Origin of the sequence: Actinomadura macrotermitis, from assembly GCF_009604375.1 — a bacterium.
GTDB classification, from domain to species: domain Bacteria; phylum Actinomycetota; class Actinomycetes; order Streptosporangiales; family Streptosporangiaceae; genus Spirillospora; species Spirillospora macrotermitis.
On record NZ_WEGH01000001.1, the window covers coordinates 561,071 to 615,921 of the forward strand.

Annotated in this window: 54 protein-coding genes and 2 riboswitches (2 of these 56 running past the window's edge); of the genes, 20 read left to right on the top strand and 34 right to left on the bottom strand. The window is 73.5% G+C overall.

Annotated elements, in window-relative coordinates; translation table 11 throughout:
- Both ACRB68_RS02540 and ACRB68_RS02545 read right to left on the bottom strand, forming a co-directional pair.
- Window positions 1–1,205, bottom strand: partial view of a M23 family metallopeptidase gene (locus ACRB68_RS02540; protein ID WP_153530651.1) — the 5' portion only. Its footprint begins 169 nt before the window's first position; the window shows 1,205 of its 1,374 coding nt (coding positions 1–1,205); the start codon lies at window positions 1,203–1,205; its stop codon lies beyond the left edge, outside the window.
- A 161-nt stretch (window positions 1,206–1,366) separates the two neighbouring features.
- Window positions 1,367–2,008, bottom strand: a complete 642-nt coding sequence (locus tag ACRB68_RS02545) for a TetR/AcrR family transcriptional regulator (protein WP_153530652.1) — start codon at window positions 2,006–2,008, stop codon at window positions 1,367–1,369.
- A gap of 72 nt (window positions 2,009–2,080) precedes the next feature.
- Between ACRB68_RS02545 and ACRB68_RS02550 the strand changes: the two genes are divergently transcribed.
- Window positions 2,081–3,310: an MFS transporter gene (locus ACRB68_RS02550; RefSeq protein WP_153530653.1), complete on the top strand. Its 1,230-nt coding sequence runs from the start codon at window positions 2,081–2,083 to the stop codon at window positions 3,308–3,310.
- Here the strand turns inward: ACRB68_RS02550 and ACRB68_RS02555 are convergent.
- Window positions 3,307–4,866 (bottom strand): penicillin-binding transpeptidase domain-containing protein, encoded by a 1,560-nt coding sequence (locus ACRB68_RS02555; protein WP_153530654.1) that lies wholly within the window; start codon window positions 4,864–4,866, stop codon window positions 3,307–3,309. The genes ACRB68_RS02550 and ACRB68_RS02555 overlap by 4 nt on opposite strands.
- A gap of 90 nt (window positions 4,867–4,956) precedes the next feature.
- Window positions 4,957–5,751, bottom strand: a complete 795-nt coding sequence (locus ACRB68_RS02560) for a hypothetical protein (RefSeq protein WP_153530655.1) — start codon at window positions 5,749–5,751, stop codon at window positions 4,957–4,959.
- 128 nt (window positions 5,752–5,879) lie between these two features.
- Between ACRB68_RS02560 and ACRB68_RS02565 the strand changes: the two genes are divergently transcribed.
- Complete coding sequence (locus tag ACRB68_RS02565; RefSeq protein WP_153530656.1) at window positions 5,880–6,728, top strand: alpha/beta hydrolase; 849 nt, start codon at window positions 5,880–5,882, stop codon at window positions 6,726–6,728.
- A 28-nt stretch (window positions 6,729–6,756) separates the two neighbouring features.
- Here the strand turns inward: ACRB68_RS02565 and ACRB68_RS02570 are convergent, their stop codons facing one another.
- The 5 genes from ACRB68_RS02570 to ctaE form a co-directional block, all read right to left on the bottom strand.
- Window positions 6,757–7,875, bottom strand: a complete 1,119-nt coding sequence (locus tag ACRB68_RS02570; protein ID WP_153530657.1) for a glycosyltransferase family 4 protein — start codon at window positions 7,873–7,875, stop codon at window positions 6,757–6,759.
- Between the two features lie 109 nt (window positions 7,876–7,984).
- The gene (gene qcrB, locus ACRB68_RS02575) at window positions 7,985–9,616 is read right to left on the bottom strand and encodes a cytochrome bc1 complex cytochrome b subunit (RefSeq protein WP_153530658.1); all 1,632 of its coding nucleotides are present in this window, start codon (window positions 9,614–9,616) and stop codon (window positions 7,985–7,987) included.
- Complete coding sequence (gene qcrA / locus ACRB68_RS02580) at window positions 9,613–10,731, bottom strand: cytochrome bc1 complex Rieske iron-sulfur subunit (RefSeq protein ID WP_153530659.1); 1,119 nt, start codon at window positions 10,729–10,731, stop codon at window positions 9,613–9,615. The genes qcrB and qcrA overlap by 4 nt, the downstream gene beginning before the upstream one ends.
- On the bottom strand, window positions 10,728–11,639 hold the full coding sequence (gene qcrC / locus ACRB68_RS02585) for a cytochrome bc1 complex diheme cytochrome c subunit (RefSeq protein ID WP_328593658.1): 912 nt from the start codon (window positions 11,637–11,639) through the stop codon (window positions 10,728–10,730). Before qcrC ends, qcrA begins: the two co-directional genes overlap by 4 nt.
- 40 nt (window positions 11,640–11,679) lie before the next feature.
- Entirely contained in the window at window positions 11,680–12,342 is a 663-nt protein-coding gene (gene ctaE / locus ACRB68_RS02590; RefSeq protein ID WP_153530661.1) for an aa3-type cytochrome oxidase subunit III, read from the bottom strand.
- A gap of 190 nt (window positions 12,343–12,532) precedes the next feature.
- Here ctaE and ACRB68_RS02595 point away from each other — a divergent pair, with 190 nt between their 5' ends.
- Both ACRB68_RS02595 and trpD read left to right on the top strand, forming a co-directional pair.
- Window positions 12,533–12,958 (top strand): response regulator transcription factor, encoded by a 426-nt coding sequence (locus ACRB68_RS02595; RefSeq protein ID WP_153530662.1) that lies wholly within the window; start codon window positions 12,533–12,535, stop codon window positions 12,956–12,958.
- Between the two features lie 89 nt (window positions 12,959–13,047).
- Window positions 13,048–14,097 carry an anthranilate phosphoribosyltransferase gene (gene trpD, locus ACRB68_RS02600; protein ID WP_153530663.1) on the top strand — a complete coding sequence of 350 codons (1,050 nt, stop codon included), beginning with the start codon at window positions 13,048–13,050 and terminating at the stop codon, window positions 14,095–14,097.
- Window positions 14,098–14,145: 48 nt separating this feature from the next.
- Here trpD and ACRB68_RS02605 read toward each other — a convergent pair whose 3' ends face one another.
- The 3 genes from ACRB68_RS02605 to ACRB68_RS02615 all read right to left on the bottom strand — a co-directional run bounded on the left by ACRB68_RS02605 (window position 14,146) and on the right by ACRB68_RS02615 (window position 17,086).
- Entirely contained in the window at window positions 14,146–14,433 is a 288-nt protein-coding gene (locus ACRB68_RS02605) for an Lrp/AsnC family transcriptional regulator (RefSeq protein WP_328593659.1), read from the bottom strand.
- 38 nt (window positions 14,434–14,471) lie between these two features.
- Window positions 14,472–15,221: a rhomboid family intramembrane serine protease gene (locus tag ACRB68_RS02610; RefSeq protein ID WP_153530664.1), complete on the bottom strand. Its 750-nt coding sequence runs from the start codon at window positions 15,219–15,221 to the stop codon at window positions 14,472–14,474.
- A 62-nt stretch (window positions 15,222–15,283) separates the two neighbouring features.
- Window positions 15,284–17,086: a DEDD exonuclease domain-containing protein gene (locus ACRB68_RS02615; protein WP_153530665.1), complete on the bottom strand. Its 1,803-nt coding sequence runs from the start codon at window positions 17,084–17,086 to the stop codon at window positions 15,284–15,286.
- A 211-nt stretch (window positions 17,087–17,297) separates the two neighbouring features.
- On the opposite strand from ACRB68_RS02615, the gene ACRB68_RS02620 reads away from it, so the two are divergent.
- From ACRB68_RS02620 to ACRB68_RS02640, 5 genes are all read left to right on the top strand, one after another.
- Window positions 17,298–18,563, top strand: a complete 1,266-nt coding sequence (locus ACRB68_RS02620) for an NYN domain-containing protein (RefSeq protein WP_328593660.1) — start codon at window positions 17,298–17,300, stop codon at window positions 18,561–18,563.
- Between the two features lie 134 nt (window positions 18,564–18,697).
- The gene (locus ACRB68_RS02625) at window positions 18,698–19,711 is read left to right on the top strand and encodes a C40 family peptidase (RefSeq protein ID WP_153530666.1); all 1,014 of its coding nucleotides are present in this window, start codon (window positions 18,698–18,700) and stop codon (window positions 19,709–19,711) included.
- Window positions 19,712–20,139: 428 nt separating this feature from the next.
- A riboswitch (cyclic di-AMP (ydaO/yuaA leader) is annotated at window positions 20,140–20,277 on the top strand.
- Window positions 20,278–20,564: 287 nt separating this feature from the next.
- Window positions 20,565–20,720: riboswitch (cyclic di-AMP (ydaO/yuaA leader) on the top strand.
- 10 nt (window positions 20,721–20,730) lie between these two features.
- The gene (locus ACRB68_RS02630; RefSeq protein ID WP_153530667.1) at window positions 20,731–21,489 is read left to right on the top strand and encodes a C40 family peptidase; all 759 of its coding nucleotides are present in this window, start codon (window positions 20,731–20,733) and stop codon (window positions 21,487–21,489) included.
- 28 nt (window positions 21,490–21,517) lie between these two features.
- Window positions 21,518–22,795 (top strand): hypothetical protein, encoded by a 1,278-nt coding sequence (locus ACRB68_RS02635; RefSeq protein WP_153530668.1) that lies wholly within the window; start codon window positions 21,518–21,520, stop codon window positions 22,793–22,795.
- Window positions 22,792–24,141 carry a M48 family metallopeptidase gene (locus ACRB68_RS02640; protein WP_153530669.1) on the top strand — a complete coding sequence of 450 codons (1,350 nt, stop codon included), beginning with the start codon at window positions 22,792–22,794 and terminating at the stop codon, window positions 24,139–24,141. The genes ACRB68_RS02635 and ACRB68_RS02640 overlap by 4 nt, the downstream gene beginning before the upstream one ends.
- A 28-nt stretch (window positions 24,142–24,169) precedes the next feature.
- Here ACRB68_RS02640 and ACRB68_RS02645 read toward each other — a convergent pair whose 3' ends face one another.
- The 4 genes from ACRB68_RS02645 to ctaC all read right to left on the bottom strand — a co-directional run bounded on the left by ACRB68_RS02645 (window position 24,170) and on the right by ctaC (window position 28,431).
- The gene (locus tag ACRB68_RS02645) at window positions 24,170–25,432 is read right to left on the bottom strand and encodes a L,D-transpeptidase (RefSeq protein WP_235958711.1); all 1,263 of its coding nucleotides are present in this window, start codon (window positions 25,430–25,432) and stop codon (window positions 24,170–24,172) included.
- A gap of 120 nt (window positions 25,433–25,552) precedes the next feature.
- The gene (locus ACRB68_RS02650; RefSeq protein WP_153530670.1) at window positions 25,553–25,963 is read right to left on the bottom strand and encodes a cytochrome c oxidase subunit 4; all 411 of its coding nucleotides are present in this window, start codon (window positions 25,961–25,963) and stop codon (window positions 25,553–25,555) included.
- A gap of 3 nt (window positions 25,964–25,966) precedes the next feature.
- Window positions 25,967–27,640: an aa3-type cytochrome oxidase subunit I gene (gene ctaD / locus ACRB68_RS02655; protein ID WP_456356031.1), complete on the bottom strand. Its 1,674-nt coding sequence runs from the start codon at window positions 27,638–27,640 to the stop codon at window positions 25,967–25,969.
- Window positions 27,637–28,431, bottom strand: coding sequence for an aa3-type cytochrome oxidase subunit II (gene ctaC / locus ACRB68_RS02660; RefSeq protein ID WP_328593661.1), 795 nt, complete (start codon window positions 28,429–28,431; stop codon window positions 27,637–27,639). Before ctaC ends, ctaD begins: the two co-directional genes overlap by 4 nt.
- Before the next feature lie 166 nt (window positions 28,432–28,597).
- Between ctaC and ACRB68_RS02665 the strand changes: the two genes are divergently transcribed.
- Both ACRB68_RS02665 and ACRB68_RS02670 read left to right on the top strand, forming a co-directional pair.
- Window positions 28,598–29,755, top strand: a complete 1,158-nt coding sequence (locus tag ACRB68_RS02665) for a cysteine desulfurase family protein (protein ID WP_328593662.1) — start codon at window positions 28,598–28,600, stop codon at window positions 29,753–29,755.
- A 58-nt stretch (window positions 29,756–29,813) separates the two neighbouring features.
- Window positions 29,814–30,116 carry a sulfurtransferase TusA family protein gene (locus ACRB68_RS02670; RefSeq protein WP_235958712.1) on the top strand — a complete coding sequence of 101 codons (303 nt, stop codon included), beginning with the start codon at window positions 29,814–29,816 and terminating at the stop codon, window positions 30,114–30,116.
- A 47-nt stretch (window positions 30,117–30,163) separates the two neighbouring features.
- Here the strand turns inward: ACRB68_RS02670 and ACRB68_RS02675 are convergent, their stop codons facing one another.
- Both ACRB68_RS02675 and ACRB68_RS02680 read right to left on the bottom strand, forming a co-directional pair.
- Window positions 30,164–31,150 carry a carbohydrate kinase family protein gene (locus ACRB68_RS02675; protein ID WP_328593663.1) on the bottom strand — a complete coding sequence of 329 codons (987 nt, stop codon included), beginning with the start codon at window positions 31,148–31,150 and terminating at the stop codon, window positions 30,164–30,166.
- A 209-nt stretch (window positions 31,151–31,359) separates the two neighbouring features.
- Entirely contained in the window at window positions 31,360–31,722 is a 363-nt protein-coding gene (locus ACRB68_RS02680; RefSeq protein ID WP_153530672.1) for a HesB/IscA family protein, read from the bottom strand.
- 268 nt (window positions 31,723–31,990) lie between these two features.
- Here ACRB68_RS02680 and nadA point away from each other — a divergent pair, with 268 nt between their 5' ends.
- Window positions 31,991–33,145, top strand: coding sequence for a quinolinate synthase NadA (nadA, locus tag ACRB68_RS02685; RefSeq protein ID WP_328593664.1), 1,155 nt, complete (start codon window positions 31,991–31,993; stop codon window positions 33,143–33,145).
- A 3-nt stretch (window positions 33,146–33,148) separates the two neighbouring features.
- Here the strand turns inward: nadA and ACRB68_RS02690 are convergent, their stop codons facing one another.
- The 7 genes from ACRB68_RS02690 to ACRB68_RS02720 all read right to left on the bottom strand — a co-directional run bounded on the left by ACRB68_RS02690 (window position 33,149) and on the right by ACRB68_RS02720 (window position 38,218).
- Window positions 33,149–33,922: a maleylpyruvate isomerase family mycothiol-dependent enzyme gene (locus ACRB68_RS02690; RefSeq protein ID WP_153530673.1), complete on the bottom strand. Its 774-nt coding sequence runs from the start codon at window positions 33,920–33,922 to the stop codon at window positions 33,149–33,151.
- 13 nt (window positions 33,923–33,935) lie between these two features.
- On the bottom strand, window positions 33,936–34,514 hold the full coding sequence (pspAB, locus tag ACRB68_RS02695) for a PspA-associated protein PspAB (protein ID WP_328593665.1): 579 nt from the start codon (window positions 34,512–34,514) through the stop codon (window positions 33,936–33,938).
- On the bottom strand, window positions 34,511–35,383 hold the full coding sequence (locus tag ACRB68_RS02700; protein ID WP_153530674.1) for a M48 family metalloprotease: 873 nt from the start codon (window positions 35,381–35,383) through the stop codon (window positions 34,511–34,513). Before ACRB68_RS02700 ends, pspAB (ACRB68_RS02695) begins: the two co-directional genes overlap by 4 nt.
- Window positions 35,384–35,475: 92 nt before the next feature.
- Window positions 35,476–36,081, bottom strand: coding sequence for a PspA-associated protein PspAB (gene pspAB / locus ACRB68_RS02705; protein ID WP_153530675.1), 606 nt, complete (start codon window positions 36,079–36,081; stop codon window positions 35,476–35,478).
- A 1-nt stretch (window position 36,082) separates the two neighbouring features.
- Window positions 36,083–37,003: a zinc metalloprotease HtpX gene (htpX, locus tag ACRB68_RS02710; RefSeq protein WP_153530676.1), complete on the bottom strand. Its 921-nt coding sequence runs from the start codon at window positions 37,001–37,003 to the stop codon at window positions 36,083–36,085.
- Window positions 37,004–37,139: 136 nt separating this feature from the next.
- Complete coding sequence (gene pspAA / locus ACRB68_RS02715) at window positions 37,140–37,418, bottom strand: PspA-associated protein PspAA (RefSeq protein ID WP_328593666.1); 279 nt, start codon at window positions 37,416–37,418, stop codon at window positions 37,140–37,142.
- Window positions 37,415–38,218, bottom strand: a complete 804-nt coding sequence (locus ACRB68_RS02720) for a PspA/IM30 family protein (protein WP_153530677.1) — start codon at window positions 38,216–38,218, stop codon at window positions 37,415–37,417. Before ACRB68_RS02720 ends, pspAA begins: the two co-directional genes overlap by 4 nt.
- 132 nt (window positions 38,219–38,350) lie before the next feature.
- Here ACRB68_RS02720 and ACRB68_RS02725 point away from each other — a divergent pair, with 132 nt between their 5' ends.
- On the top strand, window positions 38,351–38,926 hold the full coding sequence (locus ACRB68_RS02725) for a DUF3043 domain-containing protein (protein WP_328593667.1): 576 nt from the start codon (window positions 38,351–38,353) through the stop codon (window positions 38,924–38,926).
- Window positions 38,927–38,961: 35 nt separating this feature from the next.
- Here ACRB68_RS02725 and ACRB68_RS02730 read toward each other — a convergent pair whose 3' ends face one another.
- Together ACRB68_RS02730 and ACRB68_RS42345 are read right to left on the bottom strand one after the other, a co-directional pair.
- Entirely contained in the window at window positions 38,962–39,204 is a 243-nt protein-coding gene (locus ACRB68_RS02730) for a hypothetical protein (RefSeq protein ID WP_328593668.1), read from the bottom strand.
- A 4-nt stretch (window positions 39,205–39,208) separates the two neighbouring features.
- Entirely contained in the window at window positions 39,209–40,051 is an 843-nt protein-coding gene (locus ACRB68_RS42345) for a DsbA family protein (RefSeq protein WP_153530679.1), read from the bottom strand.
- Between the two features lie 89 nt (window positions 40,052–40,140).
- Here ACRB68_RS42345 and ACRB68_RS02740 point away from each other — a divergent pair, with 89 nt between their 5' ends.
- Both ACRB68_RS02740 and ACRB68_RS02745 read left to right on the top strand, forming a co-directional pair.
- A complete protein-coding gene (locus tag ACRB68_RS02740; RefSeq protein ID WP_235958713.1) occupies window positions 40,141–40,959 on the top strand; it encodes a bifunctional adenosylcobinamide kinase/adenosylcobinamide-phosphate guanylyltransferase in 819 nt (272 codons plus the stop codon).
- On the top strand, window positions 40,956–41,684 hold the full coding sequence (locus tag ACRB68_RS02745; RefSeq protein WP_328593669.1) for an adenosylcobinamide-GDP ribazoletransferase: 729 nt from the start codon (window positions 40,956–40,958) through the stop codon (window positions 41,682–41,684). The genes ACRB68_RS02740 and ACRB68_RS02745 overlap by 4 nt, the downstream gene beginning before the upstream one ends.
- A gap of 10 nt (window positions 41,685–41,694) precedes the next feature.
- Here ACRB68_RS02745 and ACRB68_RS02750 read toward each other — a convergent pair whose 3' ends face one another.
- From ACRB68_RS02750 to ACRB68_RS02775, 6 genes are read right to left on the bottom strand one after another with little or no spacing between them, the layout of a single operon-like run.
- Complete coding sequence (locus tag ACRB68_RS02750) at window positions 41,695–44,376, bottom strand: fumarate reductase/succinate dehydrogenase flavoprotein subunit (RefSeq protein WP_153530681.1); 2,682 nt, start codon at window positions 44,374–44,376, stop codon at window positions 41,695–41,697.
- Window positions 44,376–45,119 carry an ABC transporter ATP-binding protein gene (locus tag ACRB68_RS02755; protein WP_153530682.1) on the bottom strand — a complete coding sequence of 248 codons (744 nt, stop codon included), beginning with the start codon at window positions 45,117–45,119 and terminating at the stop codon, window positions 44,376–44,378. Before ACRB68_RS02755 ends, ACRB68_RS02750 begins: the two co-directional genes overlap by 1 nt.
- Window positions 45,116–45,877, bottom strand: coding sequence for an ABC transporter permease (locus tag ACRB68_RS02760; RefSeq protein WP_194293281.1), 762 nt, complete (start codon window positions 45,875–45,877; stop codon window positions 45,116–45,118). The genes ACRB68_RS02755 and ACRB68_RS02760 overlap by 4 nt, the downstream gene beginning before the upstream one ends.
- On the bottom strand, window positions 45,874–47,259 hold the full coding sequence (locus ACRB68_RS02765) for an ABC transporter substrate-binding protein (RefSeq protein WP_153530683.1): 1,386 nt from the start codon (window positions 47,257–47,259) through the stop codon (window positions 45,874–45,876). The genes ACRB68_RS02760 and ACRB68_RS02765 overlap by 4 nt, the downstream gene beginning before the upstream one ends.
- A 13-nt stretch (window positions 47,260–47,272) precedes the next feature.
- Complete coding sequence (locus tag ACRB68_RS02770) at window positions 47,273–47,500, bottom strand: 4Fe-4S dicluster domain-containing protein (protein ID WP_153530684.1); 228 nt, start codon at window positions 47,498–47,500, stop codon at window positions 47,273–47,275.
- A gap of 16 nt (window positions 47,501–47,516) precedes the next feature.
- A complete protein-coding gene (locus ACRB68_RS02775; protein ID WP_328593670.1) occupies window positions 47,517–48,278 on the bottom strand; it encodes a GntR family transcriptional regulator in 762 nt (253 codons plus the stop codon).
- 144 nt (window positions 48,279–48,422) lie between these two features.
- On the opposite strand from ACRB68_RS02775, the gene ACRB68_RS02780 reads away from it, so the two are divergent.
- The 3 genes from ACRB68_RS02780 to sucB all read left to right on the top strand — a co-directional run bounded on the left by ACRB68_RS02780 (window position 48,423) and on the right by sucB (window position 52,965).
- A complete protein-coding gene (locus tag ACRB68_RS02780; RefSeq protein ID WP_153530685.1) occupies window positions 48,423–49,952 on the top strand; it encodes a leucyl aminopeptidase in 1,530 nt (509 codons plus the stop codon).
- An 88-nt stretch (window positions 49,953–50,040) separates the two neighbouring features.
- A complete protein-coding gene (gene lpdA, locus ACRB68_RS02785; RefSeq protein WP_328593671.1) occupies window positions 50,041–51,432 on the top strand; it encodes a dihydrolipoyl dehydrogenase in 1,392 nt (463 codons plus the stop codon).
- 45 nt (window positions 51,433–51,477) lie between these two features.
- Window positions 51,478–52,965, top strand: coding sequence for a 2-oxoglutarate dehydrogenase, E2 component, dihydrolipoamide succinyltransferase (gene sucB, locus ACRB68_RS02790; RefSeq protein ID WP_153530686.1), 1,488 nt, complete (start codon window positions 51,478–51,480; stop codon window positions 52,963–52,965).
- Between the two features lie 177 nt (window positions 52,966–53,142).
- On the opposite strand, the gene ACRB68_RS02795 is transcribed toward sucB, so the two are convergent.
- Window positions 53,143–53,448, bottom strand: a complete 306-nt coding sequence (locus ACRB68_RS02795; RefSeq protein ID WP_153530687.1) for a hypothetical protein — start codon at window positions 53,446–53,448, stop codon at window positions 53,143–53,145.
- A gap of 30 nt (window positions 53,449–53,478) precedes the next feature.
- Here ACRB68_RS02795 and ACRB68_RS02800 point away from each other — a divergent pair, with 30 nt between their 5' ends.
- A complete protein-coding gene (locus ACRB68_RS02800; RefSeq protein WP_153530688.1) occupies window positions 53,479–54,372 on the top strand; it encodes a TIGR01777 family oxidoreductase in 894 nt (297 codons plus the stop codon).
- Between the two features lie 81 nt (window positions 54,373–54,453).
- On the top strand, window positions 54,454–54,851 hold the 5' portion of the coding sequence (locus ACRB68_RS02805; protein WP_153530689.1) for a Type 1 glutamine amidotransferase-like domain-containing protein. 340 nt of this gene lie beyond the right edge of the window; 398 of the gene's 738 nt are visible here — the first part of the coding sequence; it begins with the start codon at window positions 54,454–54,456; the stop codon falls past the right edge of the window.

Genomic DNA, 54,851 nt, shown 5'->3' on the forward strand with positions numbered 1-54,851 from the left:
TGGAAGGTCCAGCCGCCGATCAGCGCGCCGTCCACCGGGACGGCGTCGGCGCCGCGCCGCAGCGCGAAGCCGACCTCGGGGCGGCGGGCCGGGGCGCCGCCGCAGGGGCGGGCGGTGCCGGTGCGGCCGAGGACGTCGCCGCGCCGCACCACGCTGCCGCCGCGCAGCGGGCTGACGTCGCGCAGCCCGTCGTAGGTGGTGGCGACGCCGCTGCCGTGCACGACCATGACGAGGCCGCCGCCGCAGAAGCGGTAGAGGCGGCCGTCGCCGGCGGCGCGGACGCGGCCGTCGCCGCCGCTGAAGGCGAGCACGCCGAGCGGCCGGCCGGAGGAAGGGGTGTCCAGCGACCAGGCCGCGCCGGTGGCCCAGGGCAGCATCAGGCCGTCGCCGGGGGCGCGGCCGTCCAGCGCGGCGGCCGCCTGCGCCGCGGTGACGGCGCTGAAGCGGCGGAGCGCGGCGGCCTCGCCGGGCGACATGACCGACACCGGCATCCGCGCGGTGAGCGCGCCGAACGCCGGGGTGCCCGACAGGGCGATCCGCCAGCGGCCGGGCGTCCAGCGGGCGGCGAAGAAGGCCGTCTGCGGCGCGGCGGTACGGGTCGCCGGGACCGGGACCGCGGTGGTGCCGAACGCCCAGGCGCGGTCGCCGCTGGTGCGGTCGATCTCCACCAGCGGCGGCCGGTCGGAGGCGGCGCCGTAGTCCTGGCGGGCGGCGGGGCCGCGCTCGTCGACGGTGAGGGTGCGCACCTCGCCGGTGAGGGCCCGCAGATCGGGGGCGGCGGGCGCGGGCGTGCGGGCCGGCGCGGGGACGGCCCGGTGCGGGCGCCCGCGCTCGGGGGCGGCGGTCTTGCGGCGGGGCTGCGCGGCCAGGCCGCGCCGGGCGCCCGCCGGGCCGGTGGCGCCGATCGTGCCGCCGTCCAGCAGGTCGCGCTCGACCACGGCCAGCAGGGCCAGGCCGATCACGACGGACAGCACGAACGCGCCGGTGCTCAGCCGGTCGACAGCGCCGGACGAGCGGCGCGGCCGTGCCCGGGAACGCCGTGCCCGCGGCCGGGCCGCGTCCGGCGCGGGTGGGCGCCGGGTCCGGGACGGGCCGTCGCCGAGCCGCCGGGGCCGCCGCCGCTCCGGCTGCCGCCGGGCGGCCTTGCGCGGCCGGGTGGACGGTTTCGCCCAAAAGGCATCATGCGTGGTGTCGCTTCGCGCCATGCCCTCTCCTGTGGAGAGGCCGGAGGGCGAGCGAACGCCGGGAGGTTCCCTGAGACGGTGCGGACACGGCCGCCGGAGCCCGCTCAGCTCCTGCCGCGCCCGTCAATCCCGGAGCATACGCCCCAAGGGCCGCTTTGGTGCCGGATGGCGCCGGAAATCCGTCAGGGCCGGGCGGCCGCGGCGGAGTTCTCCAGGGCACTACGCGCGAACGCCATGACATGTTCACGCATCGCGGCGGCGGATCCGGGGTCGTCCACCGAGACCCCGAGCAGCGTCGCGAGCTGCGGCATCGCCATCGGCATCATCGCCAGGGCCTTCAGCGTGAGCAGCAGCCGCCCGTCCTCGTCGGAGGGCTCGTGGCCGAGGGAGGCGGCCAGCGCGTCGCGCTTGCCCTGGCAGAGGTCCATCCGCCACTGCTGCTCGGGCAGCTGCATGTCGCGGCCCTGCAGGGCCTCCCACGACAGCAGGCGGAGCAGCGAGGGGTGCTCGCGGTAGTAGTCGAACAGCCGGCCCACGTACTCGGCCGGATCGTCCGCGGGCGAGGCGGTGACCTCGGCGAACTCGTCGAGCGCGAGCTTCATCACCGCGTCGAAGAGCTTCTCCTTGTTGCCGAAGTAGCCGTAGATGCGCTCCTTGTTCACGCCGGCGCGGCGGGCGATCCGGTCGACCCGGGCGCCGGCGACGCCGTGCTCGGCGAACTCGTCCCGGGCGGCGTGCAGCAGGGCCTCTTTAGTGGAGGCGACTCGGGTGGAGGTGACGCGGGTGGAGGCGGCTCGGGTGGACGCGGCGTCGTTTCTGGACATGGCGGCAGCATACCGGAACTGCGACCAACTAGTTGGTTGACATCCAACCGGTTGGTTGGCATGCTTCCGGCCATGGCACCACGCACCGCTCCCCCCGTCCCGTCCGTCACCACCACCACACCCACCACCGCGCCTGCCACCACAGCGCCCGCCACCGCAGCGCTTGCCACCACGGGCTTCGCCCCCTTCGGCCGCACCGCCGCGGTGCTCGCGGTCACCGCCCTGCTCGCCACCTCCCAGCTCTACGGGATGATCCCGCTGCTCGGCTCCGTCGCCACCGACTGGCACACCCCGCCCGCCGGGCTGACCTGGCTGGTCAGCGCGTTCGGGTTCGGCTACGCGGCCGGCTTCCTGCTCTTCGGCCCGCTGTCGGACCGGCTCGGCCGCCGCCGCGTGATCGTCGCCGGCGTCGCCGCGACCGCCGTCAGCACCGCCCTGGTCGCCCTCGCCGGCTCCCCCGGCCCCGGCCTGGCGCTGCGCGCGCTGCAGGGGCTGACGATCGGCGCGTTCCCGCCGGTCGCGATGGCCTACATCGGCGAGCGCGTCGAGCCGCACCGCCGCCTGGTCACCGTCACCACGATGACCACCGGGTTCCTGGCCTCCGCCGTCCTCGGCCAGCTCGCCGCGCAGGGCCTGGTCGCCACGCTCGGCTGGCGGTCGTTCTTCCTGGCCGGCGCGGGGGCGTTCGCGCTCGCCGCCGTCGCGCTGCGCTGGGCCCTGCTGCCCGACGGGCCCTCCACCGGCGCGTCCCCGCTCGCGGCCTACCGCGCCATGGCCACGCTGGTGCGCGCCCCGGGCCTGCGGCTGCTGTACCTGGCCACGCCGGTCGTCCTCGGCTCGTTCGTGGCGGTCTACACCGGGCTGCAGCTCACCGGCACCACCGGGCTGCTCGAGCTGCGCGCGAGCGCGCTGCCGGTGATCCTGGCGATCCCCTTCCTGACCCCGCGCCTGGCCCGCGTCCCCGGGCCGCGCCGGATCGCGCTCGCGCTGTTCACCGCGGCGGCCGGGACGGCCCTGGTCGGCCTGCTGCACCCGGGCACGCTGCTCCTGGCGCTGCTGCTCATGGTCGTCACGGCCGGCATCGCCACGGCCGCCCCCGGCCTGATCGACACGATCGGCTCGCGGGCGGGCGCGGTCCGCGCCCCGGCGGTGTCGCTGTTCACCGCGCTGCTGTTCGTCGGCGCGAGCCTCGGCCCGCAGGTCGCGGCGGCCCTCACCGGGCACGGCCTGGCCGCGCTCGCCCTGGTGCTGGCCGCGCTGCTGGGCGGCGGCGCCCTGCTGGCGCTGGCGTCCCGGCGCTAGAGACCGCGCAGGAAGCGGGCGGCGATCGGGGCCGCGACCTTCGGCCCCGACCCGCCCGCCTCCGCGAAGACCGCGAAGGCCAGGTCCCCCTTGAAGCCGATGAACCAGGCGTGCGCATCGCCGTTGTCGCTGAACTCGGCGGTGCCGGTCTTGCCGGCGGTCCCGGCGGGCAGGCCCGCCCCGGCGGCGGTGCCCTCGGTGACGACGGCCCGCATCATCGCCCGCAGCGCCGCCGCGCCCGGCACGTCGCGCTCGGGTCCCGGCTCGGCGCCGACCTTGCGCAGGTCCTTGGCGGCCAGCAGGCGCGGCGCACGCCAGGTGCCGTCGGCGACGGCGGCCGCGACGCTCGCCATCATCAGCGGGCTGGCCACCACGCGGCCCTGCCCGAAGGACGCCTCGGCCAGCTCGGCGCCGCTGCGGGGGTCGGGGAAGTCCCCGGTCGCCGCGCCCGTCCCCGGCTTCAGCCGCACCCCGAACCCGAAGGCGCTCGCGGCGCGCCCCAGCTTGCCGCCGCCGAGCCGGTCGACGGCCAGCCGCGCGAAGGTGGTGTTGCAGGACTGGGCGAACGCGCCGCGCAGCGTGGTGGCGCCGAGCGCCGAGCCCTCGTGGTTGCGGATCGTGCGCTGGGCGGCGACGACGCCCGCCGGGCAGTCCGCGCCGCTCCCGGCGCCCATCCCGTCCGCGATCAGCGCCCCGGCGGTGACGACCTTGAAGGTCGAGCCCGGCGGGTAGCCGCCGACGAACGCGCCCTGCCCGCCGAGCTGGTCGGCGACCGCGAGCACCGCCCCGGTGGACGGCCGCAGCGCCACGATCGCGGTCCGCTGCGGGCGTCCCTGCACGGCCCGCTCCGCGGCGGCCTGCACGTCCCGGTCGATCGTGGTGCGCAGCCTGGCGCTCTGCTTGACGGCCAGCAGCTTCACCCGCTGCGGCTTGCCGCCCGCCTCGGTGGCCTCCACGGCCCATCCGCTGTGGCCGTCCGCCTCGTCGTCGTCACCCTCCTCGACGAGCCGGTCCCCGAGCTCGGTCAGGTAGGGGTCCAGCAGCCCGCCCTCGGGCAGCGCCCTGCCGTCGGCGGCGACGAAGGCGACCGCGGGCACCTCGACCCGGGTGAGCCGCCAGGTCGCCGGGCGCTTCAGGCCCGGGTAGAGGGTGTCGGGCGACCAGAGCACCTTCCACCGCCCGTCCACCCGGCCGAGCCGCAGCGTGGCGCGAAAGCTCCACGTCCCGTGCCCGGCCAGGTCGCGGGACACCTGGAAGGACGCCTGCGCCTGGTCGGCGCCGGATTGGACGACCGGGTCGGGCCGCAGCTCGACCGAGACCACCGACAGGCCCTGCGACAGCGCCCGGTGCTGATCGGCGAAGTCGGCGGGCGGGGCGTCCGCCAGCCGCGCCATTTTGGTGAAGGAGCCCTGGCGCCAGGCGGCGAAGTACTCCTGCGCGACCTGCTGCGGCCCGCGCGCCGCGCGCCGGCCCGAGATCGCGAAGCTAGCGACCACCCCGCCCGTCAGGGCGGCGACCAGCACCACCAGCAGCACGACGATCCCCCGTGCGCGCATCCGAACCCCTCTGACAGCCAGTTATGGACCCTGTCATCACAGCGTTCACTGGCAACGATCCGGCGTCGGAACCGCTACATTCAGGGATCTTCAGCTCGTCCAGGGCAGCCGCAGGCACTCCAGGCCGGGATCGGCCAGCATCGCCTCGATGAGCGCCACCGGCCCGACCACCTTGGTGCCCCACAGGTCCCAGTCGCAGTAGACGACCCAGGACCGGTCGGCCGCCCACAGGTTCGACGGGCAGCTGGACATCTCCGGATGGTCGTACAGCTCGGGCGCGTCCATCAGCCGCCCGCTGAGCACGGTGTTGTCGTCCCAGTCCGCGGTGACCAGGGGACAGTAGTAGGCCAGGCACACGGTGTCGGCGCCGTCGGGGCTGTGCCGGGCCAGCAGCGCCATCAGCCGGTGCCAGCTCTCGCGGTCCAGGCAGCCCTCGGCGGGCGGCTCGATCGCGGCCGACCAGCTGCCGGTCGGGTGGGCCTGGCGCAGGCAGCGGTTGCCCGGCGCCTCCCCCTCGGGCACCACCGGCTCGCCGAACCCGCGGGCGAGCTCGGCCCAGCGCAGCCGCCGCCACCCCTCCCCCGGATGGCCGCTGCGGCCGAGCTCGGTGCCGGTGACGACCGAGCCCTCCAGCAGCTCGCCCACCTCCGGCTCGCCGCCCGGCCCGGTCTCGGCCAGGCCCGCCGCCCGGAACGTCCGGTACACATCGTCATGAGTGGTGGTGACCAGCCCGTCCTGCCACACGTACATGGCGTGCAGCAGCCACGCCGCGTCCGGCCGGCGCGGCGGTTCGAAGCCCGAGTAGCAGTGCTCGGGGTCCAGTTCGTTCAGCCAGTTCACGGCCTCCCCGGAGACCCGGGTCCACGCGCCCTCGACGTCCGCCATGAGGGCATCCTGCCACCCCGGGGAGCAGGTGCGATACGCACCACGACAGGAGCGTTCACTCCCTTTCCCGCCGCGTTTCCCGGTGATTCCGCCGAACCGCCGCCGCTTCCCCTCTAAGATCACCTTCCATGCGCGTTCCGGGCCGTTTCGTGGCCGTATCCGCCCTTACCGCGGCTGTCGCGGCCGTCCCCGCCCTGCACGCGGTCCCCGCCGCCGCGGCCGGGTCCGCCGACCCCGTCTACCTCGTCCACGGGGTGCAGTGGGACGGCGGCGCCGACTGCGCCTCGGCCTGGCGGCAGGCCACGCCCGAGCTGCGCGGGCAGGGCCTGCGCGGGCCCGTGGTCATGTGGGGCTACTACAAGGGCGACCGGAACTGCACCCGCAAGTACGACGGCGGGCGCGACACCTCGGTCAAGGAGCTCGGCCGCCGGCTCGCCTGGGACATCTACCTGCGCCACAGCCGGCAGGGCAGGTACGTGAACGTCCTCGCGCACTCCATGGGCGGGCTGGTCACGGCCGCCGCGCTGGCGGGGGTGCGCAAGTACGGCGGCAGGTCCGCCGCCTGGCCGCCCTATCTGCGCGTCCGCAACGCCGTCACGCTCAGCACCCCGTTCCGGGGCACCACCTGCTCGGCGCGCTACCGGCAGTGCACCGACCTGCGCGCCGGCAGCGCCCTGCTGCGCTGGCTCGCCGCCTCCCCGAACCCGCAGGGCCGGGGCGGGACGGACTGGACGCTGATCGGGGCCCACGACGACACCCGCGTCAAGACGAGCTCGGCCCTCGGCATGAAGGCCCGGCACAAGGACGTCTACGCGGCGGGCCAGCACATCACGCACGTGAACCTGCACCACCTGGCGGGTCCGGGGAACTGGAAGCTCGCCTGGTCGGCCGACTACGGCAAGCACGTGCACCGCACCGCCAAGGGCAAGAGCCCGCTCCGGCTGGCCGCCATGGCGCTCGCCACGACGAGCTGGTGACCACGAGCTGGTGACCACGGGCCGGTGATCAGCCCTCCAGCAGGGCGCCGAGACGGGCGGCCTGGATCTCCCAGCGCCACTCGCGCTCGACCCAGGCGCGGCCCTGCTCGCCCATCTTGCGCGCCTTGCCGGGATCGGTCAGCAGGCCGACCAGCGCGGCGGTGAGGGCGGGCACCGAGCGCCCCGGGACGACGACGCCGGTCTCGCCCTCCAGCACCGCGTCGGGCGCGCCGCCCGAGTCGCCCGCGACGACGGGCAGGCCGGTCGCCGACGCCTCCAGGTAGACGATGCCGAGCCCCTCGACGTCCAGGCCGCGGCGGCGGGTGCGGCTCGGCATCGCGAACACGTCGCCCGCGTCGTAATGGGCGGGCAGCTCCTCCCAGGGGACGCTGCCGGTGAAGACCACCGAGTCCAGCCCGGCCGCCAGCCGTTCCAGCTCCGGCCGGTACGGGCCGCCGCCGACGAGCAGCAGCGCCGCGTCCGGCACGGCCCGCAGCACCCGGGGCCAAGCGTGCAGAAGGGCGTCCTGCCCCTTGCGCGGCACCAGCCGGGACACGCACACCACCACCGGCCGGTCCCCCAGCCCGTGCCGCTCGCGCACGAGCGCGCCGCCGGCGCCCCGGTGGAAGAGCGTCTCATCCACGCCGGGCGCGAGCCGTGCCATCCGCGACGCCGCGAGGGGCGACAGCGCGCGCGCCATCCTGGAGCGGGTGTACTCCCCCAGGTAGGTCAGCACGTCGACGCCGTCGCCGATCCGCCGCAGCAGCCCGCGCGCGCCCGGCAGCGACGCCCAGCCCGCCTCGTGCCCGTGGGTGATGCCGACCAGCCGCTCCGCGCCATGCCGGCGCAGCGCGGGCGCCAGCAGCCCGAGCGGCGCAGACGCGCCGAACAGCACCGAGCCGCAGTCTTCGGACCGCATGATCTGCGCGGCGCGGCGCAGCACCCGGGGTTCGGGCAGCATCAGCGAGGACGGGTGCCGCACCACCGGGAAGGGCTGCTCGGCGTCGAAGGCGGCGGCGCCCTTCCAGGCGGGGGCGTAGACCACCACCGACCCGGCCGGGCGGCGCACCGCCAGGTTGTGCACGAACGCCTGGATGCCGCCCGGCCGGGGCGGGAAGTCGTTGGTCACCACGAGCGTCCTGGTCATCGGCCCCCACAATACGGGCGTCTTCCGCCGGGGCCGCGGCGGGGCGGGAACGCGACGGGGCCCGTCACCGGTGTTCCGGTGACGGGCCCCGCGCGTGGCGAACAGCGGATCAGTGGCTGATCTGCTTGGTCTCCTTGCCGCCCTCGACCTCGTCGTGGCCGTGGTCGTGGCCGTTGTCCTCGATCGGCACGTCGTCGAAGTTCCAGGCCTGGTTGAGCCGCGAGCGCAGGTGCCCGACCGGGCCCTTGCTGCCCGGCGCCGGAACGCCGTTGGCGTCCACCGCGGGCCGCTCGGCGCGGGCGTTCTCCTTGCTCAGGATCACGTGGCGCTCCTCCGGGCGGGCGGGCTCGTGCCGCTCGGAGTACCTGCCGTCCGGCGACATCATGATGATGCCGCTCTCCACGCCGTGGTCGATGGTGGCGGCGTCACTGCGCTGCAGGCCGAGGCACATGCGCTTGGTGATGATGTACGCCAGCACCGGCCCGACGAAGATCGCGACCCGGAAGAACCAGGTCGTGGCGAACAGCGACACGTGGAACCGCTCGGCGACCACGTCGTTGGCGCCGGCCACCCACAGCAGGCCGTAGAACGTCACCGCGGCCATGCCGATGCCGGTGCGGACCGGGGCGTTGCGCGGCCGGTCGTTGACGTTGTGCAGCCGCTTGTCGCCGGTGACCCACTGCTCCAGGAACGGCCACGCGGCCGCGCCGCCGAACACGATGCCGAGCGGTACCAGCGCCGGGATCAGCACGTTCAGGCTGAGCGTGTGCCCGACCGCGGTGATCTCCCAGTTCGGCATGAGGCGCAGGGAGCCCTCCAGGACGCCCATGTACCAGTCCGGCTGGGACGCCGAGGAGATCGCGCCCGGGTCGTAGGGGCCGAACAGCCAGATCGGGTTGATCTGCGCGAACGCCCCGAGCAGCGCCAGCACGCCGAAGGTGAACAGGAAGTAGGCGCCCGTCTTGGCCATGAAGACCGGGTAGAAGGGGTAGCCGTAGACCTGGTCCTCGGTCTGCTTCTGCGTCGGCATCGCGGTGTGCTTCTGGTGCCACATGATCATCATGTGCGCGGTGACCAGCCCCAGGATGATGCCCGGGATCAGCAGCACGTGCAGGGTGAACAGGCGCGGCACGATGTCCTGGCCGGGGAACTCCCCGCCGAACAGGAACATGTACACGTAGGTGCCGACCAGCGGGATCGCCTCGGCCACGCCCTGGGTGATGCGCAGGCCGGTGCCCGACAGCAGGTCGTCGGGCAGCGAGTACCCGAACAGGCCCTCCAGCATGCCGAGCGTGAACATGCCGATGCCGATGAGCCAGTTCAGCTCGCGCGGCTTGCGGTAGGCGCCGGTGAAGAACACCCGCAGCATGTGCGCGATGATCGACGCCATGAACAAGATGGCCGCCCAGTGGTGGATCTGCCGCATGAGCAGGCCGCCGCGGACGTCGAAGCTGATGTGCAGCGTGGAGGCGTAGGCCTCCGACATCTTCACACCGTTCAGCTTGGTGTAGCTGCCCTCGTAGACGACCTCCAGCATGCTCGGCTTGAACCAGAGCGTGAGGAAGGTGCCCGTGAGCAGCAGGATGACAAAGGAGTAGAGGGCGATCTCGCCCAGCATGAACGACCAGTGGTCCGGGAAGACCTTCTTCACGTTGCGCTTGAAGAAGGTCGTCGAACCGAGCCGCTCGTCGAGGAAACCGAGTGTCCCCTCGACCGCCTTCGGAGCCGTGGTCTCGCTCATCCGCGCTCCCAGAAGCTCGGGCCGATCGGCTCGTGGTAGTCACTCGTCGCGACGAGGTAACCGTCCTCCACGGCCAACGGCAACTGCGGCAGCGGACGCGCCGCCGGGCCGAACACGACCTTGGCCGCGTCGGTGGCGTCGAACGTCGACTGGTGGCACGGGCACAGGATGTGGTGCGTGGTCTGCTCGTACAGGGCCGCCGGGCAGCCCACGTGCGTGCAGATCTTGGAGTACGCCACGATCCCGTTGACGTGCCAGTTCTCGCGCCCCTTGGCCGGCTTGAACTGGTCGGCGGGGACGTTGATGAGGATGGTGACCGCCTTGGCGGTCTGGGTGAGCACCTCGGTCTCGGGCAGGTCGTGCTCGATGCCCTCGGGCAGCACGGTGATCATCGCGCCCGGGGTCGAGAAGTCGCTGACCTTCAGCGGCCGGTTGGTGCCGTCCACCACCAGGCGGACGCCCTTCTTCCCCTGCTTGTGCGCCTTCTCGACCGCGTCGGCCCAGAAGGTGGACCGCAGCCGCTTCTCCGGCAGCGGGCCGAGGTCGCGCAGCAGCACCAGCGGCGCGAGGCCGAGCGGCGCCGCGGCGAGCAGCAGCGTGCGGCGCAGCAGCGGGCGCTTGGTGATGCCGCTGTCCGCCGCGCCCTCCATGAAGTCCTGGGCGAAGCCCGCCCGGACCTCCTCGGTGGCCACGAACTCGTGCCGCTCCTGGACGATCGGGCGGCTGGTCATCAGCCGGCGCACCCAGATGGTGACGCCGACCGCCATCGCCAGGAACGACAGCGCCATCATGCCGCCGAGCCAGAAGTTGGACTCGCGGGCCCGCAGCACGCCGTGCATGCCGCCGTTGCGGCCGCTCCAGCCGATGAAGTAGGCGATGAACACCACGCTGGCCACGAAGGACAGCAGGAAGAAGGCCGCGACGGCCCGCTCGGCGTTCTTGGCCGACTTCTCGTCCAGCTCCTCGCCCGCGCCCGCCGGGGCCGGGTACTCGTCCTCGGCGCCGCCGCCCAGCAGCGGCTGGCCGCCCGCCGGCGTGCCGATCACGCGCTCGGGCTTGCCGCCCTCGCCGTGCGGCCGCGCCGGGCCGGCCGTCTCGTTGGTCTCGTCGCTCATGACTTCTTCAGCTTCTTCGGCTTCTTCGCAGTGATCCACATGGCCGCCAGGACCATCAGGCCGATCCCGACCAGCCAGCCGACCAGGCCCTCCGACACCGGGCCGATGCGCCCGAGGCCGTTGCCACCGGGGTTCGGCTCCTCACGCGTCTGGACCAGGTAGGCGATGATGGCCTGCTTGTCCTTCGGGGTGAGGGTGGTGTCGTTGAACACCGGCATCGCCTGCGGGCCGGTCAGCATGGCCTCGTAGATCTGGGTGGGCGTGACGTCGCTCTCCGACAGCGGCGGCGCGTACTTGCCGCCGGTCAGGGCGCCGCCCTGGCCGGTGAAGTTGTGGCACTGCGCGCAGTTGGTCCGGAACAGCTTGCCGCCGAGCGCGACGTCGCCGCCCTTCGGGTCGACCGCCGAGGCGGGCGGCACGGCCGGGCCGCCGCCGAGCGAGGTGATGTACTCGCGCAGGTCGGCCAGGTTCTTCTCGGCCTCGGCCTTCTGCTTCTCGGCCGCCTCGCGCTTCTCCGGCTCGGCGTAGTCGGTCTTGATCGAGGTGTCGAAGGCGGGGATCGGCTTCTTGCGCGGCATCTGCGCGCCAGGGTTCATCGCGGGCATGCGGCCCGTGGCGACCTGGAAGTCGACGGATGCGGCGCCGACGCCGATCAGGCTCGGCGCGATCGGCTTGCCCTTGGCGTCCTTGGTGCCCTCGGCGTTCAGACCGTGGCAGCTGGCGCAGTTGTTGTTGAACAACTGCCGGCCGTTCTGCAGGTCTTGGGCGGCCTGGGCCGCGTTCGCCGCTTCAGCACGGTCGGTCTGCGGCGAGAAGCCGGCGTAGATGGCGCCGATCGCCGCGAGGGCCGCCAGCACGACGGCGTAGCCCGCCCAGGGGCGCCGTCGCCATGCGGTGAACCTTTTCACGGAAATCCCCGTTCGGGTCATGTCGTCGGTGGTGTAACGGTCAGTGGAGGTCGAGCAGGTAGATCGTCGCGAACAGGCCGATCCAGACCACGTCGACGAAGTGCCAGTAGTAGGACACGACGATCGCGCTGGTCGCCTGCTCATGGGTCCACCGCTTGGCTGCGTAGGTGCGTCCCAGCACGAACAGGAAGGCGATGAGGCCGCCGGTGACGTGCAGGCCGTGGAAGCCGGTGGTCAGGTAGAAGACCGAGCCGTAGGCCGAGGACGACAGCGTGAGGCCGTCCTTGGTGACCAGGCTGTAGTACTCGAAGGCCTGACCGGCGACGAAGTAGGCGCCCATGAGGAAGGAGAGCACGTACCACTCGCGCAGGCCCCAGCGGCGGAAGTTGAGCAGGCCGCCGTCCCGGCCGACCTTGCCCGCCTCGGCCTTGAACACGCCCATCTGGCACGTCACGGAGGACAGCACCAGGACCAGGGTGTTGAAGCCGGACAGGGGCAGGTCCAGCTCGGCGCCCGGCCAAGCGTGTTCCCCGTGCTGGCCGATCGTCACTGAGCGGATCGTGAAGAACATCGCGAACAGGGCCGCGAAGAACATCAGCTCGGACGACAGCCAAACGATCGTCCCCACGCTGACCAGATTGGGACGGTTCGCCCGAGCGTGAGGTGTTGTCTCTATCGCGGATGCTGTTGCCACGGGCAGCATTATTGCCCCACCCGATCCACCACTGACGCATGACCCCCCTTCTGGAGTTCCCGAGCGTGTCACGCCGGTGGCCGTTGATCACTCTGAATCCCTTGCGTACCAGGGGTTTCGGCGTTTTCACAAAGTTGCGCGCGGCGGGCGGGCACCGCGGCCTCGTGCGCGGGGGGCCGCTCCGCTAACCTTGCCTGCCATGAGCACCGCGCCCTCGGAGCGTCCGATGAAGGTTCTGGTCTACAGCGACGACGCGAACACCCGTGCCCAGATCCGGCTCGCGATCGGGCGCCGTCCCGCCGCGGACCTGCCGCCGGTCGAGTACGTCGAGGTCGCCACCCAGCCCGCCGTGGTGGCGCGGCTGGACGAGGGCGACATCGACGTGGCGGTGGTCGACGGCGAGGCGCAGCCGGCCGGCGGCCTCGGCGTCTGCCGGCAGGCCAAGGACGAGGTGTACGACTGCCCGCCGATGCTGGCGATCATCGCCCGCCGCGACGACGGCTGGCTGGCGACCTGGTCGCGCGCCGACGCGGTGGTCAGCCTGCCGCTGGACCCGATGGCCGTCGCCAAGGCCGCCGCCGACCTGCTGCGCCGGCGCGCCGGCGACCGGCTGCCGGTTCTGTAGCACCCGCCGCCGGGGCGGGGGCGGGCCCTCCGTCCCGGGGGCTGCGCCCGCCGCGCCCCGGGGCCACCCACCCGACCCCTGGGGGAATCATGGACGCGCGCACCACCTGGCCCGCCCTGCTGAACGCGCTGCTGGACGGCGAGTCGCTGACCGGCGCCGAGACGACCTGGGCGATGAACCAGATCATGACCGGGCAGGCCACCGACGTGCAGATCGCCGGGTTCGCCGTCGCCATGCGCGCCAAGGGCGAGACCGTCGACGAGGTGTACGGCCTGGCCGAGGGCATGCTGGCCAACGCCACCTTGATCCAGGTGCCCGGCCGGATCGCCGACCTGGTCGGCACCGGCGGCGACCGGGCGCACACCGTCAACATCTCCACGATGGCGGCGGTGGTGGCGGCCGCGGCCGGGGTGAAGGTCGTCAAGCACGGCAACCGGGCCGCCTCGTCGTCGTGCGGCGCGGCCGACCTGCTGGAGCACCTGGGCGTCCCGCTGGACCTGTCGCCCGAGGCGACCGCCCGGGTCGCCGAGGAGGTCGGCATCACCTTCTGCTTCGCGCCGCGCCACCACCCGGCGCTGAAGTACGCCGCGCGCACCCGCGGCGAGCTCGGCACGCCGACGGTGTTCAACTTCCTCGGCCCGCTGACCAACCCGGCCCGGCCGTCCGCGCAGGCGGTCGGGGTGTTCCACCCGCGGATGGCCGGGATCATCGCGGGGGTGTTCGCCGAGCGCGGCAACACCTCGCTGGTGTTCCGCGGCGACGACGGCCTGGACGAGCTCACCACCACCGGCACCTCGACGGTGTGGGTGGTGCGCGACGGCGCCGCCGTGGAGACCGTCTTCGACCCGGCCGACCTCGGCATCGCGCCGGCCGCGCCGGAGGACCTGCGGGGCGCCGACGCCGCGTTCAACGCGCGCGTCGCCCGCGAGGTGTTCGCCGGGGCGCCGGGCCCGGTCCGCGACATGGTGCTGCTGAACGCCGCCGCGCTGATCGCCGCCTACGAGGGCGCTCCGGCGCCCGAGCGGCTCACCGAGACGCTCGGCGCGGGCTTCACCAGGGCCGGTGAGGCGATCGACTCGGGTGCGGCGAACGCGATCCTGGAGCGCTGGGTGCAGACGGCCCAGGCCCTGCGCCCCTGACGACGGCGCAGGCCCCGCCGGACCGGCGGGGCCTGCGTCCCGGCCGGTTCAGTCGGCGTCCGGCAGGCCGAGCGAGAACGCGACCTCCAGGTCGTGCTGGGAGTAGGTCCGGAACGCGATGTGGGTCTCGGTGTCGCGGACGCCGGGCACCTTGTTCAGGCGGCCCGGGATCACGTCGTTCAGCTCGTCGTGCCGGCGGACCCGCACCATCGCGATCAGGTCGTAGGCGCCGGTGGTGGAGTAGACCTCGCTGACCCCCTCCAGCGCGGCGATCTTCTCGGCCACCTCGTGGATGCGCGCGACGTCGGTCTTGACGAACACGATCGCAGTGACCACTGCACTCTCCTTCGGTTCTCGGGTGTAGCAGGTCCCGGCTAGCCGCGGCCGAGCGCCGCCAGGCGGCGGGCCGGCCCGGCCCGCCGGGCCAGCAGGGCGAACAGTACCCCGGCGGCGAACCCGTAGATGTGCGCGACGTAGGCCACGTTGCTCTCGGTGTCGCCGAGCGACAGCCACTGCATGCCGAACCAGACGCCGAGCACCACCCACACCGGCAGCCTGATCACGATCACCGGCGGCACCAGGCTGACGATGCGGCCGCGCGGGTTCAGCACCAGGTAGGCGCCGAGCACGCCCGCGATGGCGCCGGAGGCGCCGATCAGCGGCACGCCCGAGTCCGGGGAGGCGTAGGCGAAGCCGTACACCGCGACCAGGCCGAAGAACAGGTAGCTGAGCAGGTAGCGCAGCCGGCCGAGGCGGTCCTCCACCCCCATCCCGACCACGAACAGCGCGACCAGGTTGCCGAGCAGGTGCAGCGGCCCCGAGTGCAGGAACATCGAGCTGAACGCCGACGTCCAGGGGACCTTGCCGAAGTCGGCGGCGCCGCAGCGGCGCTCGACGGCGGGCGGGACCGGCTGCTGCTCGCCGGTCGTCAGCTCCTTGGGCACCGCGCCGTACTCCAGCGTGAACAGCATGGTGCGGCACTCGCGGACCTGGTTCTCGCCGTACCAGGACGCCGAGCTGGCCATCGGGGTGATCAGGAAGACCAGCACGTTCGCGGCCACCAGCAGGTACGTCATCCACGGCACCCGCCGGGTGGGCTGGCTGTCGTACAGGGGCAGGGCCATGCGGGGGCGTCCTCACCGATAGCGGCCGATATGGCGACGAACACGGGTGTCCGGTGTATCCGTCACCTTAGTGGGCGGCCGGACCTGCGTCCCTCCGGCTCGACCGGGGCGTAGGCGTTGTCCAGCCACCGCCGCAGCCCCTCGGCGCCGTGCGCGGGGCAGGTCCAGTCGCCGTCCAGCTCGACCAGGCGGACGCCGGGCGCGGCCAGCCAGCGCAGCACGCACTCCATCTCCTCGGCGCCCGCGCCCGCCCCGACGGCCCCGGCGGGGATGCCGCCGGCGGCGTCGGTGCGGCCCGGCAGGACGGTCTCGGCGGTGGCGATGAGCGCGTCGACGTAGGGCCGCGGGGCGGCGCGGGGCGGCAGCGTGCCGGCCGCGGCGAGCCGGCCGTGCCGCACGACCGCCAGCTCCCAGCCGCCGTCGAAGGCGGGCCGGGCGGCCACGAGCTGGGCGCAGCGGGCCAGCGCGGCCAGGCGCTGGCCCCGGGCGGCGGCGCGCACGAACGCGGCGAGCCGGTCGCGCTGCGCGGCGGCCTCCTCGTAGCGCAGCTCGGCGGCGAGGCGGTCGATGCGCACCTGCGCGGCGGCGACGACCGGCCGCACGTCGCCCTCGATGATCGCGCGGGCGGTGCCGGCGTGCACCGCGTACTCCTCGGGCGTCTGGCGCCCCTCACAGGGCGCGCCGCAGCGCCCGAGCTCGGCCAGCGCGCACCCGGCGGCCTTGCCCGCCTCGATCAGCTTCAGCGTGAGCCGCTGGGTGCACTGGCGCAGCGGGACGGCCTCGTGCAGCGCCGCCCGCGCCTCCTCGGCCTGCCGCCGCGACGACAGCGGCCCGAGGTAGACCGCGCCGTCGTCCTGGCAGGCGGTCACGACCGACAGCCGCGGGAACGCCTCGTCGGTGAGCTTCAGCCAGCTCGCCCGCTCGGGGAACTTGGAGCGCCGGTTGTAGCGGGGCTTGTGCGCGGCGATCAGGCGCAGCTCGCGGACCTCGGCCTCCAGCCCGGTGGCGCACACGATCGGCCGCACCCGCTCGGCGATGCCGACCATCTCGCGGACCCTGCCGCGGGTCTCCGAGCCGGTGAAGTAGCTGCGCACCCGGGCGCGCAGGTCGCCGCTCTTGCCGACGTACAGCACCTCGCCGGCCGCGTCCTCGAACAGGTAGACGCCCGGGGCGCCCGGCAGGCCGTCGGCCAGGTGGCGCTTGCGGCGCTGCTCGGGGGTGGGCGCCTTGGCGAAGCCGCGCAGCTCCTCGAAGGAGGTGACGCCGAACGCCCCGAGCCGCCCGATCAGGCCGTGCAGGACGTCCACGGTGGCGCGGGCGTCGGCCAGGGCGCGGTGGTTCGGCTGCACCTCGGCGCGGAAGAAGCGGGCGAGGGTCTGCAGCTTGCAGTTGGGCACCTCGTCCTTGCCGAGCACCCGGCGGGCCAGGTCGACGGTGTCCACCACCGGGAACGCCGGCCAGGGGTGCCCGTGCGCGGCGCAGGCGGCCTTGAGGAAGCCGATGTCGAAGGGGGCGTTGTGCGCGACCAGCACGCAGCCGCGGGCGAACTCCAGGAACGCCGGCAGCACCGCCTCGATGCGCGGGGCGGCGTACACCATCTGCTCGGTGATGCCGGTGAGCGCGGTGATGAACGGCGGGATCGGGCCGCCGGGGTCGACCAGCGTGGCGAACTCGCCGAGCACGGCGCCGCCGCGCACCTTGACCGCGCCGATCTCGGTGATGGCCGCGTCGGCGGGCGAGCCGCCGGTGGTCTCCAGGTCGACCACCACGAAGGTGAGCCCGGCCAGCGGGGTGCCCAGGTCGTCCAGCGTGCCCTGCACACCGGCGGGGGCGCCGTCGGGGGGCGGCGGGTGTGCGGACCTCATGTCGGCGACGGTAGAGCACGCCACCGACAGAGCGGAGCGCCCGCTAGGGTGAGCAGCCCGGCGGGTGGGCGCGGATCACCGCCGGTTAAGGCGTGTGCCGCCGGGAAGCACAAGCTTACCGGCGACTCCTGGGAGGAGCGGCATCATCGACAGCGGCGCGGAAGCGGCGGAGCGGCTCGCCCGTCCCCTTCCCGAGGCGGTCCGCCAGAGCGTGGTGGAGGCCGCCGCGGAGCTGCTCGGCGCCCTGCCGCCGGCCGAGGTGCCCGCCACGCTGCGCCGGTTCGCCCGGTTCGAGCGCCGCAAGCGCGCCAAGCTCGCCGCCCAGCCGATCGCCGCGCTGCTGGAGAAGGACGAGGCGTTCCGGCTGCGCGCGGTGGAGCCGCTGCGCGCCGCCCAGCCCGACCTGGTCGCGGCCGTCGAGGAGGGGCGGGTGCCGCCCGCCGCCGACCCGGTCCAGGTCGCCGCGCTCGGCTACCTGCTGCGCCCGGCGGGCTGGGCCGGGCTGGTCGAGGCCGCCCGGACCGAGCTGGAGCACGCCGCCGCCGCGGCCGAGGAGCAGGCCGCCGAGCGGCGCATCGCCGAGCTGCGCGAGGAGCTGGCCGCGGCCCGCGCGGCGCGCGCCGCCGAGCTGGACAAGGTCCGCGCCGAGCTGCGCGACAGCAAGTCCGAGAACGCCGAGCTGCGCCGCAAGCTGCACGAGGCCCGCACCAAGGCCAAGGCCGCGCAGGCGCACGCCGAGGAGCTGGCGGCGGGGACCGGCGCGGAGCTGGCCGAGCTGCGCGAGGGCCGGGCGGCCGCCGACAAGGAGCTGCGCAGGCTGCGCACCCGGCTGGAGGAGGCCGAGAACGCGGTCGAGGCGGCCCGGCGGGCCGCCCGCGAGGGCCGCAACGTCGACGACGTGCGGCTGCGGATGCTGCTGGACACGCTGGTGGACGCCGCGCAGGGCGTCAAGCGGGAGCTGGCGCTGCCCTCCATGATCGAGCGGCCCGCCGACGCGGTCGGCGGGGTGGCGCCGGGCCGGCCCGGGCACCGCTCGCTGCCCGGCCGGGCGCTGTCGGACAGCGATCCCCAGCTGCTGGACCGGCTGCTCACGCTGCCGCAGGTGCATCTGATCATCGACGGCTACAACGTCACCAAGACCGGCTACGGCGAGCTCACCCTGGCCGACCAGCGGGCCCGGCTGCTGGCCGGCCTCGGCGGCCTGGCCGCGCAGACCCGCGCCGAGGTCACCTGCGTGTTCGACGGCGCCGAGCTGGACGCCCCGGTGGTGACCACCGCGCCGCGCGGGGTGCGGGTCATGTTCAGCCGGCCCCGGCAGATCGCCGACGAGCTGATCGGCGAGCTGGTGCGGGCCGAGCCCGCCGGCCGCGCCCTGGTGGTGGTCTCCTCCGACCGCGAGGTGGCCGAGGCGGCGCGGCGCTCGGGCGCCCGCCCGGTGCCCGCCCTGCTGCTGCTGCGCCGGCTCGGGCGCGGCTGAGCGTGATCTTGCGGGCACGCAACGTAGACAAACAACGTCAATTACTGCGATTAGTGATGAACCAGTTGTAGGCGTTATGCCCCCTCGCTAAGGTCGTCCCGCTGAAGACATGGACGAGAGGGGCGAAACGGACCTTGGCCAGTGACAACACCGGTGCCTCCCCCCGGGGCACCCGCGGCACCACCCGGCGCCTGGCGGCGGTCGCCTGCCTCACCGTGGCCTTCACCGCACCTCTCGCGGCGCCGCAGGCGCAGGCCAAGCCGAAGCCGTCCGCGGCCGAGGTGCGCAAGAAGCTGGACCGGCTGAACGAGCAGGTCGACCAGCTCGTGGAGAAGTACAACCAGGCCAACGAGAACCTCAAGGCCGCCCGCCGCAAGCTGGACGCCGCCAAGAAGGCGAGCCAGGCCGAGCAGGCCACCTTCGAGGAGCAGCGCAAGAAGATCGCCGAGCTGGCGGCCACCGCCTACAAGAACGGCGACACCGGCGGCGTGCCCGGCTTCATCGGCACCGGCGACCCGCAGGCCGTGCTGGACCAGTCGGCGATCTTCAGCCACCTGTCGTCCAACCGCGACGGGCAGCTGGCCCAGTTCGTGGCCGCCGCCCAGCGGCTGCGCCGCGAGCAGGCCCAGGCGCAGGCCGCCTTCGACGAGGTGAACGGCAAGGCCAAGGAGCTGAAGGGCAAGAAGGCCGAGCTGGACAAGTCCGTCAACGTCCAGAAGAAGCTGCTGGCCAAGCTCGGCGAGAAGACCCCGACCACCCGCAAGGGCGGCGGCACCTACAACGGCCCGGCGAGCGGCAGTGCCCGCAAGGCCCTGGACTTCGCCTACGCCCAGCTCGGCAAGCCCTATGTCTACGGCGCCACCGGCCCGAACTCCTACGACTGCTCCGGGCTGACGATGCGCGCCTGGGAGGCCGCCGGGGTGAGCATCACCCGGACCACCAACACCCAGTGGGCCGCCACCCGGCACATCGACAAGAGCGACCTGCAGCCGGGCGACCTGGTGTTCTTCAGCAACCTCGGGCACGTCGGCATGTACGTGGGCGGCGGCAAGATGATCCACGCCCCGCACACCGGCGACGTGGTAAAGATTTCGGACATCTCCTCGGGCTACTACGTCTCCAACTGGTACGGGGCCTCACGCCCCTAGCCGTAGGGGATGCGCCCCGATCCACCCCCTCCCGTGATAGCGGACCAGGCCTTGACCTGGTCCGTTGTCCATTTGCGAGGCATTTGCCTTCTCGTGGAGCTTTGATACCTTGGGTCTACCTGCGGCGCTCCCCAGGCGTCGTGGTACCCGTGTCGCAAGCCGTGCGGCACGACCCCCGGGGCGCCCCCCAGGCGCCACGACCCCCGCCGGTATCGCCCAGATATCGCTTTCCTGACAGACCGGCCGGCCCGGCCGTATCGCGCACGCGACGCGTGCATGGCGCTCGAGTGCGTCCCGCGGTCTTCTAGGGTCCCGGCCGTGGCGAGTCCCCGTTCCAGGGGCCGCCTGCCCACAACATCAGCGTCGTCCGTTCGACCACGGGTCTCATCTCTTGCCCCGCGGCCGGCCCTCCAGAGGCCACCTCGAACGCGACGGCAGCGCCGAATCCGCATCGCGGAACCGGGGACCCACTTCTCTTGGGGTGAATCGGCCTGTCCTCAGGCCGTAGGGCCACTTCCACGCCCGAATCCGTCAGCTAACCCGGTAGGCGTCTGGAAGAAGGAGCAGACCTGTTCAGCATCGCTGACATCAGCACACCACATCGCAACCGGACGAACCACGGTCTTCCCAGGGCCACCTGAGTCACTTGATCCAAGCTCCCGCAGCGGGAGCCGCGCGAAGGCACAGCGCTGACACCAGCCCGCCTCCGCGGGGGATCCGCCCGTAGCACGGGCGATCCGATCCCCGTCCGGGACGTGGCCGCATCCCTCAGGCGGCCACCTCCCGGGCCCCTCTCACCGGGGGGCTCTCCCCCGGTATCTCTGACCAGAAGTCATCACGGGCGCCCATCTGCGCGCGCCCACCGCCGAGTCCGCATGTCCACGTCACCGACGTGCGCGGAGCCGGGGACCCACCAGTCCCATGGGGTGAATCGGCCTGCTCGCAGGCCGTAGGGCAGCTTCCACGCCCGAACCCGACAGCTAACCCGGTAGGCGGCATGGAAGCCTAGGAGACCCATCTTGTCCGGTAAGCACCGTAAGACCAGCACGCTCACCCTCGCCCTGCGCGCCACCGGCACCCTGGCCGCCGGCCTCGCCGTCGTCGGCACCGTCGCCACCACCGCCAACGCCGGCATCCCGGTCCCCGGCCAGGACGCCCCGAAGAGCGGCCCGGTGTCGGCCGCCCAGGCCGCGCTCGTCGGCCGCGGCGTCCCCGCCCAGGCCCAGGGCCAGGCGCACGCCCAGGCCGCGCCGAAGGCCCGGACCGCCGCCAAGGCGCAGGCCCGGCGCGTCCCCACCGCCGATGACGCGATCAAGAAGGCGCTGACCCAGGTCGGCGTCAAGGAGAACCGCAACGGCGAGACCAAGTTCCAGGACTGGTACATGTCCACCGCGCGCGCCAAGGAGACCGTCAAGCGCGACGGCGGCAGCATCAAGGCCTACAACGACGCCCAGTGGTGCGACATGTTCGTCTCCTGGGTCGGCCAGCAGATCGGCTTCGACCACCAGACCGGCCAGGACGCCTGGACCGTCGCGCACGCCAAGTGGTTCAAGTCGCAGGGCCGCTGGGGCACCACCCCGAAGCCCGGCGCCATCGTGTTCTTCGCCTGGGACGGCGGCAAGTCCCTGGACGACATCGTGCACGTCGGCATGGTGATCAAGGACAACGGCAACGGCACCGTGCGCACCGTCGAGGGCAACACCGGCAACGCGGTGCAGGTCAAGACCCGCGACACCGACCAGATCGTCGGCTACGGATACCCCGACTACGCCAAGTGATCAGGCCGGGGTCAATAGGATCTCGCCCATGAAGGACGACGGTCCGGAGCATTGCAGGCGCCCAGCCCGGCCGCGGCGACGAGGATTCGTCGCCGCGGCCGGGCTGGGCGCCGCCGCGTGCCTGACGGCGGGCGTGGCGTTCGCCGCCGCCCGCCCGGCCGGCCCGGACGCCTCGGCGGCCGGGCCCGGCGCCGCGGCGGACGCCGCCGGCCGGCCCGGTCAGGCCGCGGTGAGCGCGGTCCTGGCCGGCCGCGCCGCGGCGGTGCGGGCCCGCGACCGCACCGCGTTCCTGGCCACCGTCGCCTCGGCTCCCGCCGACGTCCAGCGGGCGCAGGGGCAGCTGTTCGACAACCTGGCCCGGCTGCCGCTGGAGGGCTGGCAGGAGCACTACGAGGGCGTGGAGCCGGGCGGCGTGCCCGGCGCGGCGAACGTGCGGGTCTCCCTGCGGTACCGGCTGAAGGGCTTCGACCGGGGCCCGGTGGTGCGCACCCGGCACCTGCTGTTCACCCCGCGCGCGGGCGGCGGCTGGGCGCTCACCGGGGCCGGCTCCGGCGACGTCCCCGAGATCTGGGACGGCGGCCCGCTGCAGGTCGTGCGCGGCCGCTCCAGCCTGGTCGTCGGCGACGCGCCCGGCCTGCCGGAGATCGCCCGCCGGCTGGATGCGGCCGTCCCGGTCGTCAGCGGCACCGTCGGCAAGGGCTGGGCCCGGCAGGCGGTCGCGTTCGCGCCCGCCGACCCGGCCGTCGCGCAGCGGCTGGCCGGCGACGGCCAGGACCTCGGGCAGATCGCCGCGCTCGCCACCGTGGCCCCCGGCCCGGACTCCGGGCACGGCGGGGACCGCATCGTCATCTCCCCCGGCACCTTCTCCCGGCTGAACGCCCTCGGCCGCACCGTGGTGCTCACCCACGAGCTCACCCACGTGGCCACCGGCGGCGCCCGCGACGCCCGTACCCCGCTCTGGCTGATCGAGGGCCTGGCCGACTACGTGGGCTACCGCACCGCCTCGGTGGGCGTGCGCGCCGCCGCGGGCGAGCTGCGCCGCGAGATCCTGGCCGGGCGGACGCCCGCCGCGCTGCCGGGGCGGGCCGCGTTCGAGCCGTCCGGCGGCCGGCTCGCGCAGTCCTACCAGGAGGCGTGGCTGGCCTGCCGCATGATCGTGGAACGGTACGGTGAGGCGGCGCTGGTGCGGCTCTACCGGGCCGCCGGGCGCGTCCCCGAGCCCGCCGCGCTGCGCGAGGTGCTCGGCCTCACCCCCGAGCGCCTCACCGCCCAGTGGCGCGAGTACCTGTGGAAGGAACTGCGATGAGCGACCCGGAGCCGCCCGCGTCACCGGGGCGGCGCCCCCGGGTCGCCGCCGCCGTCACCGCCGCCGTGCTCTTCGCGGGCGTGGCGGTGCTGCTCGCGGTGAGCACGCCGTGGCACCCGCTGCCCGGCCACGTGCCCGGCGGGCCGGTGCCCGCCGATCCCGCGCTGGACTTCACCCGCGGCGAGATCGCCCGGTCCCGGGCCTTCGACGCCGCGATCAACCCCTCCGCCTACGCCGGCCTGATCGTCGGCCTGGCCGCCGCGCTGGTCCTCGGCCTCACCCCCTTCGGCGCCCGGCTGATCGGCCGGACGGCCCGCCGGCTGCGGCGCCGGCCGCTGCGGATCGCGCTCGCCGTGGTCGTGCTGACGACGGTGCTGCGCCTGATCGGGCTGCCGTTCGACATCCGGGGCGAGCAGGTGCTGCGCCGCTACGGCCTGTCCACGCAGTCGTGGCCGTCGTGGCTGGGCGACCAGGCCAAGTCCCTCGCGGTCACCTGGGTGATCTGGACCGTGGCCCTGCTGCTCCTGTACGGCCTGCTGCGGCGTTTTCCGCGCTACTGGTGGGCCGGGGCCGCGGGCGGCGCCTTCGCGCTCGTGGTGGCCGTCTCGTTCGCCTACCCGGTCGTCGTCGAGCCGGTGTTCAACAAGTTCGAGCCCCTGCCCGCCGGGAGGCTGCGCTCGGATCTGCTGGCGATGGCGGCCCGCGACGGCGTCCCGGTGAAGGACGTGCTCGTCGCCGACGCCTCGCGCCGCACCACCGCCCTCAACGCCTACGTGTCGGGGTTCGGCTCGACCCGCCGCATCGTGGTCTACGACACGCTGCTGAAGTCGCCGCCCGCGCGGATCGAGTCGATCGTGGCGCACGAGCTCGGGCACGCCAAGAACGGCGACGTGCTGTGGGGCACGCTGGTCGGCGCGCTCGGCGTCGCCGGGGCCGTCTGCCTGCTCTCGCTGCTGCTGACCTCGCCGCGGCTGCTCGCCCGCGCGGGCGTGCCCGCCCGGCGGCCCGGCGAACCGGGTTCGGGCGCCGCCGACCCGCGCTCGGCGGCGCTGCTGCTCGCGCTGGTCACGGTCGCCGCGCAGCTCGGCGGGCCGGCGCAGAACCTGGTCAGCCGGCACATCGAGGCCCGCGCCGACGCGCACGCCCTGGACCTGACCCGCGATCCGGGCACGTTCGTGTCGATGCAGCACGAGCTGTCGGTGCGCAACATCTCCGATCTGGCGCCCGACGCGCTGGAGCGCGCGCTCTGGCTCACCCACCCCGCGGGCCCCGAGCGCATCGCGATGGCCCGCGACTGGGCCCGCATGCACCACGTGACGGCGCCGCCCCCGCTCACCGGGCGGTGAACGGGGGCGGCGGTGGCGGCCCGGCCGGTCAGGCGGGGCCGCGGGCGTCGCCCAGGCCGGCCGCCGCGGAGTTCCCGTTCGCCGGGCCGGTCGTCACCGACCGGCCGAGCGCGCTGCCCTTCACCCAGTCCTGCCAGCCGAGCTGCCAGTAGCCCCAGCCGTTCTCCGGCTCCAGCTCGCGGCTGGTCCCGGTCACCCGCACCGGGTCGCCCCGGTAGGAGAAGTTGTAGAACCAGCGGGCGTCGGACGGGCTGGCGTTGATGCAGCCGTGGCTGACGTTGCTGTTGCCCTGGTCGCCGACCGACCAGGGGGCGCTGTGCACGTACTCGCCGCTGTTGGAGATGCGCACGGCCGCGTAGACGGTCTCGCGGTAGTAGTCCGCGCAGCCGGGGCCGCAGCCCACCGTCGAGGAGTCCATGACGACGGGGTCGTCCTTCTCCATCGTCAGGTGCATGCCGTTGGTGGTGGTGTACTTGGTCGCCCCGCCCCGGCCCATGCTGATCGGCATGCTGCGGATCTTCTTGCCGTTCTTGTGCACCACCATGACGTGCGAGTCCTCGCCGGCGACGCTGGTGTGCTCGTCGCCGGTGCGGAAGTTCACCGTGTAGTTGCGGCCGCCCCAGGTGTCCTTGGCCAGGCGCACGCCGCTCAGGTGCGCGCGGAAGCTCACCGCGGTGTGCGCGGGCCAGTACTGGCGGGTCCGGAACACCACGCTCTGGTTGCCGAACCAGTGCCAGGCGCCCTCGACGGGCCTGGCGGCCTGCACCTCCAGGGCGCGCTCCACCGCGGCCCGGTCCTGCACCTCCTTGTCGAAGCGCAGGATGATCGGGATGCCGACGCCGACGACCTCCTTGTCGAACGGCGCCTCGATCGTGGTGGCCACGGTCTGCGCGGGCTTGGCGGTGCGGAACTCCCGGCTCACCGTCCGGGTCCGGCCGTCGCTGCCGAGGCCGGTCGCGGTGACGGTGTAGGAGGCGCCGGGCACGAGCGTCCAGCGCGAGTCCCACCGCGTCCGGTCGGGGCTGAGCGTGCCCTCGACCTGCTCGCCCTTGGCGGTGACGGTGACGTTCTCCACCGTGCCGCGCCGCGCGCGCACCGTGATGGGGCTGTCGGGGCTGACCGCGGCGACGTCGGTCGGGGCGAGCGAGAGCTCCACCCCGCCGGCCGGGTTCCCCCCGCCGCCGGAACACGCCGCGGCCGCGGCGGCCACGACGACGCCGAGGAGCATCGCGGTGGCCCGCCGGCCACGGTCCGTCTGAGCTGCGCCGCCGACCCGCACCATAACCCCCATGGTCACCACTCTACGCAATTGCACGCATGCTCAGCGTGCACAAGCGGATGGTGCCCATTATGAAGAGGGCCGGTGCACGCGCGAACGCGAAACACCGGCCCTCTTAGGGATACTTTGCCGTTAGTGGGCGAAGTGCCCCCGGTAGTACTCGAAGACCAACCCGATCGTTGCCATGATCGTGGCACAGGCGCCGAGCAGCACCAGCCACCAGCCGAACACCATGCCGAGCGCCACGGCCGCCGCGCCGAGCGCGACGAACAGCGGCCACCAGCTGTGCGGGCTGAAGAAGCCGAGCTCGCCCGCCGCGTCGGCGATGTCGCCCTCGGGGTCGTCCTCGTACAGCGGCCCGCCGTTGGCGTTCTCCAGCCGGCGGATCGTGAAGTGGATGTAGAACCCGATCAGGCCGGCCAGGCCGACGGCCAGGGCCATCGCGGTGGTGCCGGTCCAGTCGCCCGACCAGAGCCAGTACACGATGTCGGTGGCGAGGAAGAACAGCGCGCACCCGTAGAACATGAACGCCTGAACGCGCATCGGCTACTCCCCCTTCGCCTCGGCCAGCTCGCCCTTGGCACCCGCGTGCGGGTGGTGCAGGTCGAACGCGGGCCGCTCGGAGCGGATCTTCGGGATGAAGTTGAAGTTGTGCCGCGGGGGCGGGCAGGACGTCGCCCACTCCAGCGAGCAGCCGTAGCCCCACGGGTCGTCGACCTCGACGCGCTTGCCCTTCTTGTACGTGATGTACACGTTGTAGAAGAACGGCAGCAGCGAGGCGCCCAGGATGAACGAGAAGATCGTGGAGACCTGGTTCAGCCCGGTGAACTCCTTGGCGTAGTCGGCGTACCGGCGCGGCATGCCCTCGGCGCCCAGCCAGTGCTGGACCAGGAAGGTGCCGTGGAAGCCGATGAACAGCATCCAGAAGTGCACCTTGCCGAGCCGGTCGTTCAGCATCTTGCCGGTGAACTTGGGCCACCAGAAGTAGAAGCCGGCGAACATCGCGAACACCACGGTGCCGAACACCACGTAGTGGAAGTGCGCCACCACGAAGTAGGAGTCCGACAACTGGAAGTCCATCGGCGGCGAGGCCAGGATGACGCCGGTCAGGCCGCCGAACAGGAAGGTGACCAGGAAGCCGATCGACCAGAGCATCGGCGACTCGAACGTCAGCTGTCCTCGCCAGATCGTCCCGACCCAGTTGAAGAACTTCACCCCCGTGGGCACGGCGATGAGGAACGTCATGAAGGAGAAGAACGGCAGCAGCACCTGGCCGGTGACGAACATGTGGTGCGCCCACACGGTGATCGACAGGCCGGCGATGGTGATGGTCGCGAAGACCAGGCTGACGTAGCCGAAGATCGGCTTGCGGCTGAACACCGGCAGGATCTCGGTCACGATGCCGAAGAACGGCAGCGCGATGATGTAGACCTCCGGGTGCCCGAAGAACCAGAACAGGTGCTGCCAGAGCAGCGCGCCGCCGTGCGAGGCGTCGAAGACGTGCGCCCCGAACTTGCGGTCGGCCTCCAGGGCCAGCAGCGCGGCGGCCAGCACCGGGAACGCCAGCAGGACCAGGATGGAGGTCAGCAGGATGTTCCAGGTGAAGATCGGCATCCGGAACATGGTCATGCCCGGCGCGCGCATGCACAGGATCGTGGTGATGAAGTTGACCGCGCCCATGATCGTGCCGAAGCCCGACATGGCCAGGCCCATCACCCACATGTCACCGCCGATGCCCGGCGAGCGGACGGCGTCCGACAGCGGCGAGTAGGCGAACCAGCCGAAGCTGGCCGCGCCGCCCGGCGTGAGGAAGCCCGCGATGACGATGATGCTGCCGAACAGGAACAGCCAGTAGGCCAGCATGTTCATGCGCGGGAACGCCACGTCGGGCGCGCCGATCTGCAGCGGCATGATCACGTTGGCGAAGCCGGCGAACAGCGGCGTCGCGAACATCAGCAGCATGATCGTGCCGTGCATGGTGAACAGCTGGTTGAACTGCTCGTTGCTCAGCATCTGCAGGCCCGGCTTGTACAGCTCGGCCCGCATCCCGAGCGCCAGCACGCCGCCGATGAGGAACATGATGAACGAGGTGATCAGGTACAGGTAGCCGATCACCTTGTGGTCGGTGGACGACATCCAGGAGGCGATCAGCCGCCCCTTGCTCGTCCGCGGTCCGGAGACCGGCGCGCCGGCCGGCGCGTGGTGCTCGATGGCCGTCACTGGGCACCCCCCGCGGCCTTGGCCTTGGCTTCGTCGATGAAACTCTTGTACTGCTCGGGCGAGACGACCCGCAGCTGGAACAGCATCCGGCTGTGGTCGACGCCGCAGAGCTCGGCGCAGCGGCCCTCGTAGGTGCCCTGCTTGTTCGCCGTGAACTCGAACTCGTTCACGAGGTAGCCCGGCATGATGTCCTTCTTGTACAGGAGCGCCGGGACCCAGAACGAGTGGATGACGTCGTTGGCGTGCAGGCGCACGCGCACCTTCTGCCCCGCCGGGATCGTCATGACGGGCTTGCCGCCCGTGGGGTTGTTCGGCGCCACCGGAACGCCGGTCACCGAGGCGACCGTCTTCTCCTGGCCGCCGACCTTCTCCACGTAGTCGAACTTCCAGCTCCACTGGAACCCGGTCACGTCGACCGTGACGGCGGGGTCCTTGGTGAGCTTCTCGACGTAGTCCTCGTCGCGCGCGGTGAAGTAGAAGAGCACCGCGATGATGACGAACGGCACGGCGGTGTAAAGGATTTCGATCGGCATGTTGTAGCGCACCTGAGGCGGCAGGTCATCGGAGCGCTTGCGGTGGAACAGCACCGCCCAGATGATCAGGCCCCAGACGACGGCGCCGACGGCGAACGCTGCGATCCAGGAGCCCTGCCAGAGCTGCAGCATGCGCTCGGCCTGGTCACTGATCGGCTCGGGCATGCCCAGGCGGGACGCCTCGCCGCTGCACGCGGTGGCGGACAACGCCAGCAGGCCCAGGACGCCGGCGCTACTCAATGCGCGGCGACTGCGCACAGGCGTACGCCGCTCCCTAGAGCGGGTCGGACTCACGGAATGCCTTCCCCACGGATGAGAGCCCAGGGAACTCCCGGGCAGTGAGATCAGTTGTTACATGTTTGGTGGACACATTAGCGCGAGGGTCCCGGGTACCCCGTCCCGGGTGCCGGTTAGTGTTCATGGCGTGGCTGACACCGACCTCGCCGGCGCCTACTTCGACGCCGCCTCCACCGAGCCACTCCACCCCGCCGCGCGCGCCGCACTGCTCGGCGCGCTGGACGGGGCGTGGGCCGACCCCGCGCGACTGTACGGTGCGGCACGCGCCGCCCGGATGCAACTCGACCAAGCCCGTGCGCGTGTCGCGGCGGTGCTCGGCGCGCGCGCGGACGAGGTGGCCTTCACCACCTCCGGCACCCAGGCGGTGCATCTGGCGCTGCTCGGCGGCGCGCGCGCCCGGCGGCGCACCGGGCGGCATCTGGTGGTGAGCGCGGTGGAGCACTCCAGCGTGCTGCACGCCGCGTCCCTGCACGAGCGCGACGGCGGCGAGGTCACCGTCGTCGGGGTGGACCGCGGCGGCCGGGTCGATCCGGCGGAGTTCGCCGCCGCGCTGCGTCCCGACACGGCGCTGGCGTGCCTGCAGTCGGCCAACCACGAGGTCGGCACGGTGCAGCCGGTCGGCGAGGTCGCGCAGGCGTGCCGCGCGGCGGGCGTGCCGCTGCTGGTCGACGCCGCGCAGACAGCGGGCCGGGCGGACGTCCCGGAGGGCTGGTCCTTCCTGGCCGCGAGCGCGCACAAGTGGGGCGGGCCGCCCGGCGTCGGCGTCCTGGTGATCCGCAAGGGCACCCGCTGGCGGTCGCCGCTGCCCGAGGACGAGCGCGAGGGCCGCCGGGTGCCCGGCTTCGAGAACGTGCCGGGCGCGGTCGCGGCGGCGGCGGCGCTGGAGGCCTACCGGGCCGAGATGGCCACCGAGGGGCCGCGCCTGTCGGCCCTGGTGGAGCGCGTCCGCGAGCGGGTGCCGCGGGACATCCCCGACGTGCAGGTCGTCGGCGACCCGGTGCGGCGACTGCCGCACCTGGTGACCTTCTCCTGCCTGTACGTCGAGGGCGAGGCGCTGCTGACCGAACTGGACCGCCTGGGTTTTGCGGTTTCGTCCGGAAGTTCATGCACGGCGGATACGCTGCGACCCAGTCACGTACTGGAGGCGATGGGGGTGATTACCCATGGGAACGTCCGGGTATCGCTGCCGCGTGGCGTCAGGTCCGCCGACGTCGACCGGCTGCTGGCCGTGCTGCCGGACGCCGTCGCCCGGCTGCGCCGCGACGCCGGTGTGAGCCCGGCATGACCAACGCCGTGGACAGCACGATCACCCCCGTGGACAGCACAGAGAGGCGGCCGCGCCCATGAGGTTCCGAGGCCGTACCCGTCGCGAGAGCGAGGCCCCCCCGCCCGAGCCCGCCGTCCCGGCCGGCCCGCCGCCGGTGCTGGTGATCGACGCGCTCGGCCGCAAGTGCCCGATCCCGATCATCATGCTGGCCGAGCGGATCCGCGAGGTGCCGGTCGGCCAGATCGTCGCGGTGCTCGCCGACGACGCGGCCGCGCGCACCGACGTGCCCGCCTGGTGCCGGATGAAGTCGCAGGACTTCGTCCGGGAGGAGACCCTGCCGCACGGCGGCTGGGGCTTCCACATCCGCCGCACGTACTGAAAGGGCCGCCGGCGCCCCGCGGCGGCGGCCCTTCACGAGCGCCGCGGTCAGGCGGTGACGCCGGCCAGGTGCGGCTCGACCTCGGCGGCCGCGTCGTCGCCGTAGGCGGCGGCGAGGCGGGCGAGGAAGGCGGCCCTGGTGAGGGTGTACTCCTGCGGCCCGGCGGCCTCCAGCACGTGCGCGGCGGTCAGGTTGCCGACCTGCGCGGCGCGCTCCAGCGACAGCCCCCACGCGGTCGCGGACAGGAACCCGGCGCGGAACGCGTCGCCGCCGCCGGTCGGGTCCACCACCTCGGCCACCGGGACGGCGGGGACGTGCAGCCCCTCGTGCCCGGCGCCGTCGATCGTCACGCCCTTGGCGCCGAGCGTGGTGATCCGGATGCCGACGCGGGACAGCATCTCGGCGTCGGACCAGCCGGTCTTCTCCTCGGCCAGGGCCTTCTCGTACTCGTTGGAGAACAGGTAGGCGGCGCCGTCGATCAGCCGGCGGACCTCGGGGCCCTCCATCCGGGCCAGCTGCTGGGAGGGGTCGGCGGCGAACGCGATGCCGCGGCTGCGGCACTCGTCGCTGTGCCGCAGCATCGCCTCGGGGTCGTTGGCGCAGACCAGCACCAGGTCCAGCCCGCCGACGCGGCCCGCGACCGGGCCGAGCTCGATCAGCCGGGCCTCGCTCATCGCGCCGGTGTAGAACGAGGCGATCTGGTTCTGGTCCTGGTCGGTGGTGCACAGGAACCGGGCGGTGTGGTGCAGCTCGGAGACGTGCACCGACGCGGTGTCCACCCCGTGGCGCTCCAGCCAGGAGCGGTAGTCGGCGAAGTCGTCGCCGACCGCGCCGACCAGGATGCCGGGCTGGCCGAGGCTGCCCATGCCGAAGCAGATGTTGGCGGCGATGCCGCCGCGGCGGATCTCCAGCTCGTCGACCAGGAACGACAGCGAGACGCGGTCGAGGCGGTCGGGCATGAGCTGGTCGGTGAACCGTCCGGGGAAGGTCATCAGATGATCGGTGGCGATGGATCCGGTCACGGCGATGCGCACTGCGTCGCTCTCCTCGTTGGTGTCTCGTCCGGCTGATTCACCGGCTGTTTCTCAACCCAGCGGGGCCGCGGGCCGACACAGACTACTTCCCATCCGATCGCAGGACCCACCTCGCGCAAAGGCCCGGGCACACGAAAAGAGCGGTCCGGACACCGGGGTCCGGACCGCTCTCAGGGGCGTTCGCGCCGGTACGCCCGGCGCCGCGCGCCTTAGTTGAACGAGTCGCCGCAGGCGCAGGAGCCCGAGGCGTTCGGGTTGTCGATCGTGAAGCCCTGCTTCTCGATCGAGTCCACGAAGTCGATGGTGGCGCCGGTCAGGTAGGGGGCGCTCATCCGGTCGACCCGCACGCTCAGGCCGTCGAACTCCTGGACCTGGTCGCCGTCCATCTCGCGCTCGTCGAAGAACAGCTGGTAGATCAGGCCCGAGCAGCCGCCCGGCTGCACGGCGACACGCAGTGCGAGGTCGTCGCGGCCCTCCTGCTCCAGCAGGCCCCTGGCCTTCTCGGCAGCGGCGTCGGTGAGGATGACGCCCTGCTGCGTGGTCTCCTGCGTGGTCTCGCCTGAAACCGTCATGTGTTCAGCTCCCGGGTCTCGCCACACCGCCATGGCGGCGGTGAACTGTCGCTTGTCCTCGAGGACGTCGTACGCCTCTTCCGTAGGACAACGTACCTCGCGCCCGGGCCATTCCGCTTATCGGCGGTGATTCGCACCGGACCGCTCAGGGCCCGCGGCCTGCTGTGATCCGCCGCACACCCCCCTGCCCGGAGCGGGCACGGCCGTCATATGCCATCATTAGTCGTCAAAGCGACGATAAGTCCCCGTCGCAGGAAGGGAGACTCCCGTGACCACCCCTGTGCGCGACCTTCCGCTGCTGCTGCTCGGCTCCGGTTCCGACCCCGCCAGCGAGCGCGGCGTGGACTGCCCCGGCGAGCTGCCGCCCGCGTCCGACCCCGACCTGGTGGCGCGCGCGCGGGCCGCCAAGGCCGCGCTCGGCGACCGGGTGTTCGTCCTCGGCCACCACTACCAGCGCGACGAAGTGATCCAGTTCGCGGACGTGACCGGCGACTCGTTCAAGCTGGCCCAGCAGGCCGCCGCCCGCCCCGACGCCCCCTACATCGTGTTCTGCGGCGTCCACTTCATGGCCGAATCCGCCGACATCCTCACCGCGCCCCACCAGCAGGTCGTGCTCCCGGACCTGGCGGCCGGCTGCTCGATGGCCGACATGGCGACCTTCGACCAGGTCGAGGAGTGCTGGGAGGCCCTGGAGGACGCCGGGATCGCCGATGACGTGGTGCCCGTCACCTACATGAACTCCTCCGCCGACATCAAGGCGTTCGTCGGCCGGCACGGCGGCGTGGTGTGCACCTCCTCCAACGCCAAGCGCGCGCTGGACTGGGCCTACGCCAAGGGCTCCAAGGTGCTGTTCCTGCCCGACCAGCACCTCGGCCGCAACACCGCCGTGCTGGAGATGGGCTTCTCCCTGGACGACTGCGTCGTCTACAACCCGCACCGCCCGAACGGCGGCCTGAGCGACGGCGAGCTCGCCGGCGCCAAGATGATCCTGTGGCGCGGGCACTGCTCGGTGCACGGCCGCTTCAGCAAGGAGTCGGTGGACGACGTGCGCGCGCGCGTCCCCGGCGTGAACGTCCTCGTGCACCCCGAGTGCAAGCACGAGGTCGTGACCGCGGCCGACCTGGTCGGGTCGACCGAGTTCATCATCAAGACCCTCCAGGCCGCGCCCGCCGGGTCCTCGTGGGCCATCGGCACCGAGCTGAACCTGGTCAAGCGGCTGGCGAGCGAGCACCCGGACAAGAACGTGATGTTCCTGGACAAGGCCGTGTGCTTCTGCTCGACGATGAACCGGATCGACCTGCCGCACCTGGTCTGGGCGCTGGAGGAGCTGGTGCAGGGCAAGGTCCCCAACCGCATCGAGGTCGAGGCCGAGACCGCCCACTACGCCCGCGTCGCCCTCGACCAGATGCTGGCGCTGCCGTAGCGGTCAGACGGCGCTGTGCTCCACCCAGCGGATCAGCAGCGCCTCGTCGCCGCTGGTCCGCAGGGCGGGGTCGCCGAGCTTGCGGCGGCCCCACAGGAACAGGTAGAGGTCCGAGGCGGCGGCGCGCATCCCCGCGTGCGCGCCGTCCGGGCCGTCCGCCCGGGTCCACGCGAAGCCCTCGGGCAGCAGCCGGACCTGCCAGTGGAGGCCGGCGTCGGCGGCGGTGAAGGAGATCGTCTCGCCCTCGCCGCGCAGCTGGTCGACGCCGGGCGCGAAAACGGCGGCGGCGCCCAGGTTGGTGAACAGCTCCTCGATGCCGTCCAGCGCGACGTCCGGCGCCACCTGCGGGCGCTCGCCGAGGGCGAGCTCGGCGTCGGCGCGGTGCACGGCGGTCTCGTGCAGCATCCGGCGCGCCCACCAGCCCGCGGTCCCGCCCGGTCCCCAGGTCCATACGGGCGTGTCCGGGGCGGTGCCGCGCAGCACGTCCAGCAGCGCGGCGGCGCCGTCCTTGTACCAGGGCCACAGCTCATCGGCGTCCTGCGGGAAGGTCACGCCGAGCTCGCGGCGGCCCATCACGCGCTCGGCGCGCTCCCGCACCAGGCCGCCCGCCCAGCGGTGCGTGCCGCCGAGGTGGCGGACCAGTTCGGCGACGTCCCAGCCGGGACAGGACGGCACCGGCGCCGTGGCGTCCGCCCGGCCGGCCGCGTCCCCGAACGCGGTGATCTCGGTCTCGGCGGCGTCGCAGTAGCGGGGGTGCTCCCAGGGGTGTGCGTTCATGGACGCGAGCCTGTCACAGCCCCGGCGCGTCCCTGACAGGGAACCAGCGGCCGGTGTCGGGTTCGACGGGGATCTCACCGGCGAGCGCGGCGGCGGCCTCGCGTTCCAGGCCGGCGTCGCGGCGCCCGCCCGGTAGCGGCGCGTACGGGTAGAACGTGCCGCGCCGGTACAGGTGGACCAGGCCGAGCCGGGCCGGGCCGCGCTCGAAGCAGACGACCGAGCAGAGCAGGTACGGCCCGAACCCGCCCTCCTGCAGCAGCGCGTTGACCATGTGCAGGTCGCCGGGCAGCTCGCCGAGCGTGCCCGGCGGGCGGCCGATCCGGATCCAGGCCCACCCGTGCTCGTCCTCGCACGTCTCCACTTCGGGGGCGGCGCCCGAGCGCAGCAGCCTCAGCACCTCGCGGTGGGTGCGGGCGAACGCGCCGAACGGCCCGCCCTCGACCGACCGGTGCGCGACCGCGCCGGTCCCGCCCGGGGTGAACCCGGTGGCCGCCGCGAGCGGCCCGGCGACGTCCGCGAGCGCGAACAGCCGGTCCAGGACGGGCTCGGGCGGCGCCGACCGGCCGAGCAGCGGGCCGAGCGGTCCTCTCACGTCCCGGCCGCCAGCCGCTGGGAGAGCATGGTCAGCCGGGCCTGGCGCCGGTCCATCGCCGGGTGGGTCGACAGCAGCCGCGCCGGCACCACGCAGAGCGCGCTGACCGGCCGCAGCGCGCGCCGGTCGGCGGGCGTGGCGTCGCCGGCCGCCGCGCCGATCCTGGCGAGCGCGGCGGCGAGGTCGCCAGGACGCCCGGTGCACAGGGAGCCGGTGGCGTCCGCGCAGAGCTCCCGGTGCCGCGACAGCGCCATCCCGGTGACGGTGCCGAGGCAGTACAGCACGAACGCGGCCGCCGCGACCGGCGCCAGCACGACCCGGGCGAGCAGCCCGGCCGCGCCGCGCGGCGCCGCCCACCAGGACAGCAGCGTCCCGGCGCACATCGCGGGGAACGCCGCGACGGCGGTGATCAGCACGTCCCGGTTGACGACGTGCGCGGCCTCGTGGGCGAGCACCGCCGCCAGCTCGGCGGGCTCCAGGCGCCGCCGCAGCCCCTCGGTGACGCACAGCACGGCGGTCCCCGGGCCGGACCCGGCGGCGAACGCGTTCGGCACGTCCAGGTCCAGCACGGCGACCCGGGGCTTCGGCAGGTCGCAGGTCATGCAGAGCATCTCGACGATCGCGTGCAGCTCGGGCTCCTCGGCCGCGTCCACCACGCGCGCCCCGGTCACCCACAGCACGAACCGGTCCATGGAGCGGCAGAGCGCGACGGCGGCCGCCACGAGCGCCGCGACGGCGGCGAGGCCCCAGCCGGGGCCGAGCCGGAACGCCGGCAGCGCCGCGGCCACGTAGACCAGCGCCACCAGCAGCATCGTGAACAGCATCCGGCGGGTCAGGCCGGAATCGGAGGTGAACCGCGAAGCCGCCATGGGACCCCTTCGTCCGCGGGAGCCTTTCCGACCCTAGGACGATCGGCGCGGCGCGACCGTGCCCGATGACACAGAACCGGGCACGGGCGGGATCAGAGGCCGGGCGCGCCCCACACCGGGAACCAGCGGCCGAGATCCTCCTCGAACGGCAGGTCGGCGCCGACGGCGCCCTTCACCTGGATCTCCAGGGCGTTGTCGCGGCGGTCGCCGGGCAGCGGCGCGAACGGGTAGAACGTGCCGCGCTTGTACAGGTAGACGAGGGCGAGCCGCTGCCCGCCGGGCCCCTGGAACCCGGCCAGGGAGCACAGCAGCTGCGGCCCGAACCCGCCGGACTCCAGCGTGGCGTTCACCGCGTGCAGATCGGTGACCAGGCCAGGGACATCGACGTCTTCCCCGACCAACCCACCCCGGCCGACCTCCCGGGGGTCGTGCCTGGCGAGCAGCCAGGTGTAGCCGTAGGAGTCCTGGCTGATCTCGACCTTGGGGCCGTCGTCGGCGTCCAGCAGCTCCTGCACGTCCTGCTGCAGGCGGGCGAAGGCGCCGCCCTCGGCGGCGCGGAAGCACACCGACCCGAGCCCGGTCGGCTTGAACCCGGTCGCCGCCTCCAGCGTCACCGCCGCCGTGGACAGCGCGAACAGCCGGTCCAGATCGGGCTGCACCGGCTTGGAGCGGCCGAGCAGCGTGTCCAGGAACCCCATGTCACTCCCCTCGGCCGAGCTGGCCGGAGATCTTCTGCAGCTGGGCGAGCCGCTTGTCCAGCGACGGGTGGGTGGAGAACAGCGCCGAGACGCTGAACCCCTTGGTGAGGGCCGGCGCGAAGAAGAACGCGTTGAACGGCTCGGCCGAGCGCAGGTCCCGGCTCGGGATCCGCGCGATCTCCCCCGAGACCTTGGTGAGCGCGCTGGCCAGCGCCGACGGGCGGCCGGTCAGCAGCGCCGCGGCGCGGTCGGCCGACAGCTCGCGGTAGCGCGACAGGGCCCGCGTCAGCAGGAAGCTGATCGCGTAGGCGACCGCGCTGACCGCGACCACCATCAGCAGGATCAGCCCGGTGTTCTGGTCGTTGTTGTCCCGCCGGTTGAACCCGCCCCACAGGCCCCACTCCAGGCCGAACCGGGTGATCAGCCCGGCGCACACGCCGAGGAAGGAGGCGATGGTCATCACCGCCACGTCCCGGTGCGCCACGTGCGCCATCTCGTGCGCGAGCACGCCCTCCAGCTCGACCGGGTCGAGCCGGCGCAGCAGGCCGGTCGTGACGCAGACCACGGCCTTCTTCTGGTTGCGGCCGGTCGCGAACGCGTTCGGCACGTCGGTGTCGGCGATCGCGACCTTGGGCTTCGGCGCGTCCGACATGGCGCAGATGCGGTCGATCACGCCGTGCAGCTCGGGCGCCTCCTCGGGCGAGACCTCCCGGCCGTGCATGGCGAACAGCGTGAGGCGGTCGCTGAAGAAGTACTGCGCGAGCAGGAACACCACCGCGACCGCCAGCGCGATCCCGCCCCACTTCGGCGCGATCACGAAGAACGCGCCGACGAAGACGACGTACACCAGCCCCAGCAGGAACATCGTCACCAGCATCCGCGAGGTCAACCCGCGGTCCGACGCGTAACGCGTCCGGGCCATCTCCACCCCCTGGTCCTGCCTGATCCGTCACTTGGGGAGACGATCGGAGCGGGGTCTTTCGTGCCCGGACGCGACGCGGGCGGACGGCGCCCTCCCCCGGCGCCCCCACCCGCGGCCTGCTGTGCCCAGTGCGGGCTCAGTCCGGGATGAGCCCTTCCTCGCCGAGCATGCCCTTCACCTCGCCGATGTCGGCGTCGGCCGGCGGCAGGATCAGCTCGGACGGCTTCAGGCTGTCCTCGGGGACCGGCCGGCCGACCTTGCGGACGTTGTCCAGCAGCGCGTGCAGCGCGGTGCGGAACGCCGCCTCGTCGCCGGCGCCGATCGCCTCCTCCAGCTCGGCGTCGAGCGCGTTGAGGGCGGCCAGGTCGTCCGCGGCCACGTCCAGCTGCCCCTCGCCCATGATGCGGACGATCACTGGTGGCCTCCCGGCTGCTGCGGCCACTGGGCCTGCTGCGGGGTGTCGTGCGGCTGCTGCTGCGCCTGCTGCGCGCCGGGGTTCAGCTGCTTGGGCGCGGGGCCCTGGCCGAGCTCGGCCTTCAGCCGCTCCAGCTCCAGGTCGACGCCGGGACCCGACCCCATCCGGTCGAGCTCGGCCTGGATGTCGTCCTTGGGCCCGGAGAAGTCCTCCAGCGCGCCCGAGGCCAGCAGCTCGTCGATCGCCCCGGCCCGGGCCTTCATGTTCTCGGTCTTCTCCTCGGCCCGCTGGATCGCCAGGCCGACGTCGCCCATCTCCTCGGAGATGCCGGAGAAGGCCTCGTTGATCTTGGTCTGCGCCTCGGCCGCGGTGTAGGTGGCCTTGATCGTCTCCTTGCGGGTGCGGAACGAGTCCACCTTGGCCTGCAGCCGCTGCGAGGCCAGGGTCAGCTTCTCCTCCTCGCCCTGCAGCTGCTGGTACTGGGCGCGCAGGTCGTTCAGCTGGCCGTCCAGCCCCGCCCGCCGGGTCAGGGCCTCGCGGGCCAGGTCCTCGCGCCCCACCTGCAGGGCCTTCTTGCCCTGCTCGGTCAGCTTGTTCTGCTGGCCCTCGAGCTGGTTGATCTGCAGCTCCAGGCGCTTGCGCGAGGTCGCGACGTCGGCGACGCCCCGGCGGACCTTCTGCAGCATCTCCAGCTGGCGCTGATAGGAGTAGTCCAAAGTCTCCCGAGGGTCTTCCATACGGTCCAGTGCCTTGTTGGCCTTGGACTTGAAGACCATCGACATTCGCTTCATCACGCTCATCGCGCCGGCGCCGGTCCCTTCGTGTGCTGTCGCTCAGTCGCAAACTGGGCTCAATGACCACTGTTGGGGTTATCACCCTACGCGTTAACGCGCGAGGCAGCCACGATGTTCGCAGCCGGTAGGCTGATCCTCGTGTTCCGACGTCGTACCCAGGAAGCCCCCGAGAATCCTCCGCAGGTCGTAAAGCCGGGAGGTAAGGGCCGCCCCACGCCCAAGCGCAGCGAGGCCGAGAAGCGGCGCCGCCAGCCGATCACGGCCCCCTCCACCCGCAAGGAGGCCTACCAGAAGCTGCGGGAACGGCAGGCCGCCGACCGCGTCAAGGTCCGCGAGGGCATGTCCCGGGGGGACGAGAAGTACCTCCTCAAAAGGGACAAGGGCCCGGTCCGCCGGCTCGCCCGCGACTACGTCGACTCGCGCCGGACCGTCGGCTCCTACCTCATGTACTTCATGTTCGTCATCGTCGCGATCTCGCTGATCCCGGTCGGCGTGGCGGCGCGGACGCTCACGCTGTTCGCCCCGCCGCTGCTGCTGATCGTCGTGCTGGCCGAGGGCCTGTTCCTCAGCCGCGGCATCAAGAGGATCGCCTCCGAACGCTACCCCGACGAGGACCAGAAGGGCGTCGGCATGTACGCGGCGATGCGCGCGATGCAGATCCGCCGGCTGCGCCAGCCCGCCCCGCAGGTCAAGCTGGGCGAGAAGGTCCGCTGACGGCGGGGCGGTCGCGTTCCCGCCCCGCCGACCGGTCAGCCCGGGTCGCTCAGGCTCATCGGGTAGACGACGGCGTCGCCGTCCAGCAGGACCACCTGCTCGATCCCGTCGGCGCGCAGGGCGCGCCAGTTCTCCCCCAGCCACGTCTCCGCGTCGGCCTGGGTGGAGAACGTCTCCTCCGACGTCCCGGCCACCTCCCCGCCGGGCTTCTCCAACCGCCAGCTCCACGCCATCTGCTCGACCTCCCAGTCACCCCTGTCGCCGCCGACACTAGTCATTCGATCAGCCTCCCGACTCGATGGCCGCGCGCAACGCCTCGGGCGTCCCGGTCTTGTCGGCCGGGAGCAGGACGCCGTTCAGCCGGACGGCGGGCGTGCCCTGCAGGCCGGCGGCCAGGTAGCCGCGGCTGACGGCCAGCACCGACGCCGACTCCTGCTGCGAGGTCACGCACTTGCGGAAGACCTCGTCGGTGATGCCGAGGGGCGCCGCGTAGGACACCAGGTCGTCCAGTTCGTAGCCGCGGGTGTTCAGCGTGGCGGGCTGATGCTCGTAGAGCGCGTCCTGGTAGGCGAGCCAGTGCGCGCCGTCGCCGAGGCAGCGCTGGGCGGACGCGGCGCGCAGCGAGTTGCCGTAGGCGGGCTCGGTGCCGGCGGAGAACACCACCAGCGGCCGGAAGACGACCTTGGCCTTGCCCGCGACGGCGAGCTCTTTCAGCATCGGGTCGTGCATCTTGTCGAACTTGCCGCAGTGGTCGCAGGCGAAGTCCTCGTAGACCTCCACCAGCGGCCGTTCGACGCCGGGCCGGGCCATGGCGAGGCTGCCGTCGGGGCCGGGCCGGGCCTCGGCGCCGCCCGCGACCTGGCCGACCTTCAGCTCGACCGGCCCGCCGCCGCCTCCGCCGCCCTTGTCGTCGCCGCGCAGGACCAGCACGATCGCGATGGCCGCCACCAGCAGGATCGTCAGCGCGCCGGCGACCAGCGCGATCGCCAGGCCGGGGCCGCGGCGCGGCGGCTGCGGCATCGGCGGGCCGGGCGCCCAGGGCATGCCCGGAGGGCCGGGCGGCCCGTAGCCGGGGCCGCCGGGGGGCTGCGCGCCGGGCCATGGCGCGTTGGGGGGTTCGCCCACGGGATCTCCTCGCGTCGAAGAACACTGCGAACGTATCGTCTCCCCTGTTGATGACCGATTCCCACCGCCGCCTAGAGTTTTCGATCACCATGGACATCGAAACACTGACGGGCGGCGGCCTGCCGCGCCGCGAGGTGCCCGGCGGGCACGAGCTCGCGGCCCCGGACGGGCGGCGGTTCCTGGTCGCGGCCGGGCCGGGCGCCCGGCCGGAACCGGTCGCCGGCGCGGTCTACGACGCGGTGCTGCTGGACCTTGAGGACGTTCCCGGCCATCTGGGGTGGCTGCGCCGCACCGGGGCGGTGACGGCGCGGACCGCCGTGCACGCCCTGCCGGGCGGGCGGCTCCGCCCGGCCGAGCTGGCGCGGCGCCTGCGGCACTGGGCGGACGGCCCGCCGCGCCGCACGCTGGTGCTCGGCGGGTCCCGGTCGGGCAAGTCCGCCGAGGCCGAGCTGCGGCTGATCGCCGAGCCGGCGGTCACCTACGTGGCGACCGGCGCGACCGGGTCGGACGATCCGGAGTGGGCGGCGCGGGTCGCCGCGCACCGCGACCGGCGGCCCGCCTGGTGGGAGACGGTCGAGACCACCGACGTGGCGGACGTGCTGGCCTCCCACGACGGGGTCCTGCTGGTGGACGGCATCGGCACCTGGGTCGCGGCGGCGATGGACGAGACCGGCGCGTGGGACGACCCCGCCGCCGTCGCTCCCCGGGTGGACGCGCTGGTCGCGGCCTGGCGCGGCACGGCGGCGCGGGTGGTGGCGGTCAGCGACGAGGTCGGGCTGTCGCTGGTGCCCACGACGGCGTCCGGGCGGCTGTTCCGCGACGTGCTCGGCTCGCTGAACCAGCGGCTGGCGGCCGAGGCCGAGGACGCCGCGCTGGTCGTCGCGGGCCGCGTGCTGGACCTGCCGTGATCGACGGCCTGCGCCTGGCGGTGACGCTGCTGACCGTCGTGCCGCTGAAGGTCGGCCGGGTGGACCGGGACGCCGCCCGCTGGGCGATGGTCCTGGCGCCGCTCACCGGCCTGGTCGTCGGCGGCGGCGCGGCGCTGGTGCTGCTCGCGGCCCGCCCGCTCGGCCTGAGCCCGCTGCTCGGCGCGGCCCTCGCGGTCGGCGCGACGGCGGCGCTGACCCGCGCCCTGCACCTGGACGGCCTGGCCGACCTCGCCGACGGCCTCGGCAGCCGCAGACCGGCCGCGGACGCCCTGGCGATCATGAAGCGGTCCGACATCGGCCCGTTCGGCGTGGTGACGCTGCTGTTCGTGCTGTTCATCCAGGTCGCGGCGCTGGCGGCGGCGCCGCACCCGGCGCTCGCGGTCCTGGTCGCCGCGGTGGCCGGGCGGCTCGCGCTGCCGTGGGCCTGCCGCGCCGGGGTGCCGTCGGCGCGGCCGGGCGGCCTCGGCGACCTGGTCGCCGGGACCGTCCCGGTGCGCGCGCTGGTGCCGCTGACCGCCGTCGTCGCCGCGGCGGCCGCGGTCGCCGGGTGGCCCGGCGTGCTCGCGGTCGCGGCGGGGCTCGCGGCGGCGCTGGCGATGCTGTGGCACGCCGGGCGGCGGCTCGGCGGGGTGACCGGGGACGTCCTCGGCGCCCTGGTGGAGATCGCGGTCACCGCCGCCATCGTCGTGCTCAGCGCGCGTTGACACCGCGTGCTCAGCGCACGGCGAGCGCCCTTCTGGCGTAGGCGCGCACGTCGGCGTCGGTGTCGGCGCCCGCCGCCTCCAGCGCCGCCGCGACGGCCGGGTCGTCCGCCCACCGGCCGAGGGAGATCACCGCGGCCTTGCGCACGTCCAGGTGCGGGTCGGCGAGCGCCTTGATCAGCGGGTCGGCGGCCAGCGCCGGATCGGCGGCGGCGAGGCCCCGGGCGGCGCCGGTGCGCACCTGCCAGGCCGGGTCGTGCAGCGCGGCGACGGCGGCCTGGTCGTGCGGCGGCGGGCAGCCGATCCCGGCGAGCGCCTCCAGCGCCGCCGCCCGCACCAGCGGGTCGGCGTCGGCGAGCAGCGCGTCCGGCGGGACGGACGGGTCGCCGATCGTGCCGAGGCCGTGCGCGACGGCCACCCGCACCTCGCGCGCGGAGTCGGCGGCGGCCCGCGCCACCCCGGCGGCGTCGTCGTGGGCGACCAGGCCCCGCACGGCCTGCAGCCGGACCCGGTGGTCGGGGTCGGTGAGCGCGACGGCGTACAGGGCCGCGTCGCCGAGGCGCAGCGCCCGCAGCACGTCCAGGACGACGGCGCGGACCTGCGCGTCCGGGCTGTCCAGGACGGCGATCAGGTCCGCGCGGACGGCGGGCGTGGCGGGCAGCACCTCCACCAGCTCGCGCAGCGCGGTCGCGGCGGCGTGCCGGACCGACCCGTGCGGGTCGGCGAGCGCGCCCGCGAGCGCCCCGGCGACCCCGTCCGGCACGACCTCGGTCAGCGTCGCGACGGCCGCGCGCCGCACCTTGGGGTCGGGATCGGCCAGGTAGGGCGTGATCGCGGCGAGGTCGGGGCCGCGCTCGGCCAGTTCCAGCAGCTCCAGGATGCGCGGGGAGCGGCCGACGGCCGGGCCGCGCCGCGCCTCCCCGCCGGCCGCCGCGGGCGCCGCGGTGAAGCCCTCGTCGGCGGCGCCGAGCACGACGGGCTCGCCCGGCTCGGGCACGGTGAACTCCTCCACCGGCACGATGTAGGGCGCGACGGGCCGCTTGACGAACTCCATCAGCCCGTCCTCGCGCCGCCGCAGGTTGAGGTGGAAGAACCACTCGGCGTCGTCGCGCTCGGGCAGGTCGGCGCGGTCGTGGTAGAGGCCCCAGCGGCTCTCGGCCCGCGTCAGCGACGACCGGGCGGCCATCTCGGCGCAGTCGCGGATGAAGGTGACCTCGGCGCAGCGCATCAGCTCGTGCGGGGTGCGCGCGCCCATCTGCGCGATCTCGGTCTCCATCCGGGCGAACGTCTCGACCGCGAGCGCGAGCTTGGCGCCGGTCTTCGGCGGCGCGACGTAGTCGTTGACGAACCGGCGCAGCTTGTACTCCACCTGCGGCTGCGGCGGCCCGCCGGGGTTGCGCAGCGGCCGGTAGATCAGCTCGTGCGCGGCCCGCACCTGGTCCTCGGGCAGCGCGGCGGGCGCGTCCTGCGGGTGGGACGCGGCGTGCTCGCCGGCCAGGTCGCCGAAGACGAACGCGCCGATCATGTAGTTGTGCGGGACGCAGGCCAGGTCGCCCGCCGCGTACAGGCCGGGGACGGTGGTGCGGGCGTGCTCGTCCACCCACACGCCCGACGCCGAGTGCCCGCCGCAGAGGCCGATCTCGGAGATGTGCATCTCCACGTCGTGGGTGCGGTAGTCGTGGCCGCGCCCGGCGTGGAAGGTGCCGCGGGTCGGCCGCTCGGTGGTGTGCAGGATGTCCTCGAGCGCGGTGAGCGTCTCGTCGGGCAGGTGGCTCAGCTTGAGGTAGATCGGGCCGCGCGCGGAGTCGATCTCGCGTTTGACCTCGGCCATCATCTGCCCGGACCAGTAGTCGCAGTCGACGAACCGCTCCCCGGCGGCGTTGACCTGGTAGCCGCCGAAGGGGTTGGCCACGTAGGCGCAGGCCGGCCCGTTGTAGTCCTTGATCAGCGGGTTGATCTGGAAGCACTCGATGCCGCTCAGCTCGGCCCCGGCGTGGTAGGCCATGGCGTAGCCGTCGCCGGCGTTGGTCGGGTTCTCGTAGGTGCCGTACAGGTAGCCGCTCGCGGGCAGGCCGAGCCGCCCGCACGGCCCGGTCGCCAGGATCACCGCGCCCGCCGCGACGGTGACGAACTCGCCGGTGCGGGTGTCGAACCCGACCGCGCCGACCGCCCGGCCGTTCTCGGTGAGGACGCGCACCGGCATCACCCGGTTCTCGATCCGCACCTTCTCCCGGATGGAGCGCTGCCGCAGCACCCGGTACAGGACCTTCTTGACGTCCTTGCCCTCGGGCATGGGCAGCACGTAGGAGCCGGAGCGGTGCACCCGGCGCACGGCGTACTCGCCGTGCTCGTCCTTTTCGAACTTCACCCCGTACCTCTCCAGGCGCTTGACCATGGCGAAGCCGCGGGTGGCGGTCTGGTGGACGGTCGCCTGGTTGACGATCCCGTCGTTGGCGCGGGTGATCTCGGCGACGTAGTCGGCGGGCTCGGCCTTGCCGGGGACGACGGCGTTGTTGACGCCGTCCATGCCCATGGCGAGGGCGCCGGAGTGCCGCACGTGCGCCTTCTCCAGCAGCAGCACCGACGCGCCGTGCTCGGCGGCGGTGATCGCGGCCATGGTGCCGGCGGTGCCGCCGCCGACGACGAGCACGTCGCAGCGCAGCTCGCGGCGCTCGGCGGGGTCGGGGATCCGCATCAGACGGCCTCTTTCGTCTCGTCGCGGGCACCGAGCGCGCTGAGCAGCCGGTCCCGCAGGATGTGGTCGGGGGCGCCGGTGCCGGGGCGGACCTCGGCGGCGACGCCGCGCGGGCCGAGCACCACGACCCGGTCGCCGATCAGCAGCGCCTCGTCGACGTCGTGGGTCACGAACACCACGGTGGCGGGGGCACTCGCCAGCACCTCCACCAGCAGGCGCTGCATGGTGGCGCGGGTCTGGGCGTCCAGGGCGCCGAACGGCTCGTCCATGAGGATCGCGCGGGGCTCGCCGGCGAGGGCGCGGGCGAGCTGGACGCGCTGGCGCATCCCGCCCGACAGCTCGCGCGGCAGCCGTCCGGCGGCGTCGGCGAGGCCGACGCGCTCCAGCCAGTGCGCGGCGCGCTCGCGGCGCTCCCCGCGCGGGACGCCGCGGATGGCCAGGGGCAACTCGACATTGCGGCGGGCGGTCCGCCACGGCAGCAGGGCGTCGTCTTGGAAGACCAGCGCGCGGTCGGCCGACGGCCCGGTGACCGGTTCGCCGCCCGCGGTGACCCGCCCGGCGGCGGCGGGCAGCAGCCCGGCGAACGCGCGCAGCAGGGTGGACTTGCCGCAGCCGGACGGTCCGGCGATCACCAGCACCTCGCCGGGCCGCACGTCCAGGTCCAGGTCGGTGACGACGGGACGGCCGCCGTAGCCGAGCGCGACGCCCTCGGCGCGCAGGGCGAGCCCGTCGGGTCCGCTCATGAGGTCCTCCAGCGGGTGAGGCGGCGGCCAGCGAGCTCGACCGCGGCGGAGGTCAGCCAGCCCAGCAGCCCGATCGTGATCATCCCGACCAGCACGCCGGGGTAGTCGACGATCGTGTAGGCCTGCCAGGTGCGGTAGCCGGTGCCGAAGTCGCCCGAGATCATCTCGGCGGAGATCACGCAGATCCAGGCGACGCCCATGCCGACCGACAGGCCGCCGAACACCCCGGGCAGCACGCCCGGCAGCACCACCTGGGCGAGGACCCGCAGCCGGCCGCCGCCGAGCGTGCGCACCGCCTCCTCCCAGACCGCCGGCAGCGCCCGCACCGCGTGCCGGGTGCTGACCAGGACGGGGAAGAACGCCGCGACGAAGGTGATGAACACGATCCCCTGCTCGTTGGCGGGGAACAGCAGGATCGCGACGGGCACGAGCGCGATCGCCGGGATCGGCCGGGCCACCTCGAACAGCGGCTGCAGCAGGTTCGCCGCCCACCGCGACCGGGCGACGGCGATGCCGAGGGCGATGCCGAGGACGGCGGCGAGCGCGAACCCGGACAGGATGCGCACCAGGCTCTGCGCGACGTCCTCGTAGAAGCGGGCCTGGCCGAGCTGGCGGCCGAACTCGCGGGCCACCTCCAGCGGGCCGGGGAACCGGTCGAACCGGACCCACAGCCGGACGTTCGCGCTGGTCAGCGCGTGCCAGGCGAGCAGCGCGGCGGCGAGCGACGCCGCTCTGACCACGATCGGGGGGATCCTCACGCGCGCCGCACCGCCTCGTCGTAGGAGACCGCCTTGGCGCCGGGGTGGGCCGACAGGTACCTCTGCGCGCCCTCCTGGGTGGCGAACGGCTTGAACGCCGCGCCGTCGGCGACCCAGATCTGCTTGTCGGCGAACCAGCGGGTGCCGTTGGCGGCGTCGGGGACGTAGACGGCCCGGATCTGCTTGCCCTGCAGCGCCCTGACGTTGCGCAGCAGGCACACCGCGTCGGCGACGGGCCGCGGCGCGGCCTCCCCCGCCACCCAGACCTCGCCGGCGGTGGCCGGGTCGGTGACGGGCTTCTTGCAGACCTCGTCGGTGCCCTTGATCCGGGCGGGTTCGACGGCCGGGAGGTTCGCCTGCTTCAGGTAGGAGTCGTTGATGAAGGACTGGACGTCCAGGGGCTTCTGCAGCACCCCGATCGACTTCAGGAACGGGACGTCCTGCGCGAACGCGGCGCGCAGCTCCGGCTTGATCTCGGTGCCGAACGTGGCGATGCCGCCCGCGCCGTTGTAGAGGTAGACGGTCTCGGCGGGCAGCCCGGTCGCGGACGCGACCGACTCGGCGGCCTTGACCGGCTCGGTGTTGAGGTAGCGGGTCGCGTCGGCCTGCGCGCCGAGGAAGGCCTGCAGCACCTTGCCCTTCTCCCCCGCGAACGCCTTGCGGACCACCACGCCGTGGAAGGTCGGCACGCCGAGGGAGCCGCCGTCGTACAGCAGCCGCGCCTGCCCCTTGTTCACCAGCAGGCCGGGCCAGGCGACGAACTGGGCGAGCCCGGCGGCGCCGCCGGACTGCAGCTTGGACGCGCCGACCGACGGCTGCTGGTTCTCGACCTTGACGTCCTTGGCCGGGTCCAGGCCGAGCCGCTTGAACGCCTGCACGAACGTGCCGTGCCCGGCCGAGCCGACGCTGGTGGAGACCGTCCTGCCGCGCAGGTCGCGCAGCGTCCTGGCGGTGGAGCCGTTGGCGACGACGACGCTGTTCAGCGCGCCGCGCAGGTTGTAGCCGGTGATCGAGACCAGCTCGGTGCGGGCGTCGCCGCCCTGCGCCTGCGCCCGGGACCCGTTGATCAGCAGCGGGTAGTCGCCCATCGAGCCGATGTCGATCTTCCCGGCGAGCATCTGCGCGGTGATCGGGGCGCCGGTGTCGTAGTCCTGCCAGACGACGGAGTACCTGCGGCCCTCGGCCTTGCCGAGCTCGGCCAGGCGCTTCTCGAAGTAGCCGAGCGAGCGCAGCAGCGTCCCGGCGGTGACGGTGTTGATCGTCTTGGACTGGTAGCCGACCACGACGCGGACGGCGCCGCCGCTGTCGGCGTTCCCGGCGACCGTGCAGCCGGCGGCCAGGGGGAGGAGGGCAGCGGCGGCGGCAGCGGTGAGGCGTCTCATTCTCGTCTTTCCTTCAGCGGAGCAGGTAGGGCATGTTCACGGTCACCGCGCCCGTCGGGCAGCGGTCGGCGCAGGGGCCGCAGTACCAGCACTCGTCGACGTGCATGTAGGCCTTGCCGGTCTCGGGGTGGATGGCCAGGGCGTCGAGGGGGCAGACGTCGACGCAGAGGGTGCAGCCGTCGATGCAGAGCGCCTCGTCCACCGTCACCGGGACGTCGGCGCGGGAGTCGACCAGCGACATGGGGGTCTCCAGGGGGTCAGTTGCGGGTGAGCAGGCCGCTCATGGCGATCCGGTCGCCGCGGAAGCGGATGAACTCCAGGTCCACCGGGCGGCCGTCGGACAGGTGGGTGAGGCGCTCGGCCATGAGCAGCGCGGCGCCGCGCGGGACGCCGAGCGTCGCGGCCGAGTGCGGGTCGGCGTTGACCGCCTCCAGGGTGACCTCGGCGTGCCCGAGCGGCTGCCCGGCCAGGCGCTCCAGCAGCACGAACACGTCGGTGCCGGCCAGGTCCTCGGCCAGCAGCGGCTCGCCGAGGTCGCGGGCCAGGTAGGTGAGGTCGAGCGACAGCGGCAGCCCGTTCAGGCTGCGCAGCCGCTCGATGTAGACGACCGGCTCGCCCGCGGGCAGCCGCAGCCGGGCCGAGATCTCGCGCGGCGGGGCGATCAGCCCGCTGGTGCGCACCTCGTTGACGATCTCGCCGTGCTCGCGCAGCGTCTCGGCCAGGCCGCGCAGCCGCTCCAGGCCGTGCGGGTACTTGCGCGACACCACCACCGTGCCGACGCCGGGACAGCGCTCGACCAGGCCCTCGGCGCGCAGCAGGTCGAGCGCCTCGCGCACGGTGTTGCGCGTGGCGGCGAACTCGGCGACGAGCGCGGTCTCGGCGGGCAGCGCGCCGTCCGCGAAGTCCCCGTCCAGCACCCGGCGGCGCAGGACGTCGGCCACCTGCCGGGCGCGGTCGGCCCGCAGCCGGCGCGCGTCGGTCAGGGTGAGGGCCGTGGCGGCGGTGTCTTTCCTGGTCACGGCATTAACCTACTAAAGCGGTCGGGATAGGTGAATAGCGGGGCGAACACGCCACCCCCGCCGCCGGCAACTCGCTCCTGACCTGCGCCGGGACGCGCCAAGATCACCGATCCGCCACCCCCGGGGGCCGCCCGGGGGTTGGCAATGCTTGATCCAAAAGGGCGAAACCGGTCACCGGGAGGACTAACATCGGGGTACGTGACGAGCATCAGCCTTGACAGCGGAGTTCCGGCAGGTCTTCAGGTGGACGCCATCGTGATCGGCGTCGTCCCCGGAGAGGCGGGCCCGCGCCCGGCCCCCGGCGCCGAAGGCATCGACGAGGCCCTGAACGGCGGGCTGGCCTCCGCGCTCACGGCGCTCGGCGCCACCGGCAAGGCCGGTGAGATCACCAAGCTGCCGACGCTCGGCGCGCTGCCCGCGCCCGTCGTCGTCGCGGCCGGGCTCGGCGAGGACGCCGGCCCCGAGGAGCTGCGCCGCGCCGCCGGCGCGGCCCTGCGCGCGCTCGCCGGGTCCGCCCGCGCCGCCGTCGCCCTCCCCGTCGCCTCCGCCGCCGACGCCGAGGCGGTCGCCCTCGGCGCGCTGCTCGGCAACTACGCCTTCGGCGTCTACCGCACCGGCGAGCAGAAGAGCCTGGTCGAGCAGATCGTGCTGACCGGCGCGGACGGCCACGACGACGCCGTCGCGCGTGCCCGCACCCTCGCCGCCGCGGTCACGCTCGTGCGCGACCTGGTCAACACCCCGCCGTCGGACCTGTCCCCCGAGGACTTCGCCGACGTCGCCGTGCGCGTCGCCGGCGACGCGGGCCTGGACATCGAGGTGCTGGACGAGAAGGCCCTGGTCGAGGGCGGCTACGGCGGCATCGCCGGCGTCGGGCAGGGCTCGGTCAACCCGCCGCGCCTGGTCCGCCTCGCCTACACCCACCCCGAGGCCGCCAAGACCCTCGCGCTGGTCGGCAAGGGCATCACCTTCGACTCCGGCGGCCTGTCCCTGAAGCCCGCCGAGGCGATGGACTGGATGAAGTCCGACATGGGCGGCGCGGCCGCCGTCCTCGGCGCGCTGCAGGCCATCGCCGAGCTCGGCCCGAAGGTCAACGTCGTCGGCTACCTCGCGCTCGCCGAGAACATGCCGAGCGGCACCGCCCAGCGCCCCTCCGACGTGCTGCGCATCTACGGCGGCACCACCGTCGAGGTCCTCAACACCGACGCCGAGGGCCGCCTGGTCCTGGCCGACGCGCTGGTGCGCTCCGGCGAGGACGGCCCCGACCTCATCGTCGACATCGCCACGCTGACCGGCGCGCAGCTGGTCGCGCTCGGCACCCGCACCGCCGGCGTCATGGCCAACGACGACGACGTGCGCGAGAAGGTCGTGGACGCCGCCGGCCGCGCCGGCGAGGCCGCCTGGGGCATGCCGCTCCCGGCCGAGCTGCGCAAGGGCCTGGACTCGGCCGTCGCCGACATCGCCAACATCAGCGGCGAGCGCTGGGGCGGCATGCTGACCGCGGGCGTCTTCCTGAAGGAGTTCGTGCCGGACGGCGTGCGCTGGGCGCACCTGGACATCGCCGGCCCCTCCTTCCACAAGGGCGAGGCCTACGGGTACACCCCGAAGGGCGGCACCGGGGCGGCGACACGTACGTTGGTCCAGATCGCCGAGGACCTGGCGGCCGGAACTCTGTGACCTCGGCCCGGTGCGGCCGGGCCCGGCAGGCGAATAGATTTGGCCGCGGGGGCGACGAGGCCCCCGAGGCGGCGAAAGGAAACGGCCAGTGGGCAACAGCGGCCCCTACGACATCGTGGTCCTGGGCGGTGGCAGCGGCGGGTACGCGTGCGCGCTCCGCGCCGTCGAGCTCGGCAAGACCGTCGCCCTGGTCGAGCGCGCCGAACTCGGCGGCACCTGCCTGAACCGGGGCTGCATCCCGACCAAGGCGCTGCTGCACGCCGCCGAGATCGCCGACCAGACCCGCGAGGCCGCCAAGTACGGCGTCCGGGCGACCTTCGAGGGCATCGACGTCGAGGGCGTCAACGCCTACAAGGACAAGGTCGTCTCCACCACCGTCAAGGGGCTCACCGGGCTGATCAGGTCCAAGGGCATCGACATCGTCGCGGGCACCGGCCGCCTCACCGGGCCGACCACCGTCCAGGTCACCGAGGACGGCGGGGAGACCTTCTCGCTAGAGGGGCGGCACATCGTGCTCGCCACCGGCTCCCGCCCGAAGTCGCTGCCCGGCCTGGACATCGACGGCGAGCGCGTCATCTCCAGCGACCACGCGCTGAAGCTGAACCACGTCCCCGGGTCCGTCGTCATCCTCGGCGGCGGCGTCATCGGCGTGGAGTTCGCCAGCGTGTGGCGCTCCTTCGGCGCCGAGGTCACCATCGTCGAGGCCCTCCCCCACCTGCTGCCGCTGGAGGAGGAGACCAGCTCCAAGCGCCTGGAGCGGGCCTTCCGCAAGCGCGGCATCAAGTACGAGCTCGGCACCCGCTTCGAGAGCGTCAAGACCACCCAGGGCGGCGTCGCGGTGACGCTGGAGGGCGGAAAGACGATCGACGCGGAGCTGCTGCTGGTCGCGGTCGGCCGCGGCCCGGTGTCGGAGGACATCGGGCTGGAGGCCGCCGGCGTCCAGGTCGAGCGGGGCTTCGTCAAGGTCGACGGGCACTGCCGCACCAACGTGCCCACCGTCTCGGCCGTCGGCGACCTGATCGCCACGCCGCAGCTGGCGCACGTCGGCTTCGCCGAGGGCATCCTGGTGGCCGAGCGGCTCGGCGGGCTGGACCCCGCGCCGATCGACTACGACGGGGTGCCGCGGATCACCTACTCCGACCCCGAGGTGGCGTCGGTGGGCATCACCACCGCCACCGCCCGGGCCCGCGGGCTCGAGGTCAAGGAGGTCACCTACGACCTGGCCGGCAACCCCAAGAGCAAGATCCTGGGGACGCAGGGCGAGGTCAAGGTGATCGCGGCCGTGGACGGGCCCGTCCTCGGCATCCACATGGTCGGCGCGCGCGTCGGCGAGCTCATCGCCGAAGGGCAGCTGATCTACAACTGGGAGGCCCTGCCGGGCGAGGTGGCCCAGCTGATCCATCCCCATCCGACCCAGTCCGAAGCGGTCGGCGAGGCACACCTCGCGCTCGCCGGCAAGCCACTGCACGTGCACGGCTGAACCAGCCGCCGCACTGTTCATTTCTCGAAGGAGTCGCTGAGAGCCATGCCGGTCTCCGTCACCATGCCCCAGCTCGGCGAGAGCGTCACCGAGGGCACCGTCACCCGCTGGCTGAAGAAGGAGGGCGAGCGCGTCGAGACCGACGAGCCGCTCCTCGAAGTGTCCACCGACAAGGTCGACACCGAGATTCCTTCGCCCGCCTCGGGCATCCTGACCAGCATCACCGTCGCCGAGGACGAGACCGTCGAGGTCGGCGCCGAACTGGCCGTCATCGGCGACGAGGGCGACGCCCCCGCCGCCGGCGGCGGAACCGAGGACAAGGCCGAGGAGGCGCCCGCCGAAGAGGCGCCCAAGCAGCAGGAGCAGCAGCAGGAGGAGGCCCCGGCCCCCGCCGCGCAGCAGCAGCAGGCTCCGCCGCCGTCGGCGTGGCCGCCGCCCGCGCAGCAGCAGCAGGCCCCGTCGGCTCCCGAGCCGGCCCCGGCCGCCCAGCAGCAGCAGGCCCCGGCCGAGGAGCCCAAGCAGGAGGCCGCGCCCTCCGGTGACGGCCCGTACGTCACGCCGCTGGTGCGCAAGCTCGCCAGCGAGCACAACGTCGACCTGAACTCGGTCACCGGCACCGGCGTCGGCGGCCGCATCCGCAAGCAGGACGTCCTGGAGGCGGCCCGCGCCGCCCAGCAGCGGGCCGAGGCCCCCGCGCCGGCCCCGGCCGCCGCGCCGGCCGCTCCCGCCGCGCCCGCGGCGCAGCAGCCCGCGCCCGCCCGCCACGCGGCGCCCGCCCCGGCCGGCGCGCCCGCCGACCAGCTCGCGCTGCGCGGCAAGACCGAGAAGATGTCGCGGATCCGGCAGACCATCGCCCGCCGCATGGTCGAGTCGCTGCAGGTCTCGGCGCAGCTCACCACCGTCGTCGAGGTCGACGTCACCAAGATCGCGCGGCTGCGCGACCGGGCCAAGGCCGACTTCCTCGCCCGCGAGGGCGTGAAGCTGTCGTTCATGCCGTTCTTCGCGCAGGCGGCGATCGAGGCCCTCAAGGCCCACCCGAAGCTGAACGCGGTCATCGACACCGACAACAACGAGGTCACCTACCACGACGTGGAGAACCTCGGCATCGCGGTGGACGTGCCCGAGCGCGGCCTCATGGTGCCGGTCATCCACAACGCCGGCCAGCTGAACCTGGGCGGCCTCGCCCAGCGCATCGCCGACGTCGCCGAGCGGACCCGCACCAACAAGGTCAGCCCGGACGAGCTGGCGGGCGGCACCTTCACGCTCACCAACACCGGCAGCCGGGGCGCGCTGTTCGACACCCCGATCCTGAACCAGCCGCAGGTCGGCATGCTCGGCACCGGCTCGGTCGTCAAGCGCCCGGCCGTCATCGACGACCCCGAGCTCGGCGAGGTCATCGCGGTCCGGTCCATGGTCTACCTGGCCCTGACCTACGACCACCGCCTCATCGACGGCGCCGACGCCGCCCGCTTCCTCGGCACCATCAAGCACCGCCTGGAAGAGGGCAACTTCGAGGCCGAGCTCGGCCTCTAGGCAGCCGAACCTCCAGGGCCCGGCCACCCCGGCCCCTGGAGCAAGGCCGCCCGCCACCCGCCCTTAAAGGGGCGCCGAGCGGAGCCGCGTACGCGCCCCGCCCCGAGCCGCTAGGCGAGGGGCGGGGCGCAAGTCGTAAGAGGACCTGCGATAACCGGCGGGTCCCTCTTTTTTGCGTCAGCCGGCCTTCCGGTCGGAGACCGCATAGGCCGTCCCGGCCGACAAGACGGCCACGCCCAGGACGGCAGGCCAGGCGCCCACCTTCTTGGCCAGCGGGTGCGACCCGCCGAACCCCGCCAGGTAGACCGTGAGGAGTCCGGCGGCGCCGGCCGGGCCGCTGGTGCGGGCCCATTCCCGGGTGCACCAGGCGCCGGCGGCGGCCAGGACGGCGCCGCCGAGTTCGCGGCGGCGGGTGAAGCGGGCGGCGGCGTAGCCGCCGATGAGGCCGGAGGCGGCGACGGCGGCGGTAGGGATCTTGGTCATGGCAGGGAGGCTACCCGTAGGGTTGGTCCCATGAAGCTCTCCGTGACCGGTTCCACCGGGCTCATCGGTACGGCCCTCGTCCGGTCACTGCTGGCCGACGGGCACGAGGTGCTGAGGCTGGTGCGGCACGAGCCCGCCGCCCCCGACGAGGTCCGCTGGGACCCGGCGGGCGGCCGTGTGGACCCGCGCGGGGTCGAGGGCGTGGACGCCGTCGTGCACCTGGCGGGCGCCGGGATCGGCGACCGGCCCTGGACCGCCTCCTACAAGCGCCAGGTCCGCGACAGCCGGGTGCTCGGCACCCGGACCATCGCCGAGGCCGTCGCGAAGGCCAAGGACGGGCCGCGGGTGCTGGTGTCGGGGTCGGCGGTCGGCTACTACGGCGACACCGGCGGCCGGGCGGTCGACGAGTCCGCCCCGTCCGGCGCGGGCTTCCTGGCGGAGGTGGTGCGGGACTGGGAGGCCGCCGCCGCTCCGGCGGCCGAGGCGGGCGTGCGGGTCGTGCACCCGCGCACCGGGATCGTCCTCACCGCCGAGGGCGGCCTGCTCGGCAAGGTCCTGCCGCTGTTCCGGCTCGGCCTCGGCGGCAAGCTCGGCGACGGCCGCCAGTGGATCAGCTGGATCGGCCTGGACGACCAGGTCGCCGCCCTGCGCTTCCTCGTCGACGGCGACCTGGCGGGCCCGGTCGACCTGACCGCGCCCAATCCCGTCACCAACGCCGACTACACCAAGGCGGTCGGCCGGGCGCTCGGGCGGCCGACGCCGTTCACCGTGCCCGCGTTCGCCCTGCGCGCCGTCCTGCGCGGTTTCGCCGACGAGGGCGCCCTGATCAGCCAGCGCGTCCTGCCGAAGCGGCTGCTGGAGGCGGGGTTCGGTTTCGCCCATCCCGACCTGGACGGGGCCCTGCGTGCGGTGCTCGCCGATTAATGCCAAGAAATACCAAAGTGGAACATGAGCCGCGTCGCCGCCCGTAGCGTGACGAGTACAGCACTCTGAGTGGGAGAGTTCATGAGCACCGACGGCCAGCCGCACATCCTCGCCATCGGCGGCGGCAGCTTCGTACCCGACGACCGCTACGGGCTCGCGCCGAGCCCCCTCATGCGGTACGCGCTGGACCTGACCGGCCAGGACCGCCCGCGCGTCTGCTTCCTCACCACCGCCGTCGGCGACGGCGCGGACTACATCGCCCGCTTCTACGACGGTTTCTCCCGGCTGGACGCCGAGGTGAGCCATCTGGCGCTGTTCCCGATGCCGAACGTCGCCGACGTCCGCGCGCACCTGCTCGGCCAGGACCTGATCTACGTGTCGGGCGGCAGCGTCGCCAACCTGCTGGCCCTGTGGCGGCTGCACGGCCTGGACGAGGTCATGCGCGAGGCGTGGCGGGAGGGCGTGGTGCTGTCCGGGCA

Bases quoted from the DNA above. Each gene is read 5' to 3' on its own strand.
- qcrB (WP_153530658.1), bottom strand. From the start codon at position 9,616: ATGAGCGAGACCACGGCTCCGAAGGCGGTCGAGGGGACACTCGGTTTC.
- ACRB68_RS02690 (WP_153530673.1), bottom strand. From the start codon at position 33,922: ATGAACGCACACCCCTGGGAGCACCCCCGCTACTGCGACGCCGCCGAG.
- trpD (WP_153530663.1), top strand. From the start codon at position 13,048: ATGGACGCGCGCACCACCTGGCCCGCCCTGCTGAACGCGCTGCTGGAC.
- qcrA (WP_153530659.1), bottom strand. From the start codon at position 10,731: ATGAGCGACGAGACCAACGAGACGGCCGGCCCGGCGCGGCCGCACGGC.
- ACRB68_RS02545 (WP_153530652.1), bottom strand. From the start codon at position 2,008: ATGTCCAGAAACGACGCCGCGTCCACCCGAGCCGCCTCCACCCGCGTC.
- ACRB68_RS02650 (WP_153530670.1), bottom strand. From the start codon at position 25,963: ATGCGCGTTCAGGCGTTCATGTTCTACGGGTGCGCGCTGTTCTTCCTC.
- ACRB68_RS02640 (WP_153530669.1), top strand. From the start codon at position 22,792: ATGAGCGACCCGGAGCCGCCCGCGTCACCGGGGCGGCGCCCCCGGGTC.
- ACRB68_RS02700 (WP_153530674.1), bottom strand. From the start codon at position 35,383: ATGGCGGCTTCGCGGTTCACCTCCGATTCCGGCCTGACCCGCCGGATG.
- ACRB68_RS02670 (WP_235958712.1), top strand. From the start codon at position 29,814: ATGAGGTTCCGAGGCCGTACCCGTCGCGAGAGCGAGGCCCCCCCGCCC.
- ACRB68_RS02560 (WP_153530655.1), bottom strand. From the start codon at position 5,751: ATGGCGGACGTCGAGGGCGCGTGGACCCGGGTCTCCGGGGAGGCCGTG.
- sucB (WP_153530686.1), top strand. From the start codon at position 51,478: ATGCCGGTCTCCGTCACCATGCCCCAGCTCGGCGAGAGCGTCACCGAG.
- ctaE (WP_153530661.1), bottom strand. From the start codon at position 12,342: ATGCTGCCCGTGGCAACAGCATCCGCGATAGAGACAACACCTCACGCT.
- ACRB68_RS02570 (WP_153530657.1), bottom strand. From the start codon at position 7,875: ATGACCAGGACGCTCGTGGTGACCAACGACTTCCCGCCCCGGCCGGGC.
- ACRB68_RS02565 (WP_153530656.1), top strand. From the start codon at position 5,880: ATGCGCGTTCCGGGCCGTTTCGTGGCCGTATCCGCCCTTACCGCGGCT.
- ACRB68_RS02800 (WP_153530688.1), top strand. From the start codon at position 53,479: ATGAAGCTCTCCGTGACCGGTTCCACCGGGCTCATCGGTACGGCCCTC.
- ACRB68_RS02765 (WP_153530683.1), bottom strand. From the start codon at position 47,259: ATGAGACGCCTCACCGCTGCCGCCGCCGCTGCCCTCCTCCCCCTGGCC.
- ACRB68_RS02645 (WP_235958711.1), bottom strand. From the start codon at position 25,432: ATGGGGGTTATGGTGCGGGTCGGCGGCGCAGCTCAGACGGACCGTGGC.
- ACRB68_RS02740 (WP_235958713.1), top strand. From the start codon at position 40,141: ATGGACATCGAAACACTGACGGGCGGCGGCCTGCCGCGCCGCGAGGTG.
- ACRB68_RS02680 (WP_153530672.1), bottom strand. From the start codon at position 31,722: ATGACGGTTTCAGGCGAGACCACGCAGGAGACCACGCAGCAGGGCGTC.
- ACRB68_RS02635 (WP_153530668.1), top strand. From the start codon at position 21,518: ATGAAGGACGACGGTCCGGAGCATTGCAGGCGCCCAGCCCGGCCGCGG.
- ACRB68_RS02780 (WP_153530685.1), top strand. From the start codon at position 48,423: ATGCTTGATCCAAAAGGGCGAAACCGGTCACCGGGAGGACTAACATCG.
- ACRB68_RS02615 (WP_153530665.1), bottom strand. From the start codon at position 17,086: ATGAGGTCCGCACACCCGCCGCCCCCCGACGGCGCCCCCGCCGGTGTG.
- ACRB68_RS02550 (WP_153530653.1), top strand. From the start codon at position 2,081: ATGGCACCACGCACCGCTCCCCCCGTCCCGTCCGTCACCACCACCACA.
- ACRB68_RS02795 (WP_153530687.1), bottom strand. From the start codon at position 53,448: ATGACCAAGATCCCTACCGCCGCCGTCGCCGCCTCCGGCCTCATCGGC.
- ACRB68_RS02555 (WP_153530654.1), bottom strand. From the start codon at position 4,866: ATGCGCGCACGGGGGATCGTCGTGCTGCTGGTGGTGCTGGTCGCCGCC.
- ACRB68_RS02595 (WP_153530662.1), top strand. From the start codon at position 12,533: ATGAGCACCGCGCCCTCGGAGCGTCCGATGAAGGTTCTGGTCTACAGC.
- ACRB68_RS02755 (WP_153530682.1), bottom strand. From the start codon at position 45,119: ATGAGCGGACCCGACGGGCTCGCCCTGCGCGCCGAGGGCGTCGCGCTC.
- ACRB68_RS02770 (WP_153530684.1), bottom strand. From the start codon at position 47,500: ATGTCGCTGGTCGACTCCCGCGCCGACGTCCCGGTGACGGTGGACGAG.
- ACRB68_RS02750 (WP_153530681.1), bottom strand. From the start codon at position 44,376: ATGCGGATCCCCGACCCCGCCGAGCGCCGCGAGCTGCGCTGCGACGTG.
- ACRB68_RS02730 (WP_328593668.1), bottom strand. From the start codon at position 39,204: ATGACTAGTGTCGGCGGCGACAGGGGTGACTGGGAGGTCGAGCAGATG.
- ACRB68_RS02610 (WP_153530664.1), bottom strand. From the start codon at position 15,221: ATGGCCCTGCCCCTGTACGACAGCCAGCCCACCCGGCGGGTGCCGTGG.
- pspAB (WP_153530675.1), bottom strand. From the start codon at position 36,081: ATGGGGTTCCTGGACACGCTGCTCGGCCGCTCCAAGCCGGTGCAGCCC.
- ACRB68_RS02720 (WP_153530677.1), bottom strand. From the start codon at position 38,218: ATGAGCGTGATGAAGCGAATGTCGATGGTCTTCAAGTCCAAGGCCAAC.
- htpX (WP_153530676.1), bottom strand. From the start codon at position 37,003: ATGGCCCGGACGCGTTACGCGTCGGACCGCGGGTTGACCTCGCGGATG.